The organism is Mycolicibacterium sp. CBM1, from assembly GCF_054073305.1.
Map to the genome: position 1 here is coordinate 282,183 of NZ_JBSXPP010000001.1, position 55,318 is coordinate 337,500.

The 55,318-nt window shown below is 67.7% G+C and carries 55 protein-coding genes and 2 pseudogenes (2 of these 57 only partly in view); 21 read left to right on the top strand and 36 right to left on the bottom strand.

Annotation, left to right across the window (positions count from 1 at the left end):
* The 11 genes from ACXDF8_RS01350 to fadD5 form a co-directional block, all read right to left on the bottom strand.
* Nucleotides 1-302 carry the start of an RDD family protein gene (locus ACXDF8_RS01350; RefSeq protein ID WP_457221697.1) on the bottom strand. 634 nt of this gene lie to the left of the window's left edge, so 302 of the gene's 936 nt are visible here — the first part of the coding sequence; the start codon lies at nucleotides 300-302; its stop codon lies beyond the left edge, outside the window.
* Nucleotides 303-391: 89 nt separating this feature from the next.
* Nucleotides 392-1,015: an Rv1363c family protein gene (locus ACXDF8_RS01355; RefSeq protein ID WP_457221445.1), complete on the bottom strand. Its 624-nt coding sequence runs from the start codon at nucleotides 1,013-1,015 to the stop codon at nucleotides 392-394.
* Nucleotides 985-2,535, bottom strand: a complete 1,551-nt coding sequence (locus ACXDF8_RS01360; RefSeq protein WP_457221446.1) for an MCE family protein — start codon at nucleotides 2,533-2,535, stop codon at nucleotides 985-987. The genes ACXDF8_RS01355 and ACXDF8_RS01360 overlap by 31 nt, the downstream gene beginning before the upstream one ends.
* Nucleotides 2,536-2,548: 13 nt before the next feature.
* Entirely contained in the window at nucleotides 2,549-3,694 is a 1,146-nt protein-coding gene (locus tag ACXDF8_RS01365) for a virulence factor Mce family protein (RefSeq protein ID WP_457221447.1), read from the bottom strand.
* 5 nt (nucleotides 3,695-3,699) lie between these two features.
* A complete protein-coding gene (locus ACXDF8_RS01370) occupies nucleotides 3,700-5,325 on the bottom strand; it encodes a virulence factor Mce family protein (RefSeq protein ID WP_457221448.1) in 1,626 nt (541 codons plus the stop codon).
* A 3-nt stretch (nucleotides 5,326-5,328) separates the two neighbouring features.
* Nucleotides 5,329-6,876, bottom strand: coding sequence for an MCE family protein (locus ACXDF8_RS01375; RefSeq protein WP_457221449.1), 1,548 nt, complete (start codon nucleotides 6,874-6,876; stop codon nucleotides 5,329-5,331).
* Complete coding sequence (locus ACXDF8_RS01380; RefSeq protein ID WP_457221450.1) at nucleotides 6,873-7,913, bottom strand: virulence factor Mce family protein; 1,041 nt, start codon at nucleotides 7,911-7,913, stop codon at nucleotides 6,873-6,875. The genes ACXDF8_RS01375 and ACXDF8_RS01380 overlap by 4 nt, the downstream gene beginning before the upstream one ends.
* A complete protein-coding gene (locus ACXDF8_RS01385; protein ID WP_457221451.1) occupies nucleotides 7,910-9,121 on the bottom strand; it encodes an MCE family protein in 1,212 nt (403 codons plus the stop codon). Before ACXDF8_RS01385 ends, ACXDF8_RS01380 begins: the two co-directional genes overlap by 4 nt.
* Before the next feature lie 3 nt (nucleotides 9,122-9,124).
* Complete coding sequence (locus ACXDF8_RS01390) at nucleotides 9,125-9,994, bottom strand: ABC transporter permease (protein ID WP_457221452.1); 870 nt, start codon at nucleotides 9,992-9,994, stop codon at nucleotides 9,125-9,127.
* A 1-nt stretch (nucleotide 9,995) separates the two neighbouring features.
* Nucleotides 9,996-10,793: an MlaE family ABC transporter permease gene (locus ACXDF8_RS01395; protein WP_457221453.1), complete on the bottom strand. Its 798-nt coding sequence runs from the start codon at nucleotides 10,791-10,793 to the stop codon at nucleotides 9,996-9,998.
* Between the two features lie 214 nt (nucleotides 10,794-11,007).
* Entirely contained in the window at nucleotides 11,008-12,648 is a 1,641-nt protein-coding gene (fadD5, locus tag ACXDF8_RS01400; protein ID WP_457221454.1) for a fatty-acid--CoA ligase FadD5, read from the bottom strand.
* A gap of 167 nt (nucleotides 12,649-12,815) precedes the next feature.
* Here fadD5 and ACXDF8_RS01405 point away from each other — a divergent pair, with 167 nt between their 5' ends.
* Nucleotides 12,816-13,508 carry a GntR family transcriptional regulator gene (locus tag ACXDF8_RS01405; protein WP_457221455.1) on the top strand — a complete coding sequence of 231 codons (693 nt, stop codon included), beginning with the start codon at nucleotides 12,816-12,818 and terminating at the stop codon, nucleotides 13,506-13,508.
* A gap of 5 nt (nucleotides 13,509-13,513) precedes the next feature.
* Here ACXDF8_RS01405 and ACXDF8_RS01410 read toward each other — a convergent pair whose 3' ends face one another.
* Nucleotides 13,514-13,957 carry an SRPBCC family protein gene (locus ACXDF8_RS01410; protein WP_457221456.1) on the bottom strand — a complete coding sequence of 148 codons (444 nt, stop codon included), beginning with the start codon at nucleotides 13,955-13,957 and terminating at the stop codon, nucleotides 13,514-13,516.
* Nucleotides 13,958-13,999: 42 nt separating this feature from the next.
* On the bottom strand, nucleotides 14,000-14,653 hold the full coding sequence (locus ACXDF8_RS01415) for a TetR/AcrR family transcriptional regulator (RefSeq protein WP_457221457.1): 654 nt from the start codon (nucleotides 14,651-14,653) through the stop codon (nucleotides 14,000-14,002).
* A gap of 286 nt (nucleotides 14,654-14,939) precedes the next feature.
* Here ACXDF8_RS01415 and ACXDF8_RS01420 point away from each other — a divergent pair, with 286 nt between their 5' ends.
* Both ACXDF8_RS01420 and ACXDF8_RS01425 read left to right on the top strand, forming a co-directional pair.
* On the top strand, nucleotides 14,940-16,067 hold the full coding sequence (locus ACXDF8_RS01420) for a low temperature requirement protein A (protein WP_457221458.1): 1,128 nt from the start codon (nucleotides 14,940-14,942) through the stop codon (nucleotides 16,065-16,067).
* A complete protein-coding gene (locus tag ACXDF8_RS01425; RefSeq protein ID WP_457221459.1) occupies nucleotides 16,064-16,537 on the top strand; it encodes an acyl-CoA thioesterase in 474 nt (157 codons plus the stop codon). The genes ACXDF8_RS01420 and ACXDF8_RS01425 overlap by 4 nt, the downstream gene beginning before the upstream one ends.
* Nucleotides 16,538-16,564: 27 nt before the next feature.
* Here the strand turns inward: ACXDF8_RS01425 and ACXDF8_RS01430 are convergent, their stop codons facing one another.
* The 5 genes from ACXDF8_RS01430 to ACXDF8_RS01450 all read right to left on the bottom strand — a co-directional run bounded on the left by ACXDF8_RS01430 (nucleotide 16,565) and on the right by ACXDF8_RS01450 (nucleotide 21,442).
* Nucleotides 16,565-17,998, bottom strand: a complete 1,434-nt coding sequence (locus tag ACXDF8_RS01430) for an NAD(P)(+) transhydrogenase (Re/Si-specific) subunit beta (protein ID WP_457221460.1) — start codon at nucleotides 17,996-17,998, stop codon at nucleotides 16,565-16,567.
* The gene (locus tag ACXDF8_RS01435; RefSeq protein WP_457221461.1) at nucleotides 17,995-18,318 is read right to left on the bottom strand and encodes an NAD(P) transhydrogenase subunit alpha part 2; all 324 of its coding nucleotides are present in this window, start codon (nucleotides 18,316-18,318) and stop codon (nucleotides 17,995-17,997) included. The genes ACXDF8_RS01430 and ACXDF8_RS01435 overlap by 4 nt, the downstream gene beginning before the upstream one ends.
* Nucleotides 18,319-19,461: a Re/Si-specific NAD(P)(+) transhydrogenase subunit alpha gene (locus ACXDF8_RS01440; RefSeq protein WP_457221462.1), complete on the bottom strand. Its 1,143-nt coding sequence runs from the start codon at nucleotides 19,459-19,461 to the stop codon at nucleotides 18,319-18,321.
* A gap of 144 nt (nucleotides 19,462-19,605) precedes the next feature.
* Nucleotides 19,606-20,805, bottom strand: a complete 1,200-nt coding sequence (locus ACXDF8_RS01445; RefSeq protein ID WP_457221463.1) for a sensor histidine kinase — start codon at nucleotides 20,803-20,805, stop codon at nucleotides 19,606-19,608.
* On the bottom strand, nucleotides 20,798-21,442 hold the full coding sequence (locus ACXDF8_RS01450) for a response regulator (RefSeq protein WP_457221464.1): 645 nt from the start codon (nucleotides 21,440-21,442) through the stop codon (nucleotides 20,798-20,800). Before ACXDF8_RS01450 ends, ACXDF8_RS01445 begins: the two co-directional genes overlap by 8 nt.
* 148 nt (nucleotides 21,443-21,590) lie before the next feature.
* Here ACXDF8_RS01450 and ACXDF8_RS01455 point away from each other — a divergent pair, with 148 nt between their 5' ends.
* The 4 genes from ACXDF8_RS01455 (at nucleotide 21,591) to ACXDF8_RS01470 (ending at nucleotide 24,212) form a co-directional block, all read left to right on the top strand.
* Nucleotides 21,591-21,770, top strand: a complete 180-nt coding sequence (locus ACXDF8_RS01455; RefSeq protein WP_457221465.1) for a hypothetical protein — start codon at nucleotides 21,591-21,593, stop codon at nucleotides 21,768-21,770.
* Between the two features lie 20 nt (nucleotides 21,771-21,790).
* Nucleotides 21,791-21,994: a hypothetical protein gene (locus tag ACXDF8_RS01460; protein WP_457221466.1), complete on the top strand. Its 204-nt coding sequence runs from the start codon at nucleotides 21,791-21,793 to the stop codon at nucleotides 21,992-21,994.
* Nucleotides 21,995-22,203: 209 nt separating this feature from the next.
* Nucleotides 22,204-23,421, top strand: coding sequence for an acyl-CoA dehydrogenase family protein (locus ACXDF8_RS01465; RefSeq protein WP_457221698.1), 1,218 nt, complete (start codon nucleotides 22,204-22,206; stop codon nucleotides 23,419-23,421).
* Nucleotides 23,418-24,212: a tyrosine-protein phosphatase gene (locus ACXDF8_RS01470; protein ID WP_457221467.1), complete on the top strand. Its 795-nt coding sequence runs from the start codon at nucleotides 23,418-23,420 to the stop codon at nucleotides 24,210-24,212. The genes ACXDF8_RS01465 and ACXDF8_RS01470 overlap by 4 nt, the downstream gene beginning before the upstream one ends.
* Here ACXDF8_RS01470 and ACXDF8_RS01475 read toward each other — a convergent pair.
* The 5 genes from ACXDF8_RS01475 to ACXDF8_RS01495 form a co-directional block, all read right to left on the bottom strand.
* Nucleotides 24,201-24,686, bottom strand: a complete 486-nt coding sequence (locus ACXDF8_RS01475) for a DUF456 domain-containing protein (protein ID WP_457221468.1) — start codon at nucleotides 24,684-24,686, stop codon at nucleotides 24,201-24,203. The two genes, ACXDF8_RS01470 and ACXDF8_RS01475, sit on opposite strands and share 12 nt — an antisense overlap.
* A gap of 147 nt (nucleotides 24,687-24,833) precedes the next feature.
* Nucleotides 24,834-25,697 carry an SDR family oxidoreductase gene (locus ACXDF8_RS01480; RefSeq protein WP_457221469.1) on the bottom strand — a complete coding sequence of 288 codons (864 nt, stop codon included), beginning with the start codon at nucleotides 25,695-25,697 and terminating at the stop codon, nucleotides 24,834-24,836.
* A gap of 107 nt (nucleotides 25,698-25,804) precedes the next feature.
* Nucleotides 25,805-26,740 (bottom strand): class I SAM-dependent methyltransferase, encoded by a 936-nt coding sequence (locus ACXDF8_RS01485; protein ID WP_457221470.1) that lies wholly within the window; start codon nucleotides 26,738-26,740, stop codon nucleotides 25,805-25,807.
* Between the two features lie 153 nt (nucleotides 26,741-26,893).
* Nucleotides 26,894-27,535 carry a TetR/AcrR family transcriptional regulator gene (locus ACXDF8_RS01490; protein WP_457221471.1) on the bottom strand — a complete coding sequence of 214 codons (642 nt, stop codon included), beginning with the start codon at nucleotides 27,533-27,535 and terminating at the stop codon, nucleotides 26,894-26,896.
* A gap of 315 nt (nucleotides 27,536-27,850) precedes the next feature.
* The gene (locus ACXDF8_RS01495; RefSeq protein WP_457221472.1) at nucleotides 27,851-29,251 is read right to left on the bottom strand and encodes an aldehyde dehydrogenase family protein; all 1,401 of its coding nucleotides are present in this window, start codon (nucleotides 29,249-29,251) and stop codon (nucleotides 27,851-27,853) included.
* Between the two features lie 135 nt (nucleotides 29,252-29,386).
* Here ACXDF8_RS01495 and ACXDF8_RS01500 point away from each other — a divergent pair, with 135 nt between their 5' ends.
* Both ACXDF8_RS01500 and ACXDF8_RS01505 read left to right on the top strand, forming a co-directional pair.
* Nucleotides 29,387-29,947, top strand: coding sequence for a TetR/AcrR family transcriptional regulator (locus tag ACXDF8_RS01500; protein ID WP_457221473.1), 561 nt, complete (start codon nucleotides 29,387-29,389; stop codon nucleotides 29,945-29,947).
* 20 nt (nucleotides 29,948-29,967) lie between these two features.
* Complete coding sequence (locus tag ACXDF8_RS01505) at nucleotides 29,968-32,121, top strand: FUSC family protein (protein ID WP_457221699.1); 2,154 nt, start codon at nucleotides 29,968-29,970, stop codon at nucleotides 32,119-32,121.
* 6 nt (nucleotides 32,122-32,127) lie between these two features.
* On the opposite strand, the gene ACXDF8_RS01510 is transcribed toward ACXDF8_RS01505, so the two are convergent.
* Entirely contained in the window at nucleotides 32,128-33,105 is a 978-nt protein-coding gene (locus tag ACXDF8_RS01510) for a pirin family protein (RefSeq protein WP_457221474.1), read from the bottom strand.
* Between the two features lie 36 nt (nucleotides 33,106-33,141).
* A complete protein-coding gene (locus ACXDF8_RS01515) occupies nucleotides 33,142-34,839 on the bottom strand; it encodes a phosphoenolpyruvate--protein phosphotransferase (protein ID WP_457221475.1) in 1,698 nt (565 codons plus the stop codon).
* A 103-nt stretch (nucleotides 34,840-34,942) separates the two neighbouring features.
* On the opposite strand from ACXDF8_RS01515, the gene ACXDF8_RS01520 reads away from it, so the two are divergent.
* The 4 genes from ACXDF8_RS01520 to ACXDF8_RS01535 all read left to right on the top strand — a co-directional run bounded on the left by ACXDF8_RS01520 (nucleotide 34,943) and on the right by ACXDF8_RS01535 (nucleotide 39,071).
* Nucleotides 34,943-35,722, top strand: a complete 780-nt coding sequence (locus tag ACXDF8_RS01520; protein WP_457221476.1) for a DeoR/GlpR family DNA-binding transcription regulator — start codon at nucleotides 34,943-34,945, stop codon at nucleotides 35,720-35,722.
* A complete protein-coding gene (gene pfkB / locus ACXDF8_RS01525) occupies nucleotides 35,719-36,726 on the top strand; it encodes a 1-phosphofructokinase (RefSeq protein WP_457221477.1) in 1,008 nt (335 codons plus the stop codon). Before ACXDF8_RS01520 ends, pfkB begins: the two co-directional genes overlap by 4 nt.
* On the top strand, nucleotides 36,723-38,723 hold the full coding sequence (locus ACXDF8_RS01530) for a PTS fructose transporter subunit IIABC (protein WP_457221478.1): 2,001 nt from the start codon (nucleotides 36,723-36,725) through the stop codon (nucleotides 38,721-38,723). Before pfkB ends, ACXDF8_RS01530 begins: the two co-directional genes overlap by 4 nt.
* 90 nt (nucleotides 38,724-38,813) lie before the next feature.
* Nucleotides 38,814-39,071, top strand: coding sequence for an HPr family phosphocarrier protein (locus tag ACXDF8_RS01535; RefSeq protein ID WP_457221479.1), 258 nt, complete (start codon nucleotides 38,814-38,816; stop codon nucleotides 39,069-39,071).
* A gap of 15 nt (nucleotides 39,072-39,086) precedes the next feature.
* Here the strand turns inward: ACXDF8_RS01535 and ACXDF8_RS01540 are convergent, their stop codons facing one another.
* The 3 genes from ACXDF8_RS01540 to ACXDF8_RS01550 form a co-directional block, all read right to left on the bottom strand.
* Nucleotides 39,087-40,289 carry an NAD(P)/FAD-dependent oxidoreductase gene (locus ACXDF8_RS01540; RefSeq protein ID WP_457221480.1) on the bottom strand — a complete coding sequence of 401 codons (1,203 nt, stop codon included), beginning with the start codon at nucleotides 40,287-40,289 and terminating at the stop codon, nucleotides 39,087-39,089.
* 17 nt (nucleotides 40,290-40,306) lie between these two features.
* Nucleotides 40,307-41,686, bottom strand: coding sequence for an MBL fold metallo-hydrolase (locus ACXDF8_RS01545; RefSeq protein ID WP_457221481.1), 1,380 nt, complete (start codon nucleotides 41,684-41,686; stop codon nucleotides 40,307-40,309).
* 65 nt (nucleotides 41,687-41,751) lie between these two features.
* Nucleotides 41,752-42,621, bottom strand: coding sequence for a sulfite exporter TauE/SafE family protein (locus ACXDF8_RS01550; protein ID WP_457221482.1), 870 nt, complete (start codon nucleotides 42,619-42,621; stop codon nucleotides 41,752-41,754).
* A gap of 199 nt (nucleotides 42,622-42,820) precedes the next feature.
* Here ACXDF8_RS01550 and ACXDF8_RS01555 point away from each other — a divergent pair, with 199 nt between their 5' ends.
* Both ACXDF8_RS01555 and aqpZ read left to right on the top strand, forming a co-directional pair.
* Entirely contained in the window at nucleotides 42,821-44,260 is a 1,440-nt protein-coding gene (locus ACXDF8_RS01555) for a chloride channel protein (RefSeq protein WP_457221483.1), read from the top strand.
* Nucleotides 44,261-44,422: 162 nt separating this feature from the next.
* Nucleotides 44,423-45,181 carry an aquaporin Z gene (aqpZ, locus tag ACXDF8_RS01560; protein ID WP_457221484.1) on the top strand — a complete coding sequence of 253 codons (759 nt, stop codon included), beginning with the start codon at nucleotides 44,423-44,425 and terminating at the stop codon, nucleotides 45,179-45,181.
* 26 nt (nucleotides 45,182-45,207) lie between these two features.
* On the opposite strand, the gene ACXDF8_RS01565 is transcribed toward aqpZ, so the two are convergent.
* The 6 genes from ACXDF8_RS01565 to ACXDF8_RS01590 all read right to left on the bottom strand — a co-directional run bounded on the left by ACXDF8_RS01565 (nucleotide 45,208) and on the right by ACXDF8_RS01590 (nucleotide 50,248).
* The gene (locus tag ACXDF8_RS01565) at nucleotides 45,208-45,759 is read right to left on the bottom strand and encodes a Dps family protein (RefSeq protein ID WP_457221485.1); all 552 of its coding nucleotides are present in this window, start codon (nucleotides 45,757-45,759) and stop codon (nucleotides 45,208-45,210) included.
* An 83-nt stretch (nucleotides 45,760-45,842) separates the two neighbouring features.
* Nucleotides 45,843-46,763: a DNA-3-methyladenine glycosylase family protein gene (locus ACXDF8_RS01570; protein ID WP_457221486.1), complete on the bottom strand. Its 921-nt coding sequence runs from the start codon at nucleotides 46,761-46,763 to the stop codon at nucleotides 45,843-45,845.
* Nucleotides 46,764-46,767: 4 nt separating this feature from the next.
* Complete coding sequence (locus ACXDF8_RS01575) at nucleotides 46,768-47,145, bottom strand: DUF427 domain-containing protein (RefSeq protein WP_457221487.1); 378 nt, start codon at nucleotides 47,143-47,145, stop codon at nucleotides 46,768-46,770.
* Nucleotides 47,146-47,263: 118 nt separating this feature from the next.
* The gene (locus ACXDF8_RS01580) at nucleotides 47,264-48,634 is read right to left on the bottom strand and encodes an NAD(P)/FAD-dependent oxidoreductase (RefSeq protein ID WP_457221488.1); all 1,371 of its coding nucleotides are present in this window, start codon (nucleotides 48,632-48,634) and stop codon (nucleotides 47,264-47,266) included.
* Between the two features lie 100 nt (nucleotides 48,635-48,734).
* On the bottom strand, nucleotides 48,735-49,751 hold the full coding sequence (locus tag ACXDF8_RS01585; protein ID WP_457221489.1) for an NAD-dependent epimerase/dehydratase family protein: 1,017 nt from the start codon (nucleotides 49,749-49,751) through the stop codon (nucleotides 48,735-48,737).
* Nucleotides 49,748-50,248 (bottom strand): nuclear transport factor 2 family protein, encoded by a 501-nt coding sequence (locus ACXDF8_RS01590; RefSeq protein ID WP_457221490.1) that lies wholly within the window; start codon nucleotides 50,246-50,248, stop codon nucleotides 49,748-49,750. The genes ACXDF8_RS01585 and ACXDF8_RS01590 overlap by 4 nt, the downstream gene beginning before the upstream one ends.
* A gap of 120 nt (nucleotides 50,249-50,368) precedes the next feature.
* Here ACXDF8_RS01590 and msrB point away from each other — a divergent pair, with 120 nt between their 5' ends.
* The 4 genes from msrB (at nucleotide 50,369) to ACXDF8_RS01610 (ending at nucleotide 53,056) form a co-directional block, all read left to right on the top strand.
* A complete protein-coding gene (gene msrB, locus ACXDF8_RS01595; protein ID WP_457221491.1) occupies nucleotides 50,369-50,830 on the top strand; it encodes a peptide-methionine (R)-S-oxide reductase MsrB in 462 nt (153 codons plus the stop codon).
* On the top strand, nucleotides 50,827-51,339 hold the full coding sequence (msrA, locus tag ACXDF8_RS01600; RefSeq protein ID WP_457221492.1) for a peptide-methionine (S)-S-oxide reductase MsrA: 513 nt from the start codon (nucleotides 50,827-50,829) through the stop codon (nucleotides 51,337-51,339). Before msrB ends, msrA begins: the two co-directional genes overlap by 4 nt.
* A gap of 348 nt (nucleotides 51,340-51,687) precedes the next feature.
* Entirely contained in the window at nucleotides 51,688-51,963 is a 276-nt protein-coding gene (locus ACXDF8_RS01605) for a hypothetical protein (protein ID WP_457221700.1), read from the top strand.
* Nucleotides 51,964-52,252: 289 nt separating this feature from the next.
* Nucleotides 52,253-53,056: an RsiV family protein gene (locus ACXDF8_RS01610; protein ID WP_457221493.1), complete on the top strand. Its 804-nt coding sequence runs from the start codon at nucleotides 52,253-52,255 to the stop codon at nucleotides 53,054-53,056.
* A gap of 17 nt (nucleotides 53,057-53,073) precedes the next feature.
* Here ACXDF8_RS01610 and ACXDF8_RS01615 read toward each other — a convergent pair whose 3' ends face one another.
* Nucleotides 53,074-54,402 carry a cytochrome P450 gene (locus ACXDF8_RS01615; RefSeq protein WP_457221494.1) on the bottom strand — a complete coding sequence of 443 codons (1,329 nt, stop codon included), beginning with the start codon at nucleotides 54,400-54,402 and terminating at the stop codon, nucleotides 53,074-53,076.
* 150 nt (nucleotides 54,403-54,552) lie between these two features.
* Between ACXDF8_RS01615 and ACXDF8_RS01620 the strand changes: the two genes are divergently transcribed.
* Complete coding sequence (locus tag ACXDF8_RS01620) at nucleotides 54,553-55,161, top strand: TetR/AcrR family transcriptional regulator (RefSeq protein WP_457221701.1); 609 nt, start codon at nucleotides 54,553-54,555, stop codon at nucleotides 55,159-55,161.
* Here the strand turns inward: ACXDF8_RS01620 and ACXDF8_RS01625 are convergent.
* A pseudogene (locus ACXDF8_RS01625) lies at nucleotides 55,139-55,265 on the bottom strand (glutathione-dependent formaldehyde dehydrogenase); the annotation flags it as partial. The gene ACXDF8_RS01620 and the pseudogene ACXDF8_RS01625 overlap by 23 nt on opposite strands.
* Between ACXDF8_RS01625 and ACXDF8_RS01630 the strand changes: the two are divergent.
* Nucleotides 55,237-55,318: pseudogene (locus ACXDF8_RS01630) on the top strand (JmjC domain-containing protein); its annotated part runs 122 nt beyond the window's last position; the annotation flags it as partial. The pseudogenes ACXDF8_RS01625 and ACXDF8_RS01630 sit on opposite strands and share 29 nt — an antisense overlap.

Below are 55,318 nucleotides of genomic sequence, written 5' to 3' on the forward strand. Positions count from 1 at the left end.
ACCAACAGCCGCCAGGGACCCGCCACCGCGCCGTCGCGCTTGATCGCCGCGATCCCGACCACCGACCTGCCCAGCGACCAGCCGAGTAGGGACGGCAACAACAGCCGGTTGACGGCCATCGCCAGGAAGACCACCCCGGCCAGCGTGACGGCCAGCCACCACACCCAGGTGCGGACGTCCGCTGACCAGGCCAGCAGCAGGCAGACGATGACAACAGCGGTGCCCAGCAGCACGTCGAGGGCGAACGCGCCGGCTCGTGCCGGCCATGCGGCCGGAGCGGCGCCGGCTGTCTGGCCCAGCATTATTGTCTCGGCTGTCGTCTCGGCCGGCGTCTCGGCTGTCGTCTCGGCCACCTCGGCGCCGGCGGCATCTGCCTCGGAGACCGCCACCGTCACTTGCTCACCTGGTCGAGCCGGGCGATCTTGTAGGTGCCGCCGTCCGGCATCATCCGGACCCGCAGCCGGTAACCTTGTTCCTGGCCGTCGGCCTGGGTGTTGGAGACCTTGACCCGCAGCGCCACTAGGACGTCCATCGAACCGTCGTCATTGTGGCGTTCGACCGCCGCGCGCATGTTGGAGACCTGCACCTGGACCTTCGCGGCCTGGTAGGCGTCGACCAGCAGCCCGCTGTACAGCGTGGCCTGAGCACCGAAATCACCGGTCGCACACTCGATGATCTTCTGCTGGCTGGCCGCCATGGCGTCGGCGTTGGGCGCCTGGGTGGCCGCGACACAGTCCTTGGCCGCCGCCAATGCGGCGGTCTCGGCGCGCTGCTCGGCGAGGCTTCGCTGGTGCGACCGCAGCGCCAGGAAGCCGCCGCCCGCAACCAGCAGGCTGGCGATCACCAGTGCCGCGCAGACACCGGCCAATCGACGACCGCTCAACCGCGATCCCTGACCGGGTGCGTCGTCGGCGGGATCCGAGGTCACCGTCGACTCGAGCGCACTGGGTTCGCCGTCGTCGTCGGTGCTGGGCGGGTTGGGAGTCAGCCGGCCGGAGCCAGCATCTCCTTCCATCCGTCGTCTCCTGTACTGCTCGAGTTGCTGACGTTGTATTTGACCCCGTCAGGGCCGGTCACCTCGCCGCTGGACGGGGTGTAGACGGCCGTGTTACTTGCTGCCGGAGTGTAGCTGCACGGATTGGGTTGCTGTCCGTTGCACTGCACCGTCCCGCTGCCCGGCGGGCTGAGATCGTCACTCGTCGGCGGCGTGGGTCCTGGGAGCAGGTCAGCCGGCAACGGGTTCATGCCGTTATTGATCGACGGCGCCGGTATCACGGTACCGGGGTTCACCGGCTGATCGCATCGGGCTCCAGGTGCCGGGCAGTTGAGCACCTGGTTCGGGTCGCCGTACCAGGGGTTGCTGCCCAGCGGTGTGTACGGCTCGGTGCTGCGGCACTCCATCGGCGTCGCCGCCCGCTTGCCCGGAACGTCGACGCAGGGGAAGTTACGCGCGCCGCGGACCACGTTGGCCGGGGTGTCCTTCGGGATCTTGCAGTAGAGCCCGTTCTCCACCGGCATCGTCCGGGTGTCGGCCGGCGCCCGCCATTGGCTGGCCGGCAGAAAGCCGGTCAGGCACGGCGGCGGCTGGTTGATGGTCAACGCGAAGTCCAGTGCGGCCTGGTGCGGATACGGCGCCGACACCGCCTGCGCCACCGACGCGCCCTGGGGAAGGAGCACCAGCGACTGCTCGACGCCCTTGTTGTAGCGCTTGAGCATGTCCAGGATGATCTCGAGGTTCGCCAGCGTCTGCGGCAGCGCCTCGCGGACGTCGCTGAACACCGCGGTGACGGCGTCCGCCGTCGGGGCCGCCTTGCGCAGTCCGTCCCGCAACGCCTGATCCTGCGCGGCGGTCTGGGTGGTGATGGTGTTCAGGTTCGCCGCCCATGCCGCGATGGCGTCGCCGGAGTTGATCTGACTGTCGACGACGGCCGGCGAGTTCTGGATGATGTCGTTGACGTCCTGGATGTTGGTCTTGAAGTCACCCACGATCGCCTGGGTGCCATCGACCAGCCGCTGCAGCGACGGGCCCAGTCCACCGACCGCCTGGGCGGTCTCGTTGAGCAGCACCGGGATCTTGTCGGCCGGCAACGCCGCCAGCCCCTTGTTCGCGGCGTCCAGAGCAGGCCCGATCTCCTCGGGGACCGTCGACTTGGTGATCGTCTGCCCGGGGCTGAAGTACTGGCCGGGATTGCCGTCGGACACCAGATCCAGGTACTGCTCGCCGACCGCGGACACCGAATGCACGTTGGCACTGGCGTCCAGCGGGATCTTGTACTTGTCGCTGATGCTGATGGTGGCCAGGACGCCGGTCTCGGTCGGCTCGACCGAGGTCACCCGCCCGATCGTCACGCCGCGGAAGGTGACGTTGGCGGTCCGGTACAGCCCGCCCGAGGACGGCAGGTCCGCCTTCAGCGTGTACTGCCCGACACCGGCCAACGTGGGCAGGCGCAGGAAATACACGCCCAGCACCAGCAGCGCGATCACGGTCAGCACGCCGAACACGATGAGCTGTGTCTTGATGAAGCGGGTCAACATCTGGTCGTCACCCTCACTCGCCGCGCTCGACGTACGGGCCGCCCTCGGCCATGTTCGGGTGCGGCGTGAACCGGACGTCCGGAATCATCGTCTGCGGGTCCCGGCCCCAGGCCTGCTCGAGGGCGCGCAGCATGCCCGACACGCCCGTGCCGGTCAGGAACGCGTTGTCCAGCGCACTCAACGTCAGGTCGAACGTGGCCGAGGTGTTGATGTAGTCACCGCGGATCACCTTCGGGATGTTGTCGATCGGGTAGGGCGCGGTGATGACCAGCTTCAGCGAGTCGATCAGGTATGGCGCCGCCCGGCCCAGCTGCTTGAGCGGGCGCTGCAGCAACGCCAGGTTGGTGTCGAAGTCGGCGCGCGACTGCGACAGCGTCTGGTCGGTGACGCGGCTGAACCGGCCGAGTGCCTCGACGGCACCGGTGAACCGGTCCCGAGCGTCCGCGAAATACTTGATCAGCGGCGGGAATTCGGTCAGTACCCGGTCCAGGGTGGCGTTGCGGTCGGCGACGATCTTGACCAGTTCGTTGGTCTTGTCGATCGCGCGGGTCAGGTCGTCACGCTGCTGGTTGAGCTGATCGGTGAACGTGTTGAGCTTGCCCAGAAAATCGCGGATCTGATCGGCGTTGCCGGACAGGATGTTGCTGACCTCGGTCTGGATGATCTCCAGGTTGGGAATGCCGCCGCCGCGCAGCACGGTGGCGATGCTGGCCAGCGTGCGCTCGGTGGTGGGGAACGACTGCGAGTTCTTCAGCGGGATGGTGGCCCCGTTTCGCAGCGGCTCCGACGACGGATTGGGCGGGGTATCCAGTTCGACGTGCTGGGTGCCCAGCAGGCTGGTCTGGCCGATCCGCGCAATCGCGTTGGCGGGCAACTTGATACCGGGCTGCAGATCGAGCGTCAGCGTCGGGATCCAGTTCTTCAACTCGATTGCGCGCACCGAGCCGACGTAGACGTCGGCAACGCGGACCCGGCTGTTGACGTTGAGCGCCAACGTATCCGGCATCTGGACGTAGATGGTCATTTTGTCGCTGCCGCTGCCCGGACCGCCAGGCATCGGCACGTTGGCGATACCGCGCCAGCCACAGGACGTCAGCACCAGCGCGGTCATCACCAGGATGAACCCCCGCCAGCCGTAGCGGCGGGCGGCACTCGTCATCGCACTCACTGTCCACCACCCATCTCAGCGGGCAGCGCCGGGCCGGCCGGAGCCGCGGGGGCCGGAGCCGCCGGGGGTGCTCCGCCGTTGATCTGCTGCGAGACCGGCAGCGGGCCGGGCACCACGTCCGGGCCGGGGGCCGGCGGCGGCGGTGCGCCCGGATACCACGGCGGCGGCAGCGGGTTGTACTCGCTGTAGGAGTTCGGCGGGGCGCCACCGGGCGGACCGGCCGGCGGAATCGACGTCGGGTCGGGACCACCCATCAATGCCGCCAAGGAATCCGGGGTGAGCATGTTCGCGGTGAACGCCTGAACGTCAACGCCCTGCATGCCGGGTGCGACGATCCAGCCGGGCTCGTGGTTGCCGTGCGAGAAGAGGGTGTCGCGCGACCAGATGCCGGGCACGGTGGTGTCCTTATAACCCGACGGCGGCTGCAGCCTCGGCTCGGAGTATGCGATGTACTTCGGCAGCGTCTCGGCGGTGGAGAACTGGTTCACCCCGAACGGCGGGAAGTTGAACTTGGTCGCGTCCATGATCGGCGCCAGATACTGCGCGCACATCTCGGCCGAATCCTGGTATCCCAGCCGGCTTCCCGACTGGATCGCGCTGCAGATGAACTGCATCGGATTGGCCCAGCTGGCGACCGTCGGGATCGCGACCAGCGCGCCGTGCGTCGGGTGATAGATGTTCTGCAGGTTCGCCGCGAGGTTCGGGTAGACGTGCAGCACCGTCTCCAACCCGTTGCGGGAGTCCGGTTGCAGAATCTGGGTCGTGACTTCGGACAGGTTGTTGATGTCCTTGCTCAGCACCGAGCCGTTGTCGTTGACGAACTTTCGAGCAGTGGTCAACAGCGAGTCGATGTCCCTGACCGCCTTGGCCACTTCCTGGTCGGAGTTGGAGAACGAGTTCGTGAACGTGGCCAGGTCGTTGTTGAGCGCGACGAGTTGGGTATCGCTCTTGTGGAGCGCGTTGACGAACAGCGCCAGACTCTTGAGCACCGCGAAGAAGTCGCCGCGCCCCTCGTTGAGGGCGGTCACCGCGTCGGACAACGCCCGGAACGTGGTGTTGATCTGCTGGCCCTTACCCTCCAGCCCATTGGCGAACGACTCCAGGACGTCACCGAAGGGGCCCTTGGGTTGCTCGGGTGTCGGGCCGAGTTTGGTGACGAGGTCGGCGATCTGGTTGCGCAGGTCGTCCCACTCCACCGGCACCTGGGTGCGCTCGATGGGGATGACTGCGTTGTCGGCCAGCACCGGGCCGCCGGTGTAGGCCGGCGCCAGCTGGATCACCCGGGAGGCGACCAGGCTGGGGTTGAGGATCGTCGCCGTCGCGTCGGCGGGCACCTTGTACTTGTTGGCGTAGTGGAAGGTGACCTTCATCTTGTCGCCGGCGGGCTCGATCTTGTCGATATTGCCGACCCGCACACCCATGATCTGCACCCGGTCACCCGGATAGAGCGCCAGCGTCTCGGGGAAGTACGCGACCACGGTGTTGGTGGTCAGCTTCTTGTACAGCTGATAGCCGACGAGCGCGGCGACCAACCCGAGGATGATCACCAGTGTCCCGACGATGACGGACATCCGAGACATCTTCGGCAGACCCAGGTTTCGAATGTTGAAGACAGTCGACATCGGTTAGGCTCCCCCTCCCTGATCGACGGGTGCGAGGTCACCGACGGGCGGGACCTGGGGTCCCGGTCCCGGCGGCGGGATCGGACCGACGAGAGCGTTCGGCGGCGGTGCGTAGCCGGGGATGTCGGTGGCCGGGCCCGGGGTCGGGGCGACCGGCACCGTGCGGGCTCCCGGCGGGCCGGGCGCCAACGGCGGGGCCGGCACACCCTGGACGTTCGGGGACAGCTCGCCGGGATAGGCGGCGCTGGGGACACCCGGCCCGCCGACCGCGGCGGGGTTGGGTGCGGAGATCGGCACATCGGGTGCCGGGTACTCCGGCCCGCCGAACGGGCCCTGGGTGAGCCCGGCACACGGCAACGGGTTGCCCGGAGTCGGGATGCCGTCGGCCGGTGGGGTGTAGGAGCACGGCGAGCCGGGGCCGACCGCGGGGCCCGGATGGTCCGGGGTGCCCTCCAGCGGCATCGGGGCCGGCGGTGGAGCGCCATTGGGCTGCCGCTGCCCGTTGGGATCGGGGAAACGGAACGCCGGCAGGCCTGCATTACGCCAGAACTCCTCGGGGTCGATGCCACGCTTCTTGAAGGCGGCATCCACCCAGGGCTGCAGGATCTGGTAGGGCACCAGGTTGACCACCAGCACCTTGAAGTACGGGCCCGACCCGAGCGCCTCGGCCAGCGCACCCATGAACTTCGAGGCGGTGACCAGAACGTCGGACAGGTCCGTCTTGTGCTTCACCAGCACGTCGCTAATCGTGTTCAGCTGCTGCAGAACATGATTCAGGTTGGGGTTGTCGTTGACGAACCCGGTGAACTGCTGGGACACCTGCGAGATGTTGCTCAGCAGGTAGTCGACCTCGGAGCGCCGCTCGTTGACGGCGGCCAGCAGCGTCTGGGCGTTGACCGCCAGGCGGTTGATCTGCTCGCTGCGGTTGCCCAGCACGGCGGCGACCTTGTTGGCGCTGGCCAGCAGCTGCTTGAACTGCTCGTCGCGCTTACCGATGGTGTCGGAGAACCGCGCCACCCCGTCGAGCGCGGCGCTCAGGTGCGGGTAGGTCTGGTCGATGGTCTCCGACAACACGTTCAGCGACCGTTTGACGGTGTCGATGTCCCAGCCCGCGGCGGCCTTGGTGACGTCGAACACGGCGTCGTAGATCTGATACGGCGTGGTGGTCTGGCCGACCGGCAGCACACCACCGGCCTGAAGGTTCTTGCTACCGCGAGGCTCGATCTCAAGCACACGCTTGCCAAGGATGGTCTCGGTGCGGATCGCGAGCCTGCTTTCAGTGCCGATCTGCCTTGCGCCCAAGCCGAATCCGATCAGCACGTGGTCGCCGTCGATCTTCAGCGACTTCACGGTGCCGACGTCCATACCCGCGATGCGCACCTTGTCACCGTCATTGAGCCCCGCGCTGTCGGTGAACTGGCCGTAGTACGTCGGCTGCGCGAACAGCTGCGGGATTCCCGAGAAGCTCTGCCCCACGAGGATCACCAGAACGATGATCAGGATGCCGGCCAGGCCGTTCTTGATCCGGTTGGAGCTTTCTAGTGTCCTCATTGCGGGGTGCACCTACCCGTGGGCTGCTGGGTGATCTTGACGGTACGGACCGGACCACCCGGCTGAAGTCCGTTGAGCTTCAGGTTGATGTCGCAGAGATAGAAGTTGAAGAAATCGCCGTAGATACCGCCGGCGCGACCGATCATCTTGACCGCCTGCGGCAGTTTGGTGAGCAGGTCGTCGAGCCGGGCCTGCCCATCGACCAGCGGTTGCTGGACAGTCTCCAGCTTGGCGATGGTGTCCTTCAGTTGCGGACGGTCGTCAGCCAGTAGGTCGCCGAGCGTGCCTGCGGCACTGCTGATGTCGGCGGTGGCGGATGCCAGCGGGTCGGCCCTGTTACGCAACCCGGTGATGAGCACCTCGACGTTGTTGACGGTCTCGTCGAACTGCTTCTCGTGCTTGACGGTGGTGTCCAGCACCGTGTTCAGGTTCGTGATCACCTCACCGATGGCCTGATCGCGATCGGCCAGCGCGGAGGTCAGTTGTGCCGTCTGGTCGAGGATGTCGTTGATCGTGCCGCCCTGCCCTTGGAAGACGGTGATCAGCGAGGAGGCGATGGTGTTGACCTTCTCGGGATCCAGGGACTTGAACAACGGCTTGAACCCGCCGATCAGGGCGTCGAGATCGAGTGCGGGCTGGGTGCGTGCAATCGGGATGAAACCGCCCGCGGGCAGCACCCGGTCCGCGCCCTCACCGGTACCCCGCTCGAGGTTGACGTAACGGTTGCCGATCAGGTCCTGGTAGCGGATCTGAGCGGTCGTCGACTGGTACAGCGGCAGGGTGCGATCGACGTTGAGGGTAACCAGGACCCGCCGTCCGTCGTCGACCAGCTTGATATCGGAGACCTTGCCGACCTCCACACCGCCGGCACGGACGAACTGGCCGTCGCGCAACCCACTGGCATTGCTGAACTCGGCGGTGTAGGCGGTGGTCCGGTCGAACCGGAACTGCCCGAAGACGACCACGATAACCGCGGTGAAGAGCAGCAGCACGAACGAGAACGCTGCGAGTTTGACTGCTGTGCCGGTGATTTTCATGGGTTGATCGTGTTCTCCCCGACTTGGCGTCCCCAGACGTACTCGGTGAGGATGGGCTGGCCCAGCTCGAAGTGGTTGTACGGCGCGAGCGAGGCACCGTCGTCGACCACCAGGTACGGCGCGGGCCAGAAATTGCGGTCGACCTTCTGCCAGCAGCCGGGCGCCCCGCCCGGACCACCGCGGCCGTTGACGCGCGGTAGGTTGTCCGGATAGACGTAGGGATTGGCCGCGCCGAGAAGCTCGGTCATGGTGTTCAGCGAATACCCGTTCCCGCCAAAGGAATCTAGCGCCTGCGGCAGCGCCTCTGCCTCACCCTTGATCTGGCAGTAGAACTGGGGGCTGTAGGTGTCCAGCAGGCGGTTGGTCGGCACCATGTCAGCCTGGCCCCGCACGAAGTAGGGTCCGCCGCGCTCGAAGACATCGGCGCCGGTGTTGCCGAATCCGGTGGAGGCCAGCAGCGCGGCGTCCAGATCCTTCTGCTGCTCGTTTAGGGTGCGGGCGGTGGTGACGGCGTTGTCGAGGAACGCCCAGAAGTTGGGGCTGTTCTTGATGTAGATGTCGGCCAGGTCGGACAGCTGGCGCACATTGCTGCGGAGCTGCGGCAGCTGCGGGTTGAGGTCGTCGAGCACGGCGTTGCCGTTGACGATGGATTGCCCGAACTTGGTGCCCAGCCCGTTGAGCGCCTCGGCGGCCGCCGACAGGGTCAGGTTCAGCTTGACCGGGTCGACCTTCTCCGAGATGGAGGTCAGCGTCTCGAACAGCGTGTTGAACTCAGTGGTGACCCCGGAGGCGGTGATGACGTCCGCGCTGGAGACGCGGGCCTTGGCCGGATCCTTGGGACTGGTGAAGGCCACGTACTTGTTGCCGAACACCGTGCTGGCCTTGATCTGCGCATCGACGTTGGCCGGGATCAGGTGAACGGAATCGGGCCGGACCTCCAGCGTCAGCTCGGCCATCGTCTTGCCGTCGCGGTCGATGGAGGACACATTGCTGACCCGGCCGATCTCCACTCCGTTGTAGGTGACCTTCGAGCCGGGATCCATCACCAGGCCGGCCCGGTCGGAGACCATGGTCAGCTTGGTCTTGGGTGTCAACGAGCCCCGGAACTGCAGGTAGACAAGCATTCCCACGGCCAGCGCGAGGACGAGGAAAGCCACCCCCGCCAGCTTGATCGGGGGTCGGCGAGACGAGTTGAGTGGATACGCCATGCGCTAAACCGTGAGGTTGAAGTTCGGGTTGGTGCCGTACAGCGCCAACGAGGCCAACAGAACCACGGTCGCGACCGCGACCAGCGAGGCACGCATCGAGATGCCGACCGCCTCGCCCACGCCAACCGGGCCGCCGCTGGCGTTGTACCCGAAATAGCAGTGGTTGATCATGACGAACATCGCGATGATGATCGCGACGACGAACGACCAGAACACGTCATCGGCCCGCAGGAATGTCCGGAAGTAGTGGTCGTAGGTGCCCGTCGACTGTCCGTAGAACACGGTCGTGGTCAGCTGCGCGGCCAGGAACGACAGCAGCAGCGCCATGGCGTAGAGCGGAATGATCACCACCATGCCGGCCAGGATGCGGGTCGACACGAGGTAACTGATGGACTTGATGCCCATCACCTCCAGCGCATCGATCTCCTCGCTGATCCGCATGGCGCCCAACTCCGCCGTCGCGCCGGCGCCGACCGTCGCGGCCAGCGAATGCCCCGACACCAGCGGTGCGACGACGCGCACGTTGACCAGTGCGGCGACGAATCCGGTGAAGGCCTCCACGCCGATGTTGCCCAGCGAGGCGTAGCCCTGGATGGCGATGAGCGAACCGCCCGACAGCGTCACGAAGCCGACGATCGCGATGGTTCCGCCGATGACAGCCATCGCGCCGGTGCCCATGCCGATCTCGGCGATCAGGCGCAGCGTCGCGCGCCGGTAATGGCGCAGGGCGTGCGGGATCTGGCCGACGGCGGTCACGGTGAACCACGCCACGTCACCGACGCGGTCGACCAACCGCCCGGGTCCCGCCGCCCACTTGGTGGCGGTGGAGTAGGCACGGGGGTAGCGTCCGCGCAGCACTGTTGACGTGCTCATCTCACCGCCCTGTTCCGAACTTGACACCGATGGTCGTCAGCACCACGTTCACCGCGAACAGGGCGACGACCGAGAGCACGAGGGTCTCGTTCACCGCGGTGCCCAGGCCCTTGGCGCCGCCGGACACGGTCAGGCCGCGGTAGCAACCGACCAGGCCGGCGATCAGCCCGAAGGTGAGGGCCTTGACGATTGAGATGACCACCTCGGGCAGGCCGGTGATCAGGGTGAGGGTGGACACATAGGCACCGGCCGAGACGTTCTGGCCGTAGACGCCGAAGATGAAGCCGCCGACCAGGCCGATGGTGATGACTGCGCCGTTGAGCAGCACGGCGACGAAGGTTGAGGCGACGACGCGCGGCAGGACCAGCCGGTGGATGGGGTCGATGCCGAGCACCTCGAGCGCGTCGATCTCCTCGCGGATGGTGCGGGCGCCCAGGTCCGCGCAGATGGCCGTCGACCCGGCGCCGGCGACCACCAGCACGGTCACGATTGGACCGAGCTGTGTCACGGCGGCCAGGGCCGCGCCCGCGCCCGAGGCATCCGCCGCGCCGAACTCCACCAGCAGGATGTTGATGGTGAAGATGATGAGGATCGTGTTGGGGACGGCCACAGCGACGGTCGGCAAGAACGTCACCCGGAACAGAAACCAGCTCTGCAGGACGAACTCGCGGAACTCGAACGGCCACTTGGTGGTGGCCTTGGCGGTGAGCACGCACATGCGGAAGAAGCCACCGACAGCCGTCAGCGGCGCGCGCATCTTGTCCTGGAAGTAGCCGGACACTCCGGTAGCCGCGGTCATCTGGGCATCCCTGCGACCAGAGCACGTGGGTCGTGGCGGGATGGCAGTCCGTGTGGCACATCCCCTCCTTGGCCCGACCCGCAGTGAGTGAGTGTCGTCTTCCTACCAACCAGTAGTAAGACGGACCACAGGAATGTACCCGATGGTCGACAGGCAGTGCACCGCATCTGCACTATTAACCCCCCATCGTCATATCCGATAATTTTCATGCCGGTCAACGTTCGGTCCGCAATCCGGGATCGGCTGCATCCGAAGCAATTTCGCCCGTCATGTCGGTTTCGGCAATGCCGCCGAACCGAATCCGCAACTCCGTCTTGAGCACTTTGCCAGCGGGGTTGCGGGGCAACGCGTCCACGACCTCCAGACCCTTGGGGTGCTTGTAGTGGGCCAGTCGTTCGTCGAGGAATTCCGCGAGATCGGCCAGCCGCAACTCCGGTTCGGAGACGGCGGCCACCGCGACCGGTACCTCACCCCACTTCGGATGGGAGCGGCCGATGACGGCCACCTCGACGATGGCGGGGTGAGCGGCCAGGACGTTCTCGACCTCGGCGCAGTAGATGTTCTCGCCGCCGGAGATGATCATGTCCTTCTTGCGGTCGACCACCCAGACGTACCCGTCGGCGTCCATCCGGACCAGATCACCGGAGTGGAACCATCCGCCGGCGAACGCCTCCGCCGTCGCCTCCGGGTTGTTCCAGTAGCCGGCCATGAGAGTCGGTGCACGATAGACGATCTCACCGACTTCACCCACCGGCACGTCATTCATGTCCTCGTCGACGACGCGAGCGGCCACGGTCGGTATCACCTTGCCCACCGAGCCTCGCTTGCGAATCGCGTCCTCCCCCAGCAGCATGCAGGTCACCGGCGACATCTCGGTCTGACCGAAGGCCGCGAGGATCTTGGTGTCCGGGAACGTCTCCGACATCTCCCGCAGCAGAGTGTCGGAGGCGGGTGCGGCCCCCCACGACAACGACCGTAACCGGATGTCGCGCGGCTTGGCCTGCTGTGCGGCGCACACCGCCTGCCATTGTGCGGGCACCAGGAAGATGCCGGTCACCCGTTCGGCCTCGAGCACGTCGAGGAGCTGGCCCGGATCGAACCCGCCGAGTGGGTGGATGACGGTCGGGATGCCCAGCATCAAGCCACCGAGCGTGTTGCCGATCCCGGCGATGTGGAACAGCGGCACACCGATGAAGCCGACGTCGTGGTTGATGTCGGGACCGGTGGTGTAGATCGCGGTCATCGCCTGGCCGGAGAGGTTGGTGTGGGTCAGCACCGCGCCCTTGGGCCGGCCGGTGGTTCCCGAGGTGTACATGATCAGGGCGGGGCTGTCGTTGGGGATGTCCACCGGGTCGTGCGGCTGGCCCTCTTCGGCGATGAGGTCCTCGTAACCCAGCACGCCGTCCTCGGTCGCCGCGCCGGCGACCACGACGGTGGACAGCGCGGGCACGATGTCACGCACTGCCTTGGCGACGTCGGCGAGGACGGACTCGGTGACGATCATGCCCGCCCCGCAGTCCTGGACGAGGAAGGCCAGCTCGGCCGGTGTCAGACGGAAGTTCACCGGGACGGCGATCGCGCCCAGCTGGTTGGCGGCCAGGGTGGCCTCGACGAACTCGGGCCGGTTGAGCATCAGGATCATCACACGATCGCCGAACCGCACCCCCCGGCGGCTCAGCGCGTCGGCCAGCCGGGTGACCCGATGGTCGTACTCGGCCCAGGTGATGGTGCGGCCCATGAACCGCAGTGCGGTCGCGTTCGGCTGCATCAGCGCGTGCCGCGCCAGCTGGTTCGTCCAGTTCTGGCGGCGCGACAGATACGGCTGCTCTGTTGTCGCGGTCAGCTGCCCGGTCACATGGTCCTTCTGCTACTCGTGTTGTCTTCTGACCCGTCCCGCTGGTGGCGTGAACGTTGCGTGAACCCGATACTGAAGAACGGCATAATCGTTATATTTGATCAAATGTGTTGTTGCTTGGGTCACAGTATTGCCTGGCCGCCGACCACACAAGTCCTGGAGGTCACGTGAACGCACCGGCTTCCGCACGAGCCGGCAACCGCCGGGGGCGGCGGCACCCGCAGCTGTCCGACGAGGTCGCCGGTCACCTCCGGGAGGCCATCATGACCGGCGTGCTGCGGCCCGGCACCTTCATCCGGCTCGACGAGACAGCCGCCCAGCTCGGGGTCAGCATCACCCCGGTGCGTGAGGCGCTACTGACCCTGCGCGGTGAGGGCATGGTGACGCTGGAACCACGGCGCGGCTACGTCGTGCAGCCGCTGAGCCGCCAGGACATCGCCGACATCTACTGGCTGCAGGCGACCATCGCCAAGGAGCTGGTCAGCAGTGCCGCCGAGCGGCTGACCAGCGAGCAGATCGACGAACTAGAGCGCGCGAACGACGCGCTGGCCCAGGCGGTGGCCCGCGGAGAACCCGCGGCGATCGGAACGGCGGAGTTCGCCTTTCACCGGTTGCTCAACCGCGGTGGCGGCCGGATCAAGCTGGCCTGGTTCCTGCTGCACGCGGCCCGCTACATGCCGCCGCACATCTACGTCACCGACCCGGCGTGGGGCGAAGCCGCGGTGCAGACCCACGAGCGGGTCATCCAGGCACTGCGGGCCGGGGACGCGGCGACACTGGCCGAGCTGACCGCCGGGGAGTTCGCCGACGGGGCGGACCGGCTCATGGAGCAGTTGGAACGCAGCGGGATGTGGCGCTAGCCCGGTCAGGAGTTGGCCGACAGCTGCTCGGCGCGCGTCTTGAGGTTGTTGGCCAGGTGCTCGAGCACGTCGTTGACCAGTTTCTTGACCATCATGGCCGGCACCGGCAACGAGGTCTCGACGTCGAGGTCCACGGTCAGCAGACTCGAGGGGCCCATCTCCACCACCGAGAACAGCTGGTCCTGCTTGGTGAACACCTCGCCCTGCTGCAGCACGGTCTGAATTTGGGTGGGCCCTGGGTAGTAGACGGCCTGGATGAACGTGCTCTCGTGGCCCTGGATCACCATGTCCAGCCGCAGCTGGCTGGGCCGGCCGTCGTCGTAGCGCGCGAGGATGTAGACGGCCTTGACCTCGTCGTTCCATTGCGGATACGCCTCGAAATCGGCGACGATGTCCAGGATCGACGTGGCATGGGCGTTGACCTCGAGAGTCTTGCTGACCAGCGGCATCGGCCGATCATATCCAGGGCCGCCGGCTGAGTCCGAACCCCGTCAGGCCGGCGCAGTCCCGGCCGCCGGGGCGGCCGAGCCCAGCGGCGACTGCACCCGGACCGCGTCGTCGCGGATCAGCCCACGCAGCAGAGCGGTGCTGAACTCGGCGGCGATCTCCTGGGCGCTGCGCCGCCCGTCCGGACGCAGCCACCGGTAGGCGCCCAAGGTCATGCCGATATAGCCCAGCGCCACCACATGCGAGTCGCACTCGAAGAACTCACCGCTGGCGATACCGCGTTCGATCAGGCCGGTCACGTGCTCGTAGACCTGGGTCTCCTTCGCCCGGACCTCGGCGACCTGCTCGTCGGTGAACCACTCCGAAATGTAGGGCTGCTCCTGGAAGTACACGGCCGCCCCCTCGGGGTTCTCGGCGATGTTGGCCAGCAGGCGCACCGTGTACTGGTAGAGCGCTTCGCGGGCGGTCCACGACGGGTCGTCGTGCACGGCCTGCAGGGTGTTGTCGGCGGCGCGCTGGTAAATGTCGAACAGGATCAGCGACTTGCTGGCGTAGTAGTGGTAGACCGTTGCCTTGTTCAGTCCGACGACGTCGGCGACGTCGTCCATCCGGGTGCCGTGATAACCGCGGGCCGCGAACAGCTTCGTAGCGACGGCCAACAACTCTTCGCGCCGGGTCATCCCGTTCTCGGGTGGCATGGTGTCCTCGCTGTCCTACTCCTGCGGTGGCGGCGTTCGCCTCTATCAACTGGTTGGGTAGTTTAGTGACCGGTGTCGCGACGTGAGTCCGCGGACTACACTCCGGAACATTCCGGTGGCACTGGGAGGTGTGAGCATGGATCCGAATCCGGATTATGACGCGAGCGACGAGGTCGAGTACTTCTTCAGCTGGCTGCCGTGGGCACTGCGTGGTGTTTATCCACCGCCGGCCTACCCGCCCGTCTAAGCGGGGCCTTCGATAGCTTTGCCGGCCGGCCTGCGGGCGATGATCGCCCGCGACCCCGACGAACCGCACCGCGCGGCGAGCTCCCTGGAGCTGCTGTTCGACCTCGTGTTCGTGGTCGCCGTGTCCCAGGCTTCCGGTGCGCTGCACCACCTCTGGGAGGAACGGCACTTCGCCGAGGGCCTGGTGGCGTACGCGATGGTGTTCTTCGCGATCGTCAACGCGTGGAAAGACTTCGCCTGGTTCGCCAGCGCCTACGACACCGATGACTGGCTCTACCGGCTGACGGTCTTCGCCCAGATGGCCGGCGCCCTGGTCATCGCCGCGGGGGCGCAGCGGGCCATGCTCGAGGGCGACTTCGGCGCGATCGTCGCAGGCTACGTGATCATGCGGGTCGCCACGGCCGCCCAGTGGATCCGGGCGGCGGTCACCGATCGGGAATACCGCGGCACCTGCGTGCGGTATGCGGTCGGCATCGTCATCGTGCAGGTGCTGTGGGTGTCGTGGTGGCTCCTGCACGGTTCGGTGTGGCTGTACCCGCTGTTGGCGCTGGCCGATCTGGCAGTCTCGCCGATCGCCGAGCGGTACCGGCGCACCGCCGTCCATCATCACCACATCGCCGAGCGATACGGCCTGTTCACCCTCATCGTCCTGGGCGAATCGATTCTGGCAGCGGCTAATTCGATCATCGGCGGGGTGTCCTCCGCCGATGATCGGGTTGGCCTGATCGGGGTAGCCGCCGGTGCGCTGGCGATTGTCACCTCGATGTGGTGGATCTACTTCGACCGTCCGCAGCACCACCAGACGGCCACGCTGCGGCAGTCCTTCTTCTGGGGTTATCTGCACTACTTCATCTTCGCCTCGGCCGCGGCGTTCTCGGCCGGGGTGGAGGTGACCGTCGCCCAGCACCTCGGCGAAAGCCACCTGCCGCACGCCGCAGCCGGCCTGACGCTGACGATTCCGCTCGCGATCTTCCTGCTCACGACGTGGCTGGTGCTCGACGCGGGTCGCCGCGACGGGGTCCAAACCGTCGGCACCGTCGCGCTGGCCGCGGCGATGGTGTGCAGCGCACTGCTGCCCGAGCCGGTGCTCGGTGCGGCGGCGGTGATGGTCGCGGCGGCGGTGATGGTCAGCTGGCGACACGCGGCCGATAGGCTTCCCGCCTTGTGACCGAATGGACAACCACCACGGGCCGCCCGCACGAAGCACGACTGCGGCTGGACTGCTATCCCGTCGTCGACGTCGCCCAGGCCCGCTACGGCGACATGGACGCCAACGGCCACCTGAACAACCTGGCGCTGGAATCGCTGCACGAGAACGCGCGGGCGACGATGAACCAGAGCGTGTTCCCCGACATCTACGACGTGGCAACCCGGCGGCTGCGCCTGGTCACCTCGCAGAACGCGGTGCACTTCCTGGCCGAAGCGCACTGGCCGGCAACGATCCACACCGGCGCTGGGGTGGGCCGCATCGGCCGCACCTCGTTCGTCGCGTCGACGGGTCTGTTCATCGACGACCGGTGCGTCGGTGTGTGCGACACGGTGCTGGTGCTACTCGGCGACGACGGTCCGGTCCCCATTGCCGAAGACCGGCGGGCGGCGTTGGAAACCCTGCTGCTCGGCTCGCCACGACGGGTGTAACCGACTGCCGCCCAGCCATTTCGACCGTTACAGGTTCTTGAGTTCCTCGATGACCTCGCCGACGGACTTCTTGGCGTCGCCGAACAGCATCGAGGTCTGCTCGGCGAAGAACAGCGGATTCTCGATACCGGCATAGCCCGAGGACATCGAGCGCTTGAGCACGATCACCGAACGGGACTGATCCACGTTGAGGATCGGCATCCCGTGAATCGGCGAGCTGGGATCGTTGCGGGCCGCGGGGTTGGTGACATCGTTGGCACCGATCACCAAAGTGACGTCGGTACGGGCGAATTCGCCGTTGATGTCATCCATCTCCTTCATCGCGTCATAGGCGACGTCTGCCTCGGCCAGCAGCACGTTCATGTGCCCGGGCATGCGGCCGGCGACCGGATGGATGGCGTATTTGACCTCCACGCCCTTGCTCTCCAGGATCTCGGCCATCTCCTTGACGGTGTGCTGGGCCTGCGCGACAGCCAGACCGTAACCGGGCACGACGATCACCTGGTTGGCATAGGCCATTTGGATCGCCGCGTCGGCAGCCGAAGTCGCCTTGACGGTGCCCTGGTCGCCGCCGGCCGGTCCGGCACCGGTGTCCCCGCCCCCGAACGAACCGAACACGATCGCCGGAATGGACCGGTTCATCGCCACCGCCATCAGGTTGGTCAGGATGGAGCCCGACGCACCGACGATCATGCCCGCGACGATCATCGCGGTGTTGTTGAGCGCCAAACCGGCTGCGGCAGCCGACAATCCCGTCAGCGCGTTCAGCAGCGAGATGACCACCGGCATGTCCGCGCCGCCGATCGGGAAGACCACGAACAGGCCCATCACGCCGGCCAGAAGCAACACCAGCACGATCAGCCACTCCGGGCTGCCGTGGCCGGCGTTGACGCCGATGTAGACCGCCGCGGCGACCGCGCCGATCAGCAGCACGATGTTGGCCGCCTGGAAGAACTTGGCCGAGCGCACCAGCGACTTCTCGATGTTCTTCGGGATCGACTCCTGCAGCTTCAAAAACGCCACCAGCGAACCCCAGAACGACACCGAGCCGATGATCGCAGCGAACAGCGATCCCACCACCAGCGCCACGGTGGGCGACTGATCCGGCTTGAAGACCGAAAAACCGTCGGTTTCAATGAATTCCGACCATGCGATCAGAGCGACGGTGCCGCCGCCGACACCGTTGAACAGCGCCACCAGCTGCGGCATCGCCGTCATCTTGGTCTTCTTGGCCGGCGGCACACCGAGCACCACGCCGATCACCAGGCCAGCCGCGATCAGGATCCAGTTGATCGCCGCGGTGTCACGGACCTTGATCAGGGTGGCGACGACGGCGATCCCCATGCCGGCGGCCGCAATCCAGTTGCCGCGTACCGCGGTCTTGGGCCCGGTCAGGCCGGACAGACCGAGGATGAACAGAGCGAACGCGACGATGTAGAGAACGTTGACCAGATAGTTCACTTCTGCACTCCGGCCTTCTGGTCGGTCTTCTTCTTGCCCTTGAACATTCCGAGCATGCGGTCGGTTACCAGGAAGCCGCCGATGACGTTGAGCGTGCCGAACACCAGGGCGACGAACGCGATGATCCGCACCCCCCAGTTCGCGTCGGCGGGCAAGTTGCCCAGCACCAGCAGCGCACCGAGCACCACGATCCCGTGGATGGCGTTCGTGCCCGACATCAGCGGAGTGTGAAGTGTGTTGGGTACTTTCGAGATGACGGCGAACCCGACGAACCCGGCCAACACCAGGATCGCGAGATTGCCCAGCAGTTGCTCGTACATTTACTCGGCCTCTTCGCTCGATGGCTTCGCCGCTGGCGCGGCTTCGCGGGTCACGCAGGAGGCCGCCACGACCTCGTCGGAGAAGTCCGGAGCCAGTGCGCCGTCGTTGATCAGCAGCTCCAGCAGGGACGTCAGGTTCTTGGAGTACAGCTCGCTGGCGTGCTCGGGCATGGTGGCCGGCAAGTTCAGCGGCGACGCGATCGTCACCCCGTGCTTGACCACGGTCCGGCCGGGTTCGGTCAGTTCACAGTTGCCGCCGGTCTCACCGGCCAGGTCGACCACCACACTGCCCGGCTTCATGCCCTCCACGGCGGCGGCGGTCACCAGCCGAGGTGCCGGGCGTCCGGGCACCAGGGCGGTGGTGATGACGACGTCGAAGTTCCCGATCGCGGTCTCGAGCGCCTTCTGCTGTTGGGCGCGCTCGGCCTCGGTCAGCTCTCGGGCGTAACCGCCCTCACCGGCGGCGTCGATACCCAGATCCAGCCACTGCGCACCCACCGAGCGCACCTGGTCGGCCACCTCGGGACGCACGTCGTAACCGGTGGTGCGCGCACCGAGGCGCTTGGCGGTGGCCAGTGCCTGCAGGCCGGCCACCCCAACCCCGAGCACCAGCAGGCTTGCCGGCTTCACGGTGCCCGCGGCGGTGGTGAGCATCGGGAAGAACCGGGTGGACTCGCCGGCGGCCAGTACGACGGCCTTGTAGCCGGCGACGTTGGCCTGCGAGGACAGCGCATCCATCACCTGCGCCCGGGAGATCCGCGGGATCGCCTCGACCGCAAATGCCTGCACGCCTTGCGCCTTGAGCGCACCGATCTGGTTGTCGGTGTTGCGCGGGGCCAGGAAGCCGATCAGGGTCTGCCCGGACCGCAGCCGCGACACCTCCTGCGCCGTCGGGGGTGCGACCTTGACGACCACATCGGCCGCCCATGCGTCGCCGATCGTCGCCCCGGCCGCGGTGTACAGCTCGTCGGGCAGCAACGCCCGCTCGCCCGCGCCGGATTCCACCACCACCGACACCCCACTGTTGACCAGTGCGGTCACCGCCTTGGGTACCAGTGCCACCCGGCGTTCGTCAGCGCCCGACTCGGCGACGACCCCCACCGTCGGTGCCTTGTTCGTCGGCGCCGTGTTCGTCTCAGTCATGACCCCTGCGTCTGCTTCCCTAGCGTGGATTTCCGGGGGAAGACCCCCTGCTCGTGACACCCTAACCACATTCGGCGGTAACTCCCCAAGCCAAAACGACCTCATCGATACAGTTCCCCCGATCGGGGGAGCTGCCGCCCGGACTCAGTCGCGGGCGGCGGCGGGCACCGTCACGACCGCGGTGGTGCCCCCGCCGGGCGTCTGGTCGAGGTCGACCGAACCGCCCATCGCCTCCACGCCCACCACTAGCGACGACAGCCCGATATGCCCCTCGGCAACCTTGCCGTCGAGCACCGTCGGGTCGAACCCGACGCCGTTGTCGACCACTCGCAACACCAGCGCGTCGGCCACCCGATCCAGCTCGACCCGCAGCCGGGTGGCACGAGAGTGCTTGTGCGCGTTGGCCAGAAATTCGCGTGCCGCCCGGTAGAGCAGCGCCTGCGAGTCGGGCTTGCCGACGTCGGCGACGTCGCAGTCGATGGTGACGTCCCACCGCTTCTCGTACTGGCGGACCAGCTCGTGCAGCGCGGGACCGAGACCCACCTGGGCCAGCACCTGCGGATGCAGGGTGGTGACCGCGCTGCGCAGCAGATTGATGGCGTCCTGCACGGCCGCATCGACCCGTTCGAAGCCCGCGGCCGTGGGCGCCTCGCGCAGGTCCTCGAGGTCCAAGCGCGCGGCGAGCAGGTTCTGCAGCGGCCCGTCGTGCAACTGTTCGGACAGTCTGCGGTTGTTGCGTTCGTCGGCCTGCATCGACTCCGAGACCAGCCGGCGTCGCACGTCGAGCAGTGCCTGAACCCGCGCGGAGCGGCGCGCGAGCACCAGGCACAGCGCCGTGGTGGCCAGCGCCAGCCAGACCAGGCAGCCCACCTGGACGTAGACGATGTTGGGCAGGCCCATCGTGTCGTCGCGTTTGGAGTAGAAGATCCAGGCGCCCAGATAGCCGATGGCCGTGCTGGCTCCGAGCAGGGCGGTGATCTCGGGCCGGTCGACGAACGCGACGCTGATTGGGATCAGGAAGAAGATGGGCAGCAGCCAGGTGGTCGCCCCACCGGAGGCCACGCACATGGCCAGCACGGCCACCACGTCGATGGACGTCGACGCCCAGCCGTACCAGCGCCGGGTGGGCTGGCGCAGGACGACCACCAGCCACACCACCGCCGCCGCGGTGTAGAGGATCAGCACCGACCAGTAGACGGCCGGCAGCCAGTGGTCGACACCCTCGATCCAGACCAGCAGGGCGATCAGCACGATCAGCGGCAGCCGCAGAACCGCCGAGACCCGGACCGGCTCGGTGCCCAGGAAATCGACCGCCCGGTGAAGCGGGGAGACCGACTTACTCAAGCAGCCCCCGCCGCATGGCTTCGGCGACGGCCGCAGCCCGGTCACCGACGCCGAGCTTCTCGTAGAGCCGCTGGACGTGGGTCTTGACCGTCGAGGGCGCCAGGAACAACGCCTCAGCTATCGAGGGAATGCTGCGGCCGAGCGCAATCATGTTGAGCACCTCGCGTTCCCGCGAACTCAGGCTCGGGCCGGCGGGCACCGCGCGACGCCGGATCTCCACGGCCAGGCCCGATGCCAGACGGGGTGCAAGCACGTCGCGGCCCTTGGCGCAGTCAAGTACCGCCGTGACGATCTCGGCACGGGTCGAGTCTTTGGGCAGGTAGCCAGCCGCACCCTGTTGCAGGGCGTGGTAGACGATCTCGGCGTCGTCGTGGGCGGAGACCAGCAGCACCCTGGTCGACAGTTCGTCGCGACGAACAGCGGCGGCCACCTCGGCGCCGTCCATTCCGGGCATCCGGTAATCCAGCAGCGCCACGTCGGGGCTGTGCTCCTTGATCATGGCCAGTGCCGACGACCCGTCCTCGGCCTCGGCGACCACCTCGATCTGGCCACTTCCGCTCAGCGCCCGCACCAAGCCGTCGCGGAACAACGGATGATCGTCGCCGACGACGACGCGCACCCTCGGGTTATCGGACATGGCAGGAGCTTCCCATAGGGGTCCACTGATCGGGGGACAAACACATCATCCCTGCAAGGGTCCCATCAGCGGACAGACGCGGCGCGGTGAGCGGGCGATAGTCGATTCATCGCCGAGAACCATCGGCCCCGACGCCAGGGAGACGATCATGAACACCACCTTCGCTCGTCGCTTCACCACCGCACTGTCTGGCTCCACGATCGCGGTCGGCGTGCTCGCCGGCAGCCTCATCCTGGACACCCCCGCCGCGGCCGACACCATGGGCATCGCCCTGGCAGCCCCCGGCACCGGCACGTCGTCGGCGTCGTTGATCCCGCTCACCATCTGAACCGAATCGGAGAGCCCCTGATGAATCGCAGCACCCGCAACCGCATCCGCCTCGCCACGTTCCTCGCCGCCCCCGTCGCGGCGTGCGGCATCTTCACCGGTGCATTCCTGACCGGTCCGCAACAGTCCCAGAACCTCGCGGACTACGGCGCCAGCGACACCGCGCAGATCGGCATGGAACACGCCCAGAGCCAAGGCGTCGAGCACCAGCACAACGGGGCCTGACAAATCGCACCCGAGTAACCGGGCCTGAGTAACCGGCCCCGATCCCGAGAAGACAGCGTTCGCGCCACCCGCCCGCGGCGGGAGGGAGGAGACCTATTGATCGATAACCCAGTTTCTCCACATGCCTACGAGGCCCTCCCTTCGGTCATAAGGGAGGGCCTCGTTGTGGGTCGGACGGGTGTCATATCGTGACGGTCATGGATTTCGCCATGTCCGCTAAGGCGGCTGACTACCACAAACGCCTCACCGAGTTCATGGTCGAGCACGTCATCCCGGCCGAAAAGTCCTACGACGAATACCGAGCAGCTGCCGGGCCGAACGACTTCACCGTCCCCCCGGTGGTCGAGGAGCTCAAGGTCCTCGCCCGTGGGCAGGGCCTGTGGAACCTCTTCCTGCCGCCCGAGTCCGGGCTGAGCAACCTGGAGTACGCCCCACTGGCGGAGCTGACCGGGTGGAGCACCGAGATCGCACCGGAAGCGCTGAACTGCGCGGCACCCGACACCGGCAACATGGAGACGTTGCACCTGTTCGCCACCGAGGCGCAGCGCAAGCAGTGGCTCGAACCGCTGCTGGCCGGCGAGATCCGCAGCGCCTTCTCGATGACCGAGCCCGCGGTGGCCTCCAGCGACGCGCGCAATATCCAGACCGCCATCACCCGCGACGGTGACGACTACATCATCAACGGTCGCAAGTGGTGGACCTCCGGCGCCAACGACCCGCGCTGCAAGCTGCTGATCGTCATGGGCCGCACCAATCCCGACGCGGCGACGCACCAGCAGCAGTCGATGATCCTGGTGCCCATGGACACACCGGGGGTCACCTTGGTCCGCTCGACGCCGGTGTTCGGTTGGCAGGACCAGCACGGCCATGCCGAGGTGATCTACGACAACGTCCGGGTGCCGGCCTCGAACCTGCTGGCCGAAGAGGGCGCGGGCTTCGCGATCGCCCAGGCCCGGCTGGGCCCGGGCCGCATCCACCACTGCATGCGCGCCATCGGGGTTGCCGAGCGTGCGCTGGCACTGATGACCGAACGCGCCCGCACCCGCATCGCGTTCGGCAAGCCGCTCGCTGAGCAGGGCATGGTCCAGCACGCTATTGCGTTGTCGCGCAACGAGATCGACCAGGCGCGCCTGCTATGCCAGAAGGCGGCGTGGACCATCGACCAGCACGGCAACAAAGAGGCCCGCAATTTGGTCGCCCAGATCAAGGCAGTGGCACCGCAAATGGCCTGCAACGTGATCGACCGCGCCATCCAGGTGCACGGCGGTGCGGGCGTCAGCGACGACTTCCCACTGGCCCGGATGTACGGCTGGCAGCGGGCCATGCGGATCTTCGACGGACCCGACGAGGTCCACCTGCGCAGCATCGCCCGCGCCGAGATCGGGCAGGAAAAGGGCCCGCTGGCCGCGGCGGTGACCAGCGCGTGAGCGACGCCCAGCTGTCCGGCGCCTGGAACTTCCGAGACATCGCCGACACCGCCGGCGTTCGACCGGGCCGGTTCTTCCGGTCCAGTGAGCTCAGCAACCTCGACGAGGCGGGCCGCGAGGTGTTCCGCCGGCTCGGGATCACCGACGTCGCCGACCTGCGCTCGCCGCAGGAGGTCGAGCGGCGGGGGCCGGGTGCAGTGCCGGACGGTGTGGACATCCACCTGCTGCCGTTCCCGGACCTGTCGAACACGACAGCCGAGGCACCGCACGAGACCAGCTGGCAGAAGATGATGACCGAGAAGCCCGACGACGAGGACGTCGAAGTCGCCGCGGCGCGGTTCATGACCGAGGAGTACCAGAAGTTCCCGATCCTCAGCGGCGCACAACGTGCTGTGCGGCAAGTGTTTTCGCTGCTGGCCTCCGGCCGTCCGGTCATTACGCACTGCTTCGCGGGTAAGGACCGGACCGGTTTCACCGTGGCGGTGGTCCTGGAGTCCATCGGGGTTCCACAAGACGCGATCCTCACCGATTTCCTGCGCAGTAACGACGCGGTGCCGCAGCTGCGCTCGCACATCCTGGACACCATCCGCACCCGAACCGGTGAGACACCGGAGGTCATGACCTTCGCCGAGGCGCGGCTGACCCACGGCGTGCTCGGGGTGCGTGAGGACTACCTGGCGACCGCACGCCGCACCATCGACGAGAACTACGGCGACCTGGACGGGTTCCTGCGCGTCGCCGGCGTCACCGCCGACGACGTCGCGCAGGTGCGCACCCACCTACTGGGTTAGCAGCAGGCCGACCACCCATACCGCGGTCGCGGCGAGCCCGCCGGCCAACTCGACCCCGACCGACAGCGCGGCCGCCTTTACCGCGTGCACGGTCGCCACCGCGGCCCGGCGCTGATCGCGCCGCGCGGCCAGTTCAGCGAGATAGACGCCCAGCACGAAACCCAGAACCAGGCCGACTACGGGCACTACGAAAAAGCCGATCAGCCCCAGCACCGCGCCGGCGGCCATCGTCGCGCGCCCCACCTCGGCGGCTCGCATCCGGCGCGCCGGCCACAGATACTTGACCAGCACACTGGCCCCGAGCACCAAGGTCACCACACCGAGCACCACCCAGGACACCGGCGTGCGTTCGACCACCGACCAGACCGCGATCGCCGCGTAGATCAGCAGCGTTCCGGGCAGCAGCGGCACGATGATGCCGACGAGCCCAACAGCGATGGCCAGCGCCACCAGGAGGACGCCGCCAGTGCTCACCCGATCGACGCTACCGATGTCGGGGCGCTCAGCGCGATGTGGCCGCCGAGTGTGCATCCATGGCTTCCACTGTGCGATGAGGGCGGAATTCTTGGTCGAATCCCGCCCTCCACGCACACCCGGCGCCCTCAGTTCACAGTCGTGCGCTCAGCCGAGCGTGAAGGTGGCCAGCTTGGCCTCGGACAGGTCGTCGATCTGTGCCCAGTTCGCGGCGATGTCGTCGACCGTCGGCACCTCGTCGAAGGTGATGCCCTCGTTCTGAAACAGCGCCGTGCGCTGCACCTTGCCGCCGCCGACGATGAACACCGACGCCGAGTCCGGCACCTCTTCGGTGCACAGGTAGGTCACCACCGGGGCGACGTACTCGGGAGTGAGCTTCTTGAACACCTCGGGAGGCAGGATGTCCTCGGTCATGCGGGTCGCGGCGATCGGGGCCACCGCATTGGCCTTGATGTTGTACTTCGCGCCTTCCTGGGCCAGCGTGTTGATCATGCCCACCAGGCCGAGCTTGGCGGCGCCATAGTTGGCCTGGCCGAAGTTGCCGAACAGGCCGCTGGTGGAGGTGGCGACCACGACGCGCCCGAAGCTCTGCTCGCGGAAGTGCGGCCACGCGGCGCGGATCACGTTGTAGCCGCCGTAGAGGTGCACCTTGAGCACCGAGTCCCAGTTCTCGTAGGTCATCTTGTGGAAGGTGCCGTCACGCAGGATGCCCGCGTTGCTCACCACGCCGTCGATCTTGCCGAACTCCTCGAGAGCGGTCTTGATGATGTTGGCCGCACCCTCGGACTCGGCGACCGAGTCGTAGTTGGCGACCGCCCGCCCACCGGCCTCCTTGATCTCGGCGACGACCTGGTCGGCCATCGAATGGCCGGCGCCGGTACCGTCGCGCGCACCACCGAGGTCGTTGACCACGACGCTGGCGCCTTCACGGGCCAGGGTCAGGGCGTATTCCCGGCCCAGACCACCGCCGGCACCGGTGACGACGATGACTCGATCCGCAACTCCGGGCATGAGTTTCCTTTCTCCGACTGACGAGACGCACTCTCTGTATACGTGGGCCGCCGCGGCGTGGGAAACCCGGGTCGCGGGTGCGGGGGTTCGTCATCCGGCGATTCGGACTAGACGCGCTCCCCGACGACGAAGGTGGCGAAGGCGTCCGGCTCATCACCCATCGGCGTCTCGATCCAGCGACCCAGCCGCCGCATTTCTTCGGTCGACGGTAGTCCGGAGGCGCGCCAACCGTGGGCGTTGAGCCAGTCGGTCAGGTCCGCGCGGTCCGGGTCGTTGTAGGTCAGGTTCTGGATGTCGATACTGCGCCCGATGCCGAGCTGGTCGGCGAACTTCTCGAAGCGTTCCCGCATCTGTTCGCGGCGCTGCTCGTCGTGGTGGCCGACCGCCTCGGCGGAGACCCGGCTGCCCGGGGCGCTGAGCTCGGTGATTCGGTCGAACAGCCGGTCCTGGGCGTCGGCAGGCAGGTACATCAGCAGCCCCTCGGCGAGCCAGGCGGTCGGTCGCGACGGGTCGAAGCCGTGTTCGATCAAGGCGGCGGGCCAGTCCTGACGCAGGTCGACGGGCACCTCATGCAGCTCCGCGTGGGGCTGGGCGCCGTGGGCGCTCAGGGTGGTGGACTTGTACTCGAGGACCTTGGGCTGGTCGATCTCGTAGACGTGGGTGCCGGCGGGCCAGTCCAGGCGGTAGGCGCGGGAGTCCAGGCCCGAGGCCAGGATGACGATCTGGCGGACACCGGCCGCGACGGCGTCGGCGAAGAAGGCGTCGAAGAAATGTGTGCGGACGGCCTGATAGTTGCGCATGTGGGCGAAGATGGCGGCGGCCTCGGGGTCGGCGGCGGCGAGCCGGTCGGCCATGGAGTCGTCGAGGATGTTCTCCCACATCCCAGTGCCCGCGCCCTGGACGAGGATGCGGGCGTAGGGGTCCCGGATCAGCGGGTCGGGGCTGTCGGTCTCCCCCGCGCGGGCGGCGGCCACCATCACGGCGGTCGAGCCCACGCTGGTGGCGATATCCCAGGTGTCGTCGTCGGTGCGCAGAGAACTCATGGCAGCGGGGTTTCCGTTCGGTGTCGCTTCGTCGGCTCCGAACCGGACCTGCGGGCCACCGTGGACCGTGGGTGGCGCATCCGACCCAGTTCAGCCGGGGTCACCCGCGATGCTACCGATTAACTTAGCCAAGCTATGCGGCTGTGGCCCAGATCACCGCTCGGCGCGTGGCTGCCAGGCATTGCCACCAAGCAACTGCAAGAACTGTTCGGTGATCGCGACCAGCCGCTCCTGATCCCCGACGAACCCGGCGTAGAAGCCCAGCCCCCACAGGACGGCCATCAACATGTCGGCAGACGCCTCGATGTCGATGTCGGAACGCACCTCACCGGTGTCGATGGCGTCGCGTAGCGCCGACTTCAAGTAGCCGCGGGTGAACTGCCGCGAATCGTGGCCGGTGTCGGCGAGCTCAGGATGGCGCTCGGATTCCAGCACGGAGGTCACCAGGAAGGCCGCGACCGAGCGGTCCTGGCCATGGGCCTGGACGGCCGACTGGATGAAGGCCCGGATGCGCCCGGCCAGCGTGTTCTCGCGCTGAGACTGATGGACGGCGGACTCGATGACCAGTGCGTTCGTCTGGTCGACCACCTCTTGGTACAACAACCGCTTACTCGCGAAGTAATGGTTGATGGCAGGTCTGGTCAGATCGGCGCGGATGGCGATTGCCTGAAAGGTGGCAGCGTCGTACCCCAGTTCGCTGAACACCTCACGGGCGGCGCGCAGGATGCGCTCGCGAGTTTCCGCCGCCTTAGCTGCAGGGGGTCGACCCGGACCCCGACTGGCTGTGTGCGGCACATTCGAATTGTGCCACAACCGGCTACACAACTTGACGCGAGGCGCCATTTGCGTGCCACTTCCAATTTCGAATTGGACTCACATTCGATTCCGCTTACGAAATATTCTGCGGTGCAACGCATTTCGTGGAAACGACTCCGCCATAGCGAACGGCGCTTACGTATTTCGAAGCGAAATACGGCCCCAATCCGGCCGCCACCGCCCGGAACAAGGATTCGCTCAACGGGAATCCCGGTGCGAGTACTCCCCGTCAGCGCTAGTCGGGGTTGATCGTCGGAAGTTTGCTGACGAAAGTCGTTAAGTATTGATGAGGACCTAGAACGCCCGCCGGATCAGCTTGATCGCCCGGTCGGTGTACGGCGGATACATCAGCCGCAAATCCAGCTTGGTCGGCTTAGCCAGTACCGCGCGACGGTGGCTAAGCGCCTCGAAACCCCACCGCCCGTGATAGGCACCCATGCCGCTGGCGCCGACGCCGCCGAAGGGCAGCTGCGGAACCAGGCAGTGCACGGCCACGTGGTTGATGACCGCGCCGCCGGACGGCATCCGGTCGACCAAATCCCTTGCCACCCGCTGCGACTCGGTGAACACGTACAGCGCCAACGGCTTGGGCCGCGCGTTGACGAAGGCCACCGCCTCATCCGGCGAATCGACGGTGACGATCGGCAGGATCGGGCCAAAGATCTCCTCGGACATCACCGAATCGTCGCCGGCCGGATCGACGATCACCGTCGGCTCCATGCGCAGCGCCGAGCGATCCGACCCCCCACCGGTGACGACCTTGCCACTGGTGGCACTGATCAGCGACACGAGCCGGTCGAACTGTCGCTCGTTGACGATGCGCACCGACGGGTCCTGTTCGCCTGAGCGGAACTGCGCGATGGTGTCGACGATCTTCTGCGTGAGCTGCGCAGCGATCGCGCGGTCGGCGAGGACGTAATCCGGAGCGATGCAGGTCTGACCGGAGTTCAGCAGCTTGATCCAGGCGATCCGCCGGGCCGCCACGTCCAGATCGGCATCCGGCAGCACCACCACCGGGCTCTTGCCACCCAGCTCGAGGGTTACCGGGGTCAGCGTCGGCGCGGCGGCGGCCATGATCTTGCGCCCGATCTCGGTGCCGCCGGTGAACAACGCGTGGTCGAAACCCTGCGCCATCAGATCCTGGGTCGTCGACGCGTCACCCTCGACCACCCGGATGGCCTCGGAGTCCAGGTACTGCGGAACCAGCCGCGCAATGATCGCCGAGGTGGCCGGCGCGAGCTCGGACGGTTTGATCACCACCGCGTCACCCGCGGCGATCGCGGCGACCAGCGGCGCCATGCACAGATAGAACGGGTAGTTCCACGGCCCGATCACCAGCACCACGCCCACCGGGTCGAACTGCACCCAGGCCCGACCTGGGAGCTGGGCCAGCGGAAGCCCCTGCCGCTGCGGCTTGACCCACTTCTTGAGGTGCTTGCGTGCGAACGCGGCCTCGGCCTTGGTCGAGCCGATGTCGCCGAGCCACGCCTCGAACGACGACCGGCCCAGATCGCTGGCCAACGCCTCGGCGATCTCGGGCTCCCGCTCGTCGCACATCCGCTCGATGGCGTGCAACTGCTCGGAACGCCAGGCCAGCGACTTGGTCCGGCCGCTGTTGAACACCCGGCGGACGTCGGACAGCACGCTCGCGCCGACGCTTTCGCTAGCGCGGTCATTCGTGGTCTGGACGGTCATTCCCACTCCTCGGATCGATCGCTTGCCTACCAGCTTGCCCCATCCACACCGACCGGTGACAGGGCAGCGGCTCGACTTGGTCACGATCACCCCGTCACGACCATTCCTTGGCGGCGCTGGCTCTATCGTCATGGAATGCCCACCGTCGCCACCAGGGAGGCCTACTTCGAGACCGGCCTGGAGGTGCTCGCGGACCTCGGGTACGGCGGACTGAAGCTTGCCGAGGTGTGTAACCGCCTCGGCGTCACGACGGGGTCGTTCTACCACTACTTCGCCGGCTGGCCGGTCTACACCCGCGACCTGGTGGCCTACTGGGTGCAGGACCGCACGGTGCGCGTCATCGGTGCGGTCCTCGAGGAATCCGACCCGCGGCGCCGCATCGAGAAGATCATCGACGTCGGACTGTCGCTGCCGCACGGCGCCGAGTCCGCCATCCGGTCGTGGAGTTCGGTGGACCCGCATGTGCTGGCGGTGCAGACCGAGGTCGACCGACAGCGGTTCAGCATCCTCTACGAGTCCGCTCTCGAAATCGTCCGCGATGAGCGCCAGGCCGAGGTCTACGCAACCTGGGCGGTCTACGTCTTCGTCGGCTACGAGCAGGCCACCCTGCCCCGCGAGCCGGGGATGTTCGGCTGGATCGCCCGCCACATGCTCGACGCGCTGGACTCCGGCAGTTTCGCCAGCGTGCCCCGATGAGAGACGCCGGGGGCGGCTTCATGCTGAACCCGGCCGCTCTCTGGCGCCGGGCCGTCGATCGCATCCATGAACGCGATCCCGAGAACGACGGCGCCCGGCGGGCAGTGCGGGCCGCCCTCATCATCCCGCTCGCCGCGGCGGTCAGTTTCGCTGTCGGCGGGGGTTCGCAGACCCCGCTGTTCACCATCTTCGGATCGATCGCGCTGCTGATCGTGGTGGACTTCCCCGGCAACATGAACGCCAGAGCGTTGGCCTACTGCGGCCTGGGCTTCAACGGCGCGGTCCTGATCAGCCTGGGCACACTGGCCGCGCCCTACCCGTGGCTGGCGGTGCCGCTGATGTTCTTCCTCGGGGTGGCCATCAGCTTCTCCGGCGTGCTCAGCGAGACCATCGCGGCCGGTCAGCGGGCAACCCTGCTGACCTTCGTGCTGCCGGTGTGCACGCCGGTGGGCCCGCTCGGCGAGCGCCTCGCCGGCTGGCTGATCGCCCTGGCGATCTGTGTGCCGGCCGCACTGTTCCTGTTCCCGCCGCGCCACCACGGTGAACTGCGCCGCCACGCCGCCGCGGTCTGTGCGGTGCTGGCCGAGCGCATCGAAGGCAACGCTTCGGCCGGCGACGTCACCACTGCGATGGACGCGCTGCGGTCCAACTTCCTCGGCGCCGCCTACCGTCCGGTGGCACTGACCGCGGGCAGCCGCGCCCTGGTACGGGTGGTCGACGACCTGCAATGGCTGTGCGATCGGGTCACCGGCGGCACGGGCGAACTGCTCGGGCCGATGGGCGAACCGGTGGTGCGGGTGCTGCGGGACTGCGCCCGGGTGCTGCGGATCACCCAGCCGGGAGCGCGGGAGACCGAACGGGCCCAGCTGGCCGGCGCCCTGCTGGTGCTGCGCAGCGTCGCGGTGGGCAGCTACCGGCAAGACATCGTCGACCTGCTCGCCGAGAACGACGACGCCGCGGCCGTGGAGTTGGGCCGCACGCTGCTGAGCAGGCGCACCGTCGGAGCGGCCGTCGGCGTCACCGGCCGCCTGATCGCCGCCGCCGCGGCGGCCGACGCCCGGCCTGTCCTGGCTCGGGTGCTGGGCCGCCAGCTGCCCGAGACCGGGGTGGCCGACCGGGTGTACTCCGAGACTGCCGCCGTCACGGCATTGACCAGCGGCCATGTAGCGACCAGGTCGGTCACGGCCCGCAACAGCCTGCGTACCGGCCTGGGCCTGGCACTGGCGGTGTTGGTCACCGTCGTGTTCCCGGTGCAGCACGGGTTCTGGGTGGTCCTCGGCGCGTTGTCGGTGCTGCGCAGCAGTGCACTGACAACCGGGACGACAGTGGTGCGCGCCGTCAGCGGCACGGTCATCGGGTTCATCCTCGGCGCAATCGTGATCGAGGTACTCGGCGTCGATCCCGTGGTGCTGTGGGCGTTGCTGCCTGCGGTGGCGTTCGGTTCGGCCTATGTGCCCGAGATCGGTTCCTTCACCGCCAGTCAGGCCGCGTTCACCATGATGGTGCTGATCGTGTTCAACCTGATCGTGCCCAGTGGCTGGCAGGTCGGCCTGATCCGGATCGAGGACGTCGTGGTCGGCGCCTCGGTCGGGGTCATCGTGTCGCTGCTGCTGTGGCCGCGCGGGGTGAAGGCGTCGGTGCAACGGGCGATCGACGCGGCCTGCGCCGTCGGTGCGCGTTATCTGCGGGCCGCGGTCCTGCGCATCACCCGCGGCGCCTTCGAGGCTGCCGAGAACCAGGTCAACGCCTTGAGTCACGACGCGCTGAGCGCGTCGCGAACACTGGACGATGCTGTTCGACAATATCTTTCGGAGAGCGGTGGCCCGACTGATTCGCGGGCTCCGGTCGTCAGGGCCGCCAACCGTGCGGTGCGCCTGCGGGCCGCCGCCGACCTGATCGCCGACACCGTGCCGCCACCGCTAGGGGTGTACCCGCGGGCGCGGGAGGTGCTGGAGGCGCACGCGGCGGCCATCTGCGCCCGCCTCGACGGCACCGACGCCACCGCCACCGCGGGCCCGATCAGCGATGATCTGGTGCCCGCGCTGCGCGCCGAGGCCGGCGGCGGTGAACTGGCGGTGTCGGCGGCGCTGGCGCTGGTGACCACGGCCGCCAGCCTCGGCGAGTTGGAGTTGACCTACCCGCCGGTGCCGGCCGCGACACCCGCGCACGCCTGAGCCGGATTACCCGCGACCGCTCCGGTGCGGCATCAACGCGCCGGGCGGGATGGTGCCGAACCGCCCGGCCTTGAAGTCCTCCAGCGCCTCGATGACCTCCGACTTGGAGTTCATCACGAAGGGTCCGTAGTGGAACACTGGCTCGCGAATCGGCTTGCCGCCCAACAGCAGAACCTCCAGGGCGCCTCGGTTGGAGTCCTGGGTGGAGCCGGCGGTCACCGTGATGCGGTCACCGGGTCCCAACACCGCCAGCTGACCTTGCTCGATAGGGTGCCCGATCGGTCCGACGGTGCCGCGGCCGGAGAGCACGTAGACCAGCGCGTTGAACTCGCGCGGCCAGCCCAAATTCAGCTGGGCTCCGGGCTCGATAGTGCTGTGCGCCAACGTGATCGGGGTGTGCGTCGCGCCGGGTCCGGCCCAGCCGTCGACCTCGCCCGCGATCAGGCGCACGAGTGCCCCACCGTCCGTCGAGGACAACAGCCGCACCGCGGCGCCCTCGATCGACTGGTAGCGCGGTTGCGCGAACTTGTCCCGGCGAGGCAGGTTCACCCACAGCTGGATGCCGTGGAACAGCCCGCCGCTGTCCACCAGTTCGGCCGGCGGTGTCTCGATGTGCAGGATGCCGGCGCCGGCGGTCATCCACTGGGTCGCGCCGTCGGCGATCAACCCACCGCCGCCGTGTGAATCCTGGTGGGCGAAGCGGCCGTCGATGATGTAGGTGACCGTCTCGAACCCGCGATGCGGGTGCCAGTCGGTGCCTTTGGGTTCACCCGGTGCGTAGTCGACCTCGCCCATCTGGTCCATGTGGACGAAGGGATCGAGGTCGGCGGCGCTGACGCCGGCGAACGCGCGCACGACGGGGAAGCCCTCCCCTTCGTATCCGCGCGGCCCGGTGGTGACGGAGCGGACCGGCCGCTCGCTGTCGGCCGGGGTCGCTGCGCTCACCCGCGGCAGGGACAACGCATCTGCGCTGACTGCTGGCATGCCCGCTACAACCGGACCGCGGTCCGATTCATTCCGTCAGCCGAGCACAGCCATTGCCGCGGCCCGCGCCTCGGCCGCGCTGGCCGTGGTCAGCACCGCGTCGGCGGCTTCCCGGCACTGCTGCAGGCTGACCGACGCCAGCTTCGCGCCCACCCCGTTGACCGCCGCGGCGGCCGCGGACAGCGAGGTGACCCCGAGACCGGTCAGCACGCAGGCCAGCAGCGGGTCGGCCGCCGCTTCGCCACAGACCCCAACCGGCTTGCCCACCCCGGCGCCGGCCCGCGCGGTCTGGGCGACCAAGGCCAGGACGCCTGGTTGCCAGGGATCGGTCAGGGTGGCCAGCTGCGCCGACATCCGGTCGGCGGCCATCGTGTACTGGGCCAGGTCGTTGGTCCCGATCGACAGGAACTCGACGTGCTCGAGGATGCGATCGGCCAGCAGAGCGGCCGCGGGGATCTCGATCATCACCCCTGGCACCAGCCCCCGGCTGCGGGCCCGCTCGGCGAACCGCCGCGCCTCGTCCGGCGTGGCGATCATCGGCGCCATCACCCACGGCGCATTGCCGGTGCTGGTCGCCGCGGCGGCGATGGCATCGAGCTGGCGCTCCAGGACGTCGGGATGCAGCGCTTCGATGCGGATACCGCGTACCCCGAGTGCGGGATTGGCCTCGTCGGGGTGCCCGACGAACTTCAGCGGCTTGTCGGAGCCGGCGTCCAGGGTCCGGATGACCACCTTGCGGCCGGCGAACGCGTCGAGCACCTCCGCGTAGATGGCGGCCTGCTCGTCGACGGTCGGCTCGGTGTCGCGGTTGAGGAAGCACAGCTCGGTGCGGAACAACCCGATGCCCTCGGCCGGGGTTTCGCGTGCCGCGCGGGCGGCCGAACCGTCCTGAACGTTGGCCAGGATCGACACCGGATGACCGTCGGAGGTCGCCCCGGGCCCGGTCCAACCGGCCATCGCGGCCGTCGCGGCGTCGGCTGCCCGCACTGCGGCGTCGGCCTCGGCCGGATCGGGTGAGACGCTCACGGTGCCGTGGGTCCCGTCGATCAAGACCTCGGTACCGGCGGTGACGTCGTCGAGCCCAGGCACGGCGACGACACACGGGATGCCGAGCTGGCGCGCGATGATCGCGGTGTGGCTGGTCGGGCCGCCCAGCGTGGTGGCCAGCCCGACGATCAGCGCAGGGTCCAGCCCCGCGGTGTCGGCCGGCGCCAGGTCCTCGGCGCACAGGATCGACGGCTGCGCCGGCACCGGCACCCCGGGCTCCGGCAGGCCGCTCAGTTCGGCCATCACCCGGTCGCGGATGTCTCGCAGGTCGGTGACCCGCTCCGCCATCAGGCCGCCGAGCTGGGTGAACAAGTCGACGAATTGGGCGGCCGCCTCGGCCGTGGCCCGTACCGCGGGAGCACCTTCCTTGACCCGCTTCTCGGCGGCGCCGAGCCAGGCCCGGTCCTGTGCGAGCATCGCGGTGGCCGCCAGCACCTCCGACGCGGCTCCGGTCGCGCGGGCGGCACGCTCCCGCAGCCGCTCGGCGACGGTGGCCGCGGCGGCGGTGAATCGGGCCGCTTCCGCATCGCGCTCCCCCTCGGCGAGCTGGCCACCGGGATCGAGGTCGTCGACGGCGGGCAGCGACCCCGGCCGGATGACCGGCGCGTAGCGGACGCCCGGAACCACCGGCACCCCGGTGAGGACCGGTCCGGCACCGAGTGAGGTAGGTGTAGAAGAGGCGGTCATGTGAACCACGTTACAACAATTCGTTGACAAGTCAACACGAACGGGAGTAAAACAACACATACCAACATCCCATTCGGTCGTCATCCAACACAAACGGAGAATCGTGTACCCGGAAGAACGCCAGCAGGCCATCGCCGCTCAGGTGCTGGCGCAGGGGCGCGCCTCGGTGGCCGAACTCGCCGTGGCCTACGACGTCACGACCGAGACGGTCCGGCGCGATCTCGCCGTCCTGGACCGGGCAGGCGTGGTGCGCCGGGTGCACGGCGGTGCGGTGCCGGTGCGGGCGCTGCACGTCGTCGAGCCCGACGTCGACGAACGCGAGATCACCCGCGCCGAGCACAAGGAGTCGATCGCCCGGGCCGCCACCGAGTTCCTGCCGCTGGCCGGCGCGAGCGTGCTCTTCGACGCGGGCACCACCACCGCCCGGGTGGCCTCGATGCTGCCCGCCGATCGCGAGCTGGTGGTGGTCACCAACTCGGTGCCGATCGCCGCCCGGCTGGCCCCGATGCCGTCGGTGACCCTGCAGTTGCTCGGCGGCCGGGTGCGCGGGCTGACCCAGGCCGCCGTCGGCGAGCCGGTGCTGCGCAGCCTCGACACCATGCGGGTGGACATCGCGTTCATCGGCACCAACGGGATCAGCGTGCGCCACGGCCTGTCCACCCCTGACAGCGACGAGGCCGCCGTCAAACGCGCGATGGTGCGCTGCGCCAACTACGTCGTCGTCCTCGCCGATTCATCCAAGGTGGGCCGCGAGGAGTTCGTCAGCTTCGCGCCGATCGAGCGCGTCGACGCACTGGTGACCGACTGCGAGATCAGCCCGACCGACCGACACGAACTCACCGAGGCCGGCGTCGAAGTCGTCCTGGCAGGAGCGCAACCATGATCGTCACCGTCACCGTCAACCCGAGCATCGACCGCACGGTCACACTGCCGGGCCAGTTGGTCCGCGGCAGCGTACAGCGGGTGCAGTCGGTGTCGAGCGAACCCGGCGGCAAGGGCGTCAACGTCGCACGCGCTCTGACCCTGGCCGGTCTGGAGACCGTCGCCGTGCTGCCCGCCGCGGCGCACGATCCCCTCGTCGCCGCGCTGGAGTCCTACGGCGTTGCGTTCCACGCGGTTCCGATCGACGGTATGGTGCGCACCAACTTGGCGATCACCGAAGCCGACGGCACCACGACCAAGCTCAACGAGCCCGGCGCCGCGCTCGACGCACCGGCGCTGCGCGCACTGACCGAGGCGATCCTCGAGCGTGCCGCATCGGCGCGCTGGGTGGTGCTCTCGGGCTCCCTGCCACCGGGCGTAGCGGCCGACTGGTATTCGGAGGTGGTGGCCCAATTGGCGCCCTATGACTGCAAGGTGGCCGTCGACACCTCCGATGCGCCCTTGGCCGCCCTGGCGGCCGGCTTCGGCCGGGCCGCACCCGACCTGATCAAGCCGAACGCCGAAGAGCTCGCCGGGCTCACCGGTGTCGACGCTGAACAGCTGGAAGCCGCTCTGGCACAGGGTGATCCGGATCCCGTGGTCCATGCCGCCCGGCAACTGATCGACCGCGGGGCCAAGACCGTGCTGGCCACTCTCGGCGCCGCCGGCGCGGTGCTGGTCGACGCCACCGGCAGCTGGCTGGCCACCCCGCCGCCGATCAAGCCCAGGAGCACCGTCGGCGCCGGTGACTCCTCCCTCGCGGGTTACGTGCGCGCCGACGTCGGTGGTGCGCACGCACCGCAACGGCTTCAGATGGCCGTCGCCTATGGCAGTGCCGCCGCGGCACTGCCGGGTTCGGCGCTGCCGTCGCCGGCCCAGATCAACCTCGACGACGTGGCGGTCACGTCGATCTCGCCATACCCCGTCACACCCGGCACCGACACCACCAAAGAGGCAGTCTCATGACCAATTCCATCGTGTCCATCATCAGCACCGATCTGGTGCTCCTCGACGTCGACGCCGGGACCGACAAGCAGTCGGTGATCGGCCGGCTCGCCGAGCGGCTCGCCGCCAGCGGCCGGGTCAGCGACCGTGCCGCCCTGCAGGAGGCAGCCATGGCCCGCGAGGCCCAGTCGGCCACCGGCCTGCCCGGGGGGATCGCGATCCCGCACTGCCGGTCGGCGGCGGTGTCCAGCCCGTCGATCGGATTCGCCCGCCTGGCACCGAAAGTCGACTTCGGCGCGCCGGACGGCCCCGCGGATCTGGTCTTTCTGATCGCTGCCCCCGACGGTGCCGGCTCCGAGCACATGAAGCTGCTGTCCAGCCTGGCCCGCGCCCTGGTCCGGCCGGACTTCGTCGCGTCCTTGCGGGCGGCCGGATCCGCCGAGGAGGTGGTGTCGCTCGTCGACGGGGTGGTCAACCCCGCGCCCGCGGCAGCACCCGCCACGGCCACCGCCCCCGCCGCTCCGGCCGCCAGCACCGAGACCGCACGGCCCTCACTCGTCGCGATCACCGCCTGCCCCACCGGAATCGCCCACACCTACATGGCCGCCGACGCCCTGAAACTGGCCGCCGAGCGCGCCGGGGTTGACCTGGTCGTAGAGACGCAGGGATCCTCGGGCAGCACGCCGGTCAGTCCCGACACGATCGCCGCCGCCGGCGCCGTCATCTTCGCCACCGATGTCGGGGTCAAAGACCGGCCGCGCTTCGCCGGCAAGCCGGTAATCGCTTCCGGGGTCAAGCGCGCGATCAACGAACCCGACAAGATGATCGCCGAAGCTGTTGCCGCAGCCGGCAATCCGAACGCAGCACGCGTCGAGGGCACCGCCGCCACGGTGCAGGCCGGTGGACCCTCCGGCAATGTGGGCTGGGGAACCCGGATCCGGCAGATCCTGCTGACCGGTGTCAGCTACATGATCCCGTTCGTCGCGGCCGGTGGTCTGTTGATCGCGCTGGGCTTCCTGTTCGCGGGCTACGACATCGCCAACAAGCCGGCCGGGGCCACCGATTCGCTGGCGCACATCATCGCGACCACGAACTCGCTGACCAACCTGCCCAGCGGCGGATTCACCCAGTACCTGGGTGCGGTGTTGTTCACCCTCGGCGGTCTGGCGTTCGGCTTCCTGGTGCCGGCACTGGCCGGCTACATCTCCTTTGCGATCGCCGACCGGCCCGGTATCGCACCGGGTTTCACCGCGGGTGCGGTGGCGGTGTTCGTCGGCGGCGGTTTCATCGGCGGTATCGTCGGCGGTCTGATCGCCGGATTCGCCGCACTGTGGATCAGCCGCTGGAAGGTGCCGCAGTGGTTCCGGGGCCTGATGCCCGTGGTCATCATCCCGCTGTGCGCCTCGCTGATCGTCGGCCTGCTGATGTTCTTCCTGCTCGGCCGGCCGCTGGCCGCGATCACCTCCGGCCTGACGAACTGGCTAAACGGCCTGTCCGGCGCGTCGGTGATCCTGCTCGGCGTGATCCTCGGCCTGATGATGTGCTTCGACCTCGGCGGCCCGGTCAACAAGGCGGCGTACGCCTTCGCTACCGCCGGGCTCAATGTCGCCGACCCGGCCTCGCTGCGGATCATGGCCGCGGTAATGGCCGCCGGCATGGTGCCGCCGCTGGCGATGGCGCTGGCCACCACTATCCGGCCTGGGCTGTTCAGTGAGCCGGAGCGGGAGAACGGCAGGGCCGCATGGTTGCTCGGCGCCTCGTTCATCTCCGAGGGTGCCATTCCGTTCGCCGCCGCCGACCCGCTGCGGGTCATCCCGTCGATGATGGCCGGCGGTGCGGTCACCGGTGCGCTGATCATGGCGTTCGATGTCACACTGAAGGCACCGCACGGCGGGATCTTCGTGTTCTTCGCGATCGGCAACCTGGTCTGGTTCCTGGTGGCGCTGGCCGCGGGCACCGCGGTGGGCGCGTTCGCGGTGATCGGTGCCAAACAGTTCATCGGCGCCAAGGCCGCCTAAGCAACGCCGTCGCCAAACCGACGTTTGGCGGGCATTGTTCGAGTAAACATCTTCATAACGTCGAGTTCGGCACAAACCAGAAGGAACCCCATGCACACCAAGACCGTCATCGTCGGCTCGGCGATCGGACTGCACGCCCGGCCCGCCGCGATCATCTCCGAAGCCGTTGTCAACGCGGCTGTTCCGGTGACGCTCGCGGTGGAGGGTGGTGAGCCGGTCGATGCCGGTTCGGCGCTGATGATCATGACCCTCGGCGCTGGCAACGGGACCCAGGTCACCGTCGCATCCGAGGATGAGGCGGTGTGCAAGAGCATCGCCGAACTGGTCGCCAAGGACCTCGACGCCTAGGTTCGCCAGACGCCGCTAGACCAGGCCCTTGAGCATCAGCTTCCAGTACAGCAACGGCAGGCCGTACTTCTTGATGTACCAGTACGCCCGGTGCGGCGTGGTCGGGTTGAGCATCGGAAACGACGGCTGCAACTCGAAGTCGTAGTCGAACTCGGCCAGCAGCATGTCATGTGACGAGGTCACGATTGGGCACGACGAGTACCCGTCGTAGCGGGCCGTCAGCGGCCTGCCCTCGAGGTAGGCGCCGATGTTGGCCACCACCACCGGAGCCTGCTTGCGGATCGCAGCGCCAGTCTTGGAGTTCGGCGTCGACCCGGCATCACCGAGGCCGAAGACGTTGGGATAGCGCACATGCTGCATGGTGAACTTGTCGAGGTCGACGTAGCCGTTCTCGTCGCCGGTAGACAGCGGGCTGGTCTTGATCCAGTCCGGCGCGGACTGGCGCGGTACGGCGTGCAGCACGTCGAACGCCAGCGTGCCGTCGGTGCCGCCCTCGCCGAGTGCCGTCAACGAGACCTTCTTCGCGTCGCCGTCGACCGCGGTGACTTCCGACATCGTGTGCAGGTGGATTCCGTAGTCCGCGATCACTGTGTCGAGGCTGTCGGCGATCGCCGGGATGCCGAACGCGCGCGGCGTCGGCAGCACCAGGTGCACGTCGATGTTGTTCAGCACACCCTGTTTACGCCAGTAGTCACTGGCCAGGTAGGCGATCTTCTGCGGGGCGCCACCGCATTTGATGGGTCCCGAGGGCATCATGAACACCGCAGAGCCCGACCGCGTCTCGCGGATGAAATCCCACATGCGCGGCGCCAGGTCGAAGCGGTAGTTCGACGACACCCCGTTGCGGCCGATGGCCTCTTCGAGCCCGTCGGTCCGGTTCCAGTCCAGTTGGATTCCCGGACATACCACCAGCGCGTCGTACTCGTAGGTCGCGCCGTCGGCACACGTCACCGTGTTGGCGTCCGGATCGACGGCGGACACGGCGGTGCGGATCCAGGTGGCACCCCGCGGCATGACAGAAGCCTCGGGCCGGGCGGTGGCCGCGGCATCGGCCTGGCCACCACCCACCAGGGTCCACAGCGGCTGGTAGTAGTGCTGATCCGACGGCTCGATGACGGCGACGTCGTGGTAACCCTTGCGAAGCAGCCGCGCGGCGACCGTAATGCCCGCCGTGCCTCCCCCGACTATCAGGATCTGGTGTTTTGCCTTGATACGCATCATCATTCCTCTTCGACTCAGGCGTTCTGAACCGCGTCGGCCCAGGCGTTGTAGCCACCCAGGACATCACTGACATCGGTGAAGCCGTTGCACCGCAACAGGCTGGCCGCCACCGAGGACCGGTAGCCGCCGGCGCAGTAGACGACGGTCGGCAGGTGCGGGTTCAGCTCCCCGACCCGATCGGGCAGCTGGCCCACCGGGATGTTGACCGCACCCGGGATCGTCCCGGCGGCCACCTCACCCGGGTTGCGGACATCGACGATCTGCAACTCGGGAATGTCGGCCAGCCGCTCGCCCAGCGCACTCGTGGTCAGCCGGGAGGCGACCTCGACGTCGCCGCGATGAGTGAACATGACCTGGTACGGATCTGCGAGGTGACCGATCACGCGGTCGAAACCGATTCGCGCCAAACGGTTCTTGCCCTCGAGTTCCATCCCTGGCTCGGTCATCAGCACGATGTCGACGTCCGGCTTGATGACCGATCCCGCGAACTCGGCGTAGCGGCCGTCCAATCCGATGTTGATCGCGCCCCGCAGATGGCCCTGGGCGAACTCCTCCGGTGTGCGCCCGTCGACCAGCACGGCGCCGGCGGTCATCGCTTCCCGAACCTGCGCATACGTCATGGCCACCGGCGGTTCGGACTCGTCGAGCAACTGCCGGTCTTTGCGGTTGAGGATCGCGTCGTAGACGAAATACCCCGGTGCCGGCGGTTGGCCCTCGGTGACCAGCTCCATGAACGTGGCCTTGTCGGGGGCCCGCAACGCGTAGTTGGTGCGGCGCTGCTCACCCATCGTCGACCACAGATCGGTCGACAGGTTCTTCCCGCAGGCCGAGCCGGCGCCGTGGGCGGGATAGATCCGCGTGCCGTCGGGCAGCGGCATCAGTTTGTCGTGCAGCGAGTCGTAGAGCTTGTCGGCGAGTTCCTCGCGGGTGAAGCCGATCGAGGCCAGCAGGTCCGGGCGGCCGACGTCCCCGATGAACAATGTGTCACCGGTCAGCACCCCGTAGGGGACGGTGTCGGTGGCGTGTTCGTAGACGACGATGCTCAGCGATTCCGGGGTGTGGCCGGGGGTGTGGCGGAACTCGAGCACCACCTCGCCCAGCGAGTAGCGCTCGCCGTCGGCGACCGGCATGAAGTCGTACTCCGGCGCGGCCACCGAGGAGTACACGATTTTGGCGCCAGTGGCCTTGGCCAGTTCCAGATGGCCGGACAGGAAGTCGGCGTGGAAGTGGGTCTCGATGACGAGATCGATGTGCATGCCTAGTTCCTGGGCGTCGGCGATGTACTCCGACACGTCGCGCTGCGGGTCGACGACGACCGCACGACCGGTGGTCTCGTCGCCGATCAGGTAGGACGCGTGTGACAGGCAGTCGAGGTAGTACTGGTTGAACTTCATCTCGGGATTTCCCTTCTTTTCTGTGGCTCGGGGGCTGGGGTGGGTGGTGGTTGCCGCGCCGGTGTTCATGCGGCACCGGCCGACACGGGATGGGCGGTTAGGCGGCGCAGCGGGCAGGACGGAATGTGGTTGCACGCGAATGTCATTGCGGCGGCGATGGCCGTCACTGCGGCCATGACGTAGCCGGCGACGGGATGGACCTCCTCGCCGACGATCACCGAGGCCATGACCAGGACGAACCAGCCGAATACCTTACGTAGCAGATCCGGATCGACCCGGGCGGCGAACCGGGCGCCGACCAGCGCACCGAGCACCGCGGCGCCGGTGACCATGCCTGCGACAGTCCAGTCGATGCTCAGCACCGAGAGGTAGCCGCCAAGCCCGGCGAACGAGTTCATCGCGATCACCACCAGGGACGTGCCGACCGCGACCGGCATGGTCACCCCGGCGAGCAGCACCAGCGCCGGGACCACCAGGAAACCGCCGCCCGCACCGACCGTGCCGGTCACCAGGCCCAGCGCCAGTCCGATGGCGACGAGCTTGGCCACCGGCACCCGGCCCGCCGGGCCGGGGTCGACCGCTCTGCGTCCGCGAAGCATGGCGATGGCGGTCGCCACCATGATCACCGCGAACGCCACCAGCAGAACATTGCCGGGAATGAACGCGGCCAGCTGACCGCCCGCGTAGGCACCCACCATCGAGGTGGCGCCGAACAACAGCGCGGTGCGCCACTGCACCCGGCCGGCACGCGCATGCGAGACGGCGCCCACGGCGCTGGTGGCGCCCACCACCAACAGTGAGGTGGCAATGGCGTGTTTGGCGTCCATTCCGGCGACATAGGCCAGCAGCGGCACGGTGAGGATGGATCCACCGCCGCCGAGCAAACCCAGCGAGATGCCGACGAACACCGCCAGAACGATTGCCAGGGTGACCATTTCCTCAGTCCGTCCGTTGCGCCTTATACCTATGGGGGTATGTTCCTATATCTCACGATAGATACCTATGGGGGTATATGCAAGGGACGGCGGCAGGACCGGCTTCGCCAGCCGCAAGAAAGGTCTTTGGTCCCCGTCGGCCGAACCCGCGGGCATAGCCAACCTGCCCGGGGGCACCGCGCGCTGCTAGCATCCGGTGATGGCCGAGGCGAACCCGACCAGTGGCAGTAATACAGGGGGACGGCTCGGGGCGTTCCTGCGCGATTCCGGATACCTGCGCAAGTGGCTGATCCTCGGCATCGCGATCGGCATTATCGCCGGTCTGGGCGCCGTCGTGTTCTATCTAGCGCTCGACTACACCGGCCAGTTCCTGCTCGGCTACCTCGGTGGCTATCACCCGCCGCAGGCGTACGCCGACGGCGGCGGCACCGGCTCGGCCGGTTTCGTCCGGCCGTGGGCCATCCCACTGATCGTGTTCGCCGGTGCGCTGGCCTCGGCGATTCTGGTGAACAAGCTGGCGCCGGAGGCAGAGGGGCACGGCACCGACAACGCCATCGAGGCAGTCCACACCGATCCGCGGTCGATCCGGGCACGAGTCGTCCTGGTAAAGCTGGTGTCCAGCGCACTCACGATCGGCTCGGGCGGGTCGGCAGGGCGGGAGGGGCCCACTGCGCAGATCTCGGCTGGCTTCGGCTCCTTGCTGACGCGCGTATTCGACCTGTCCGACGCCGACGGCCGTATCGCGGTGTCGCTCGGCATCGGCTCCGGAATCGGCGCGATCTTCGGTGCGCCGCTGGGCGGGGCGGTCTTGGCCGCCTCGATCGTCTATCGCGAGGACTTCGACTACAAGGCGCTGATTCCCGGCTTCGTGACCTCGGGAACGGCGTACGCCGTGTACGGCTCGATCCTGGGGTTCGAGCCGATGTTCGGCTTCGTCGACCCCGGCTATCTGTTCGATCCCGCACAGCTGGGGTGGTTCGCGGTGATCGGCGTCGTCTCCGCGGCGATCGGTTACCTCTATGCCAGGTGCTTCTACGGGACGGTCGCCCTGACCCGCCGGCTGCCCGGCGGCAAGATCGTCAAGCCCGCTCTCGGCGGGCTGCTGGTCGGGCTGCTGGCGCTGGCGCTGCCCCAGATTCTGTCCAGCGGTTACGGCTGGGTGCAGATCGCCACGACCAGAGAAGGCCTGATGACGATCCCGCTGTGGATCGTGCTGGTGTTGCCGTTAGCCAAGATCGTCGCGACCTCACTGTCCATTGGAAGTGGCGGCTCCGGCGGCATCTTCGGCCCCGGCATCGTGATCGGCGCCTTCGGCGGGGCGGCGGTGTGGCGGCTGGCCGAGCTGGCTGGTGCGCCGGGCGTGCCGTCGGGCCCGGGTATCTTCGTCGTCGCCGGGATGATGGCGTGCTTCGGCAGCGTGGCGCACGCTCCCCTGGCCGTCATGCTGATGGTTGCCGAGATGACCGGATCGTTCTCGGTGATCCCCGGCGCAATGGTCGCCGTCGGTATCGCCTATCTGCTCATCATCCGCACGCCGGTGTCGATCTACCAGTCACAGCGACTGAACCGCGAGACCGCAGCGGCCGAGCGGGTCACGGTTTCGGCACCGGAGATCACCCCGGTGCGAGACGACGACTAGACACAACCGCACCAGGCTGCCCACGACTCGCCACGCGAGTCAGTGCCGATGGATGTCCAGATCACCATCTCGCCACGATTCAGCAAAAAGTCCTGCTTTCGCCATCTCGGGGTGCGATCCTTCTGCCCAACGGGCTCGATCCAACGGCGAAGGAGTTCCACCATGTCCGCTCCGAGCATGGGCCACCGGCTGGCCGCCGAGTTCGTCGGCACGTTCTGGTTGGTGCTCGGTGGCTGCGGCGCAGCAGTTTTCGCAGCCGACCCGGCCGGAGACAAATCCGTCGGCATCGGCTTCCTTGGTGTCTCCCTGGCCTTCGGCCTCACGGTCCTCACCGGTGTCTACGCCTTCGGCACAATCTCCGGCGGCCACTTCAATCCGGCGGTCACCCTGGGTGCGGCTCTGGCCAAACGCGTTGAGTGGAAGGCGCTTCCGGCTTACTGGATCGTCCAAGTGATCGGCGGGCTCGCCGCCGGCGGCGTGATCTACCTGATCGCCAGCGGCAAGCCGGAGTTCACCGCCACCGGCCACATGGCCGCTAACGGATACGGCGAGCACTCCCCGTTCGGCTACTCGCTGGCCGCGGTGGTGATCGCCGAGGTGTTGCTGACGTTCCTGTTCCTGCTCGTCATCCTCGGCGCCACCGACAATCGGGCACCGAAGGGCTTCGCTGGACTGGCGATCGGGCTGATGCTCACCCTGATCCACCTGATCTCGATCCCGATCTCCAACACTTCGGTCAACCCTGCGCGTTCGACCGGTGTCGCGTTCTTCAACGCCGACGGCGCCCCGGCGCAGCTGTGGGTGTTCTGGCTGGCGCCGCTGGTCGGGGCCGCCATCGCCGGCGTCGTCTACCCGTTGTTGTTCGGTCGCGGTGAAGAACTGGCCGACCGGCCGGTCCGCGACGACGCGCTGAAGCGCTGAAGCGCTGAGCGGCGGCTAAACGCGATTCAGCGCGCGGCGCCTGCGGCCTTCTTCTCGGTCGAGCTGCCGTCGTGCACCAGCGTGCCGCCCGCACTCTCCAGGTGCGCCCGCACGAACCACTGGAACTTCTCCAGCTCGGCGGCGTGGCCGATAAGCATGTCCTGAGTGACCGGGTCCAACTCCTCGGTGTCACCGATGGCCTTGCGTAGATCCTCGACGACACCGTCGTAGACCAGATCGAGTGCGGCCAGGTGCGCCTGGACGGTGTCGCGGCCGATCGAGTAGTCGTCCCAGGTGCGGTCCTTGAGGATGGCGCCGGGCGTGCCCTGCGGGGAGGCACCCAGCGTCGCGATGCGCTCGGCGACCTCGTCGGCATACCCGCGCACCAGTTCGACCTGTGGGTCGATCATCTCGTGCACGCCGATGAAGTTGGGGCCGACGACGTTCCAGTGCACATGCTTGAGCGTCAGGTGCAGGTCGTTGTAGGTACTGAGCTGCTTCTGCAGCAGGTCGACCACCTTGCGGCTCTTGGCTTCGGTCATGCCCGGCACGGTGAACTTGGCACCCTTGGAACCCATGAATTGCTCCCTTCGCGCTCTTGTTGCTTGTCGACGGCCGCATACCCGCACTGCCGACGAGGTAACCGCGGACGGGAGCGCCATCACAAATTGCTGATGCGCTGCATCGGCAGTCGCGCACCGCGGCGCGGTTCGGCAGCCAGCCCGCTGGCGTAGAGCAGCAACACCGCGCGATGGCGGTGCGGACGCTCCGGCTCCAGCATCTCGAGCATGGCCGCATCGTCGACGGGTTTGCCGACCAGGGTCCAGCCGATCATCTTGCAGAGGTGATAGTCACCCACCGATAGCGCATCGGCATCACCGAAGGCCCGTTGCGCGGTCTCGGCGGCCGTCCACACCCCGACACCGGGCAGCGAGGTGAGCGCCTGGCGGGCCTGTGCCGCGGATCGCTGGACGAGGCGCTCCAGCGACGCCGCCCGCTGGGCGCAGCCGACGATCGTGCGGGCGCGACCGGGGTCGACGTTGGCGCGGTGGAATTCCCACGACGGGATGGCCCGCCAAACCTCCGCTGCCGGCGGAACCCGCATCCGGGCCGGAGCCGGACCGGGCGCCGGGGTGCCGAACTTCGTCACCAGCAGGCGCCAGGCGCGGAACGCGTCGACGCCGGTGACCCGCTGCTCGATGATGGCGGGGATCAGCGCCTCGAGCACTCGCCCGGTACGGCCCAGCCGCAGGTGCGGCACCCGGCGGGCGGCGGCCCGGATCGTGGGATGGACCGGACGAAACTCACCCGGGTCGTCGTCGGCGCCGAGCAGCGCGGGCAGTGTCTCCAGGAATTCCGCGGCACCCTCGCCCCAGGCCCGGCACGTCACGGTGTCCGGGGCGGTGCGGTGGATCCGTGCGGTGACCGGCCCGCTGGCTTGCAGGCTGGTGCGCCAGATCGCCCGGTCGGAGTCGAGCTGGTAGCACGGGTCACCCGGCCCGCGGCGATGCGGCCCCAGCGTCAGGCCGGGGCTGGCAGGTCCCGGAAAGGCCAGTCTGCGTTCGGAATAGTCGGCGGGCACCCGGTCAGTCCGGTTCGACGCTGACGTCGGCCTTGTTCGGGTAGAACGCCACGTGCCCGGCGATCGCCGCGACGGCCGGGTAGGGCTGCTCGTAGGTCCAGACCGCGTCCTCGACGGTCAGGTGACCGACGGTGACGTCGTAATAGCCGGCGTCACCCTTGAACGGGCAGTAGGTCTGGGTGAGGCTGCGGCTCAACACCTTTGGATCGACGTCGCCGATCGGAATGTATTGCACAACGGGATAGTTCGACTCCTGCAAGGCCAGTGCGGCGCGAGTGTCGGCTACGAGTTCGCCCTCGACGCGCACCCGGACCCGGCCCGCCGTAGGTGTGATGGTGATCGGATGCTCGGCGGTGGGTTGCTTGATCTCTCGGGTACTCATGTCCGGTTCTCCTCGCGGTGGCCTGCTCGGTGGGCCTGGTCTATGGGCCTAGTCGGTGCAACACCGGCTCCCACCCATGATTCCCCCGATCGCCCACCGCCGGGCGCGAAAACGCGAGCTAGGGCCGGCGCGCGATCTTGTCCGCGATGACCGCGATGGGTGACGTCGTCGAGCGGCCACCCTCCTCGTGTCGGTCGGCCACCTTGTAGGCGGTGTACATGCCGCGCACCCCGATCCAGCGCAGCGGCTCGGGTTCCCACGTCGCGGAGCGGTGGCCCACCCAGGGCAGCGTCGTCAACGGGGTAGAACGCTTGAGTACCAGGTCGGTCAGCGTCCGACCGGCCAGGTTGGTCGCGGTCACCCCGTGCCCGACGTAACCGCCCGCCTCGCCGAGGCCGGTCGCCGGGTCCAGGCTGACCCCGGCCGACCAGTCCCGCGGTACCCCCAGTACCCCGCACCAGCCGTGGGCGATCGGCACGCCGCGGGTCTGCGGCAGGACGGTGTTGAGCACACCGGTCAGATAGTCGATGGTGCCCTGACCGACCGCACCGTCGTTGTCGATGCGCGAGGCGTAGCGGTAGGGGACAGCCCGACCGCCGATCGCAATGCGGTCGTCGGCGGTGCGCTGCGCGTAGAAGAACCCGTGCGCCTGGTCGCCCAGGGTTTCGCGGCCTTCCCAGCCGATGCGCGCCCAGACGTCGGCCGGCATCGGTTCGGTGGCGATCATGGCGCTGTTCATCGGCAGCCACCGCCGGCGCAGACCGGCCATCCGCGCGGTGAACCCTTCGGTGGCGCGCAGCACGATCGGCGCGCGGACCACCCCGAACGGGGTCTGCGCGCGGCCGGGGCTGATCGTGGTCACCGGCGTCTGCTCGTAGATGGTGACGCCGAGGCGTTCGACGACGTCGGCAAGGCCGCGCGCCAGTTTCGCCGGCTGGATGCGGGCGCAGTGGGGGTTGAAGAAGCCGGCCACCAGGCTGTCGACCCGGATGCGCTCGGCGGCCTCCGGACCGGTGAGCATCTCAATGCCGTCGGTTCCCCATTCGCGGTCCTCGTCGGCCTCGGCGCGCAGTCGGCGGGCCTGTGCGGCGTTGCGCGCGACCTCGAGATTGCCGCCCTTGAGGATGTCGGCGTCGATGTTCTCCCGGGCGGCGACCTCGATGACCTCGTCGACGGCCTGGTTGAGGGTCTGCTGCCAGGCGATCACGCTGGCGCGGCCGTACTGCTTGGCCAGCAGTCCGCGGTGGCCCGGCGCCAGCCCACCGAGCCAGCCGCCGTTGCGACCGGAGGCGCCGAAGCCGGCGAAGCGGGCTTCGAGCACGGTGATCCGAAGCGACGGGTCCGCCTTCTTCAGGTAGTAGGCGGTCCACAGGCCGGTATAACCGGCGCCGACGATGCAGACGTCGGCATCGCGGTCGCCCGGCAGGGCGGCACGGGGCTGCGGGAGTTGGGTGAACCAGTGCGACACGGCGCCGTTGATGGTGGCCATCCAAAGATCTTCCCAGTCGCGCCTGAGAACGCAGCCGGGAGCACTACTGCACGACGAGTTGCCCGCGCATCTGCGGGTGGACTGTGCAGTGATGGGCGGTTCAGTCCGGTTGGGCTGCCTTGGCTTGACGTTTGGCCGCGCGCAGTCCGACCCAGAACCGGGCGGCCTCGCGAATGGCCTCCTCGACAGGGCGCGGCTGCCACCCCAGTTCGCGCACCGCCTTGCCGTGGTCGAGTGGTCCTTCGGCGCGCATCAGCCGCAGCGACTCCAGTGACAGCCGTTCGTCGGTGTGGCGCAGGCGGGCCTTGAGGGTGCCCGCCGCGGCCAGCAGGTAGGCCATCGATAGTGGGATGGTCTTGGCCGGCGGCGGTACCCCGGCCTCCTCGGCGGCGATGCGGGCCACCTCGGCATTGCTGATCATCTTCTCCGAGATCAGGTAGCGCTCGCCGACGCGGCCGTGCTCGGCGGCCAGGATCATGGCACGGGCGGCGTCGTCGACCCCGACGGCTTCCAGGTCGATGCCGCCCATCACAAACGGCAGCTTGCCGAACGCGGCTCCGGCGATGATCGCCCCGTGCGGGGTGCGACCCCAGTCGCCGCTGCCGTAGGTGGTCGACACGCACATCGCGACAGCGGGCAGGTTGTGCTCGCGGGCATAGCGCAGCACGAGTTCCTCGGCCTGGACCCGGGAGCGCACATAGGGCGTCAGGCCGCGGTCGGCGATGACGTCGGCCTCGCTGGTGATCCGGCCACGTTTGCGGCCCACGGTGACGTAGCTGCTGGTGAAGATGAACCGCTGCAGCCCAGCATCTTTGGCGATCTCGAGGACATTGCGAGTGCCCTCGACGTTGGTGCGGAACAGCGGTGCCGGATCGCGCAGCCAGCCGCGGGCGTCGACCACGCAGTAGTAGACGTCGTCGACGCCGGCCATCGCCGCCCGCAGCGTGTCGTTGTCCCAGATATCGCCGACGAAGCGCTGCACGTGCAGGTCGTCGATGGCGATGGCGTTGGCGTTCTCGCGCACCATCACCCGCACCTGGTGCCCGTCGGCGACCAGTTGCCGGGTGACGTGCGAACCGAGGAAGCCGTTGGCCCCGATGACGAGTTTGGGGCTCATTTGGTTCTCCCGTAGGCGCGCATCCAGGCGGCCGCCTCGTCGTCGAGCGTCCCGAGTCGTTCGGCCTTCTTGCACCACGCCATTCCGGCCTGCAGGAACTTCATCGGGTTGTAGATGTCCTCCTGGCGTGACCAGAGTCCGTCGCCGGCGTAGGTGACGATCGAGATATTGGTGGCGCTGATCAGGGTGCCGTCACCGGGGTCGCGCATCGGGTTGTCCAGTTCGCAGATGACACGGCCGGTGTCTTCGTCGAACACTTTCCACAGCGAGGGGAACTCGCTCATGTGGCTGCCGGGGAAGGCGTTCATGGTCCGGTTGATCCACTCGCGGACCTCGTCGCGGCCCTTCATGGTGCCCATCGCGTGCTCGATGTAGTCGACATCGGGGGTGTAGTGGCTCACCCAGGCGTCCCAGTCCCGAGTGCGGGCCGCCTCGGCGACCGTCTCCTCGAAGGTTGCGAATGCCTCGGACAGTTCCTCGCGGGAGAAGGGCGCCACAGCATAAAACTAGAACACGTTCTATCCTGCTTTGTCGAGGGGTTCGGCCGCAGGCAGGAGGGTTTCTGACGGAACCGTGACGCGGGATTATCCGAACGCCCTTCCAGGGTTGACCACGGTATGGCGCACGACTATCGCAAGAACCCCGCCGCCGTCTCCGCGTTGTCTCCCGAGCAGTACCGGGTGACGCAGGACAACGGAACCGAGCGGCCCTTCACCGGCGAGTACTGGGACAACCACGAGCCGGGTATCTACGTCGACGTGGTCTCCGGTGAGCCGCTGTTCGCCTCGGTCGACAAGTTCGACAGCGGCACCGGCTGGCCCAGCTTCACCAAGCCGATCGACACCACCAACGTGGTGACCAAGCGGGACTTCAGCATGTTCCTGCCGCGCACCGAGGTGCGCTCGGCGCACGGCGACAGCCATCTGGGGCACGTCTTCAAGGACGGGCCGCGGGCACAGGGCGGGTTGCGCTATTGCATCAACTCAGCTTCGCTGAAGTTCATCCACCGTGACGACCTCGAGGCGCAGGGGTACGGCGAGTACAAGACTCTGTTCGAGACTTCCAAGGAGGACGTGTGAGCACCACAAAGACCGCGATTTTGGCCGGCGGCTGCTTCTGGGGCATGCAGGACCTGATCCGCAAGCAGCCCGGCGTGGTCTCGACCCGGGTCGGCTACACCGGCGGCCAGAACGACCATCCGACCTACCGCAACCATCCCGGCCACGCCGAGGCGGTGGAGATCGTCTACGACCCGGCGCAGACCGACTACCGGGCGCTGCTGGAGTTCTTCTTCCAGATCCACGACCCGAGCACGAAGAACCGGCAGGGCAACGACGTCGGGACCAGCTACCGCTCGGCAATCTTCTATCTCGACGACGAGCAGAAGCAGGTCGCACTGGACACCATCGCCGACGTCGACGCCTCCGGCCTGTGGCCGGGCAAGGTAATCACCGAGGTGACGCCCGCATCCGATTTCTGGGAGGCCGAGCCCGAGCATCAGGACTACCTTCTGCACTACCCGAACGGCTACACCTGCCACTTCCCGCGGGCGGGCTGGAAGCTGCCGAAGCGGGCCGTCGTCGAGTAAGTAGCGTCATCCAACCGTGGCGGGCGTGGGGCGGTCCTGCACCCCCACGGTTCGGTGCCCACTAATTTGCTGAGCGCGATCACGCGCTGTGGCCCGGACGGCGAGAAGCGTTGGTATGCCGCCTTACTCCTGTCCACTCTCCGGGATGAGCACGACATCCCGGGGCACCTCCCGGCGCCTCGTGGCCCGAATGGTGAAGTGACGCACGGCTCTCCGCCGGATGTTTGGCGCTCTCACTTTCTCAGGCACCCTCGGTACGCAGGCAAAACTCGCCCACGTTTCGAATCTCCTATTTCTGTGAATCATCTGCGTGCCGTTCCCAACCGAGAGAGGTTCCCCGTGAAGCGAATCGTGCACTTTGCTCTTGTAGCATCAGCGGCCGTCGCCGTTGTGAGCGGTTGCTCAGCATCGGAGGTGGTCAACACCGGCGGCGATACCAAATGCAAAGACTTCCTCAGCCAGGACGACAAGAAGCAGAACGACGAAGTCAGCAAGATGCTCAAGGACAAGAGCGGGCAAGATCCCGCGAATATGGAGATCACTGCCACCAAGGCCTCAGTCTCGGTGTACTGCCAGACCGTTGGCAAAGAAGACACCAAGATTTCCGAGGCACCGCACGGCTGAGCGGCGCTACCCCGAAACTGCACTCACCACCGAAGCTGCCGTCCGCTGATCTCGACACCCGGCGCTCATGCCTAGCAACGCACGAATGCGGTATCACGGGTGATATCGCGTTCGTGCCGCGCTACTGGATGAGCTGTCCGGTCGGGCCGGCCTGACCGAGCCGCCAGATCCGCGAGCTCGGTCCCTCGACTACGCTGTACAGCGCCGATGCCGTCGGGGGCGCTGTGCTGGCGTGGCACACCCGATCGTTGGTCGCGGCCCCGTGCCGCGTGTGCTTGGAGGTATTTTCGTGCGTTCTTTCAGCGCGGCAGTGGTCGCCGCGGTCGCTGCACTGTCCGTGTCGTCCGGGCTGGCGGCGGCTGCCCCGAAGGATTACTGCGCCGACCTCAAGGGCGGCAACACCGGCAGTACGTGCGTGATCGCGCTGTCCGACCCCGCGTACAGCGTCGACATCAGCATCCCGCTGGACTATGCCGACCAGAAGTCCGTCGCCGACTACATCTCTCAGACGCGCGATGCGTTCATCAACACCGCCAAATCCGCGCCCGGCAACACGCCGTCCGTGCTGAGCATCAAGCCGACGGAGTACAACTCGTCGATTCCCCCGCGCGGCACCGAGGCCGTGGTCTTCACGGTGACCCAGAGCGTCGGCAACGGCAGCCCTCAGACGACCTACAAGGCCTTCAACTGGGACCAGAGCTACCGCAAGGCGATCACCTATACCGCCGCACCTGACGACAAGCAGAACACCCCGCTGTGGCGGGTGGACGATCCGCTGACGACCGTCGCACCCATCGTTCAAGCCGAACTGCAGCAGCAGCTCGCGCCGCCACCACCGCCGGCCGCACCGCCTACCCAACCCGACCAGCCGGTGACAACCACACCGACAACCACGACGACCACCACACCGCCGCCTCCGCCTCCGTTGCCGTTCGTGCCGGGCGCGCTGTACAACCCGGCCAACTACCAGAATTTCGCGGTCGTCAACGACGGGGTGATCTTCTTCTTCGACCAGGGCACGGTGCTGCCCGCCTCAGCCGGAGCGCTGCACGTGCTGGTACCCCGCTCCGCGATCGACCCGATGATCGCCTGAGATCAGGGCGCCGAGCGTCAGCGCCGGCGGTGCACCACCACGCGGCCACCCTTCTTCGGGGTGAAGGCCACCCCCCGCGAGTGCCACTTCTCGCCCGGCGCGGCGGTGGTCTGAATCGCGAAGTGCCGCAACACCGTCCGCAGCACGACGTCCATCTCCATGTTTGCGAACGCCGCGCCGATGCAGCGGCGGGTGCCACCGCCAAAGGGCACCCAGGCGAAGGTATTGGGCTTGGCGTCGAGGAAGCGCTGGGGGTCGAACCGTTCGGGATCGGGGAACATCTCCGGGTTCTCGTGCAGCTGGTTCAGACTCACCATGAGCGAATACCCTTGCGGGATACGCCACTGCCCGAGCTCGTACATCGGGGCCTCGACGTGACGGCCGGCGAAGTCGATCACCGTCCGGTTGCGCTGGATCTCGAAGATGGTGGCCTGCCGGTAGGTGTTGTCGTCGGTGTCCGCCTCGGCGGCCAGGCGACGCAAGACATCGGGATGACGCGAAATGCGCTCGAATGCCCAGCCCAGCGTCGACGCGGTGGTCTCGTGACCGGCGGCCAGCAAGGTCAGCAGCTCGTCGCCGACTTCGCCACGGGTCATGGGCGAGCCGTCGTCGTAGGTGCTGCGCAGGAACAGCGACAGTACGTCGGTGCGGTCCGCGAAATGTGGGTCTTGGCGGGCCCGTCGGATCAGGATGTCCACCAGGCCTTCGTACTCGCGGCGGTACTCGGTGAGCTTTCCCCAAGGACTCCAAGGAAAGTCGCGTCTCGGTGAGGGTAAGACCGCCAGCCGCGAACCGAGGGTCACCCAGCGCGGGATCAGCTCGCGCAACCGCTGCAGTTCCGCGCCGTCGGCACCGAAGATCGCCCGCAAGATGATGTTGAGCGTGATCCGCATCATCGGCTCGAGGGTGGCGAACTCCCGCCCCTCGGGCCACCAGGCGATCTCGCGCAGCGTCTCCTCCTCCACGATCTGCTCGTAGGCCTTGATGCTCTTGCCGTGAAACGGCGGGGTGAGCAGCTTGCGCCGCACCCGGTGCTCGGCACCGTCGAGCGCGAACACCGAGCCCGGCCCGAGTAGCCGGCTCAGGTTCGGCTGAATGTTGTAGAGGACTTCGGGGCTGGTGGTGAAGATCTGCTTGGTCAGGGCCGGGTCGGAGACGAAGACGCTCTCACCGAACACCGGTATCCGCAGCCGGAAGCAGCGGCCGTAGCGCCGGGTCAGCCAGTCGGTGGTCCCGCGCCGCGACACCATGAACGCGGCCCTGATCAACCCGTTCGGTAGGCCCGGGACAGGGGGCACCATGGCTTGGGTAGCCGACGGCAGGTCGACGGTCGGCGCTTCGCTCATCGTGGAGTCCTCCCGGAGAGTTGCGGTACTGCGCTGTACCACGGCTATGGGGGTACGGTACCTCCTAGTACCAGGAGCTGACAAGGGTCGATCCGGACAGGAGAAGGCTGCGTGACCACGCCGATTGCCGACGCCGCGAAGGCCGGCAGCATGCCCGTCTCCCCGGACGGCGGCTTCCGGCGCCGGCTGCTCGAAGGACTGGCCGCCTCCATCTCTGAGCGGGGATACCGCGACAGCACGGTCGCCGATATCGTGCGACACGCCAAGACCTCCAAGCGCACGTTCTACGACCAGTTCGCCACCAAGGAGGACTGCTTCGCCGAACTGCTGATGGCGAACAACGACGAACTGGTCACCGCCATCAACGCCGCCGTCGACCCGGCAGCGCCCTGGCAGGACCAGGTCCGGCAGGCCGTCGTGGCCTATGTCGACAACATCGAGCAGCACCCGGCCATCACGCTGAGCTGGATCCGTGAGCTACCCGCCCTTGGCGAGGAGGCTCGGCCCACGCTGCGCCGCGGGTTCAGCCGGCTCGCCACGATGATCGTCGAGCTGACCGCCAACGAGAACTTTCGCGCCGCCGGCATCGCCCCGCTCTCCCAGGCCGCCGCGGTCATCCTGGTCGGCGGGCTACGCGAGCTGACCGCTCAGACCGTCGAGGACGGCGTCCCCGTCACCGACATCGTCGAGCCGGCGCTCGCGGTCTCCCTGGCCCTACTGGGCTCCACACCGGATATCAGGGTTTCAGAACAACTTTGACCATTCCGTCGGTCTTCTTTTGAAAGCTCTCGTAGGCCTGCGGGGCAGCCGACAGTGGAAGCCGGCGGAGCGAAGGTGTCCACACCCAGCGGGTCGTCGCCAGTCCACGCATATCCGCTGCCGTCCCAACCGTGGGCACCGCACCGGGCCGCCGTTG

Excerpts from the sequence above, each read along its gene's own strand:
- ACXDF8_RS01355 (WP_457221445.1), bottom strand. The coding sequence starts at position 1,015 with ATGGAAGGAGATGCTGGCTCCGGCCGGCTGACTCCCAACCCGCCCAGC.
- ACXDF8_RS01360 (WP_457221446.1), bottom strand. The coding sequence starts at position 2,535 with ATGTTGACCCGCTTCATCAAGACACAGCTCATCGTGTTCGGCGTGCTG.
- ACXDF8_RS01365 (WP_457221447.1), bottom strand. The coding sequence starts at position 3,694 with ATGACGAGTGCCGCCCGCCGCTACGGCTGGCGGGGGTTCATCCTGGTG.
- ACXDF8_RS01370 (WP_457221448.1), bottom strand. The coding sequence starts at position 5,325 with ATGTCGACTGTCTTCAACATTCGAAACCTGGGTCTGCCGAAGATGTCT.
- ACXDF8_RS01375 (WP_457221449.1), bottom strand. The coding sequence starts at position 6,876 with ATGAGGACACTAGAAAGCTCCAACCGGATCAAGAACGGCCTGGCCGGC.
- ACXDF8_RS01380 (WP_457221450.1), bottom strand. The coding sequence starts at position 7,913 with ATGAAAATCACCGGCACAGCAGTCAAACTCGCAGCGTTCTCGTTCGTG.
- ACXDF8_RS01385 (WP_457221451.1), bottom strand. The coding sequence starts at position 9,121 with ATGGCGTATCCACTCAACTCGTCTCGCCGACCCCCGATCAAGCTGGCG.
- ACXDF8_RS01390 (WP_457221452.1), bottom strand. The coding sequence starts at position 9,994 with ATGAGCACGTCAACAGTGCTGCGCGGACGCTACCCCCGTGCCTACTCC.
- ACXDF8_RS01395 (WP_457221453.1), bottom strand. The coding sequence starts at position 10,793 with ATGACCGCGGCTACCGGAGTGTCCGGCTACTTCCAGGACAAGATGCGC.
- ACXDF8_RS01410 (WP_457221456.1), bottom strand. The coding sequence starts at position 13,957 with ATGCCGCTGGTCAGCAAGACTCTCGAGGTCAACGCCCATGCCACGTCG.
- ACXDF8_RS01415 (WP_457221457.1), bottom strand. The coding sequence starts at position 14,653 with ATGCCACCCGAGAACGGGATGACCCGGCGCGAAGAGTTGTTGGCCGTC.
- ACXDF8_RS01420 (WP_457221458.1), top strand. The coding sequence starts at position 14,940 with ATGATCGCCCGCGACCCCGACGAACCGCACCGCGCGGCGAGCTCCCTG.
- ACXDF8_RS01435 (WP_457221461.1), bottom strand. The coding sequence starts at position 18,318 with ATGTACGAGCAACTGCTGGGCAATCTCGCGATCCTGGTGTTGGCCGGG.
- ACXDF8_RS01440 (WP_457221462.1), bottom strand. The coding sequence starts at position 19,461 with ATGACTGAGACGAACACGGCGCCGACGAACAAGGCACCGACGGTGGGG.
- ACXDF8_RS01450 (WP_457221464.1), bottom strand. The coding sequence starts at position 21,442 with ATGTCCGATAACCCGAGGGTGCGCGTCGTCGTCGGCGACGATCATCCG.
- ACXDF8_RS01455 (WP_457221465.1), top strand. The coding sequence starts at position 21,591 with ATGAACACCACCTTCGCTCGTCGCTTCACCACCGCACTGTCTGGCTCC.
- ACXDF8_RS01460 (WP_457221466.1), top strand. The coding sequence starts at position 21,791 with ATGAATCGCAGCACCCGCAACCGCATCCGCCTCGCCACGTTCCTCGCC.
- ACXDF8_RS01465 (WP_457221698.1), top strand. The coding sequence starts at position 22,204 with ATGTCCGCTAAGGCGGCTGACTACCACAAACGCCTCACCGAGTTCATG.
- ACXDF8_RS01480 (WP_457221469.1), bottom strand. The coding sequence starts at position 25,697 with ATGCCCGGAGTTGCGGATCGAGTCATCGTCGTCACCGGTGCCGGCGGT.
- ACXDF8_RS01485 (WP_457221470.1), bottom strand. The coding sequence starts at position 26,740 with ATGAGTTCTCTGCGCACCGACGACGACACCTGGGATATCGCCACCAGC.
- ACXDF8_RS01495 (WP_457221472.1), bottom strand. The coding sequence starts at position 29,251 with ATGACCGTCCAGACCACGAATGACCGCGCTAGCGAAAGCGTCGGCGCG.
- ACXDF8_RS01500 (WP_457221473.1), top strand. The coding sequence starts at position 29,387 with ATGCCCACCGTCGCCACCAGGGAGGCCTACTTCGAGACCGGCCTGGAG.
- ACXDF8_RS01505 (WP_457221699.1), top strand. The coding sequence starts at position 29,968 with ATGCTGAACCCGGCCGCTCTCTGGCGCCGGGCCGTCGATCGCATCCAT.
- ACXDF8_RS01510 (WP_457221474.1), bottom strand. The coding sequence starts at position 33,105 with ATGCCAGCAGTCAGCGCAGATGCGTTGTCCCTGCCGCGGGTGAGCGCA.
- ACXDF8_RS01515 (WP_457221475.1), bottom strand. The coding sequence starts at position 34,839 with ATGACCGCCTCTTCTACACCTACCTCACTCGGTGCCGGACCGGTCCTC.
- pfkB (WP_457221477.1), top strand. The coding sequence starts at position 35,719 with ATGATCGTCACCGTCACCGTCAACCCGAGCATCGACCGCACGGTCACA.
- ACXDF8_RS01530 (WP_457221478.1), top strand. The coding sequence starts at position 36,723 with ATGACCAATTCCATCGTGTCCATCATCAGCACCGATCTGGTGCTCCTC.
- ACXDF8_RS01535 (WP_457221479.1), top strand. The coding sequence starts at position 38,814 with ATGCACACCAAGACCGTCATCGTCGGCTCGGCGATCGGACTGCACGCC.
- ACXDF8_RS01540 (WP_457221480.1), bottom strand. The coding sequence starts at position 40,289 with ATGCGTATCAAGGCAAAACACCAGATCCTGATAGTCGGGGGAGGCACG.
- ACXDF8_RS01545 (WP_457221481.1), bottom strand. The coding sequence starts at position 41,686 with ATGAAGTTCAACCAGTACTACCTCGACTGCCTGTCACACGCGTCCTAC.
- ACXDF8_RS01550 (WP_457221482.1), bottom strand. The coding sequence starts at position 42,621 with ATGGTCACCCTGGCAATCGTTCTGGCGGTGTTCGTCGGCATCTCGCTG.
- ACXDF8_RS01555 (WP_457221483.1), top strand. The coding sequence starts at position 42,821 with ATGGCCGAGGCGAACCCGACCAGTGGCAGTAATACAGGGGGACGGCTC.
- aqpZ (WP_457221484.1), top strand. The coding sequence starts at position 44,423 with ATGTCCGCTCCGAGCATGGGCCACCGGCTGGCCGCCGAGTTCGTCGGC.
- ACXDF8_RS01565 (WP_457221485.1), bottom strand. The coding sequence starts at position 45,759 with ATGGGTTCCAAGGGTGCCAAGTTCACCGTGCCGGGCATGACCGAAGCC.
- ACXDF8_RS01575 (WP_457221487.1), bottom strand. The coding sequence starts at position 47,145 with ATGAGTACCCGAGAGATCAAGCAACCCACCGCCGAGCATCCGATCACC.
- ACXDF8_RS01580 (WP_457221488.1), bottom strand. The coding sequence starts at position 48,634 with ATGGCCACCATCAACGGCGCCGTGTCGCACTGGTTCACCCAACTCCCG.
- ACXDF8_RS01585 (WP_457221489.1), bottom strand. The coding sequence starts at position 49,751 with ATGAGCCCCAAACTCGTCATCGGGGCCAACGGCTTCCTCGGTTCGCAC.
- msrB (WP_457221491.1), top strand. The coding sequence starts at position 50,369 with ATGGCGCACGACTATCGCAAGAACCCCGCCGCCGTCTCCGCGTTGTCT.
- ACXDF8_RS01615 (WP_457221494.1), bottom strand. The coding sequence starts at position 54,402 with ATGAGCGAAGCGCCGACCGTCGACCTGCCGTCGGCTACCCAAGCCATG.
- ACXDF8_RS01620 (WP_457221701.1), top strand. The coding sequence starts at position 54,553 with ATGCCCGTCTCCCCGGACGGCGGCTTCCGGCGCCGGCTGCTCGAAGGA.